General features: G+C 66.8%; 35 protein-coding genes (1 of these 35 running past the window's edge). 14 read left to right on the top strand and 21 right to left on the bottom strand.

What is annotated here, in order from left to right; genetic code table 11:
* The 4 genes from JNG39_RS18115 to JNG39_RS18130 form a co-directional block, all read right to left on the bottom strand.
* Positions 1-3542 (bottom strand): ESPR-type extended signal peptide-containing protein (locus tag JNG39_RS18115; RefSeq protein WP_368313381.1); only part of this gene is annotated, 3542 nt, incomplete at its 3' end.
* A gap of 181 nt (positions 3543-3723) precedes the next feature.
* A complete protein-coding gene (locus tag JNG39_RS18120; RefSeq protein ID WP_368313382.1) occupies positions 3724-5670 on the bottom strand; it encodes a PA domain-containing protein in 1947 nt (648 codons plus the stop codon).
* Complete coding sequence (locus JNG39_RS18125) at positions 5667-6104, bottom strand: hypothetical protein (protein ID WP_368313383.1); 438 nt, start codon at positions 6102-6104, stop codon at positions 5667-5669. The genes JNG39_RS18120 and JNG39_RS18125 overlap by 4 nt, the downstream gene beginning before the upstream one ends.
* Before the next feature lie 146 nt (positions 6105-6250).
* Positions 6251-8206: a S8 family serine peptidase gene (locus tag JNG39_RS18130; protein WP_368313384.1), complete on the bottom strand. Its 1956-nt coding sequence runs from the start codon at positions 8204-8206 to the stop codon at positions 6251-6253.
* Positions 8207-8539: 333 nt separating this feature from the next.
* On the opposite strand from JNG39_RS18130, the gene JNG39_RS18135 reads away from it, so the two are divergent.
* A complete protein-coding gene (locus JNG39_RS18135) occupies positions 8540-9325 on the top strand; it encodes a TatD family hydrolase (RefSeq protein ID WP_368313385.1) in 786 nt (261 codons plus the stop codon).
* Between the two features lie 114 nt (positions 9326-9439).
* On the opposite strand, the gene JNG39_RS18140 is transcribed toward JNG39_RS18135, so the two are convergent.
* Positions 9440-11098: a Na+/H+ antiporter gene (locus tag JNG39_RS18140; RefSeq protein WP_368313386.1), complete on the bottom strand. Its 1659-nt coding sequence runs from the start codon at positions 11096-11098 to the stop codon at positions 9440-9442.
* 491 nt (positions 11099-11589) lie between these two features.
* Between JNG39_RS18140 and JNG39_RS18145 the strand changes: the two genes are divergently transcribed.
* Entirely contained in the window at positions 11590-14643 is a 3054-nt protein-coding gene (locus JNG39_RS18145) for a TonB-dependent receptor (RefSeq protein WP_368313387.1), read from the top strand.
* Between the two features lie 460 nt (positions 14644-15103).
* Positions 15104-18211, top strand: coding sequence for a carboxypeptidase regulatory-like domain-containing protein (locus tag JNG39_RS18150; RefSeq protein ID WP_368313388.1), 3108 nt, complete (start codon positions 15104-15106; stop codon positions 18209-18211).
* A gap of 276 nt (positions 18212-18487) precedes the next feature.
* On the opposite strand, the gene JNG39_RS18155 is transcribed toward JNG39_RS18150, so the two are convergent.
* Positions 18488-19291 carry an AMP nucleosidase gene (locus tag JNG39_RS18155; protein ID WP_368313389.1) on the bottom strand — a complete coding sequence of 268 codons (804 nt, stop codon included), beginning with the start codon at positions 19289-19291 and terminating at the stop codon, positions 18488-18490.
* A 166-nt stretch (positions 19292-19457) separates the two neighbouring features.
* Here JNG39_RS18155 and JNG39_RS18160 point away from each other — a divergent pair, with 166 nt between their 5' ends.
* Entirely contained in the window at positions 19458-20402 is a 945-nt protein-coding gene (locus JNG39_RS18160; RefSeq protein ID WP_368313390.1) for a DegV family protein, read from the top strand.
* Position 20403: 1 nt separating this feature from the next.
* On the top strand, positions 20404-21012 hold the full coding sequence (locus JNG39_RS18165) for a DUF4124 domain-containing protein (RefSeq protein ID WP_368313391.1): 609 nt from the start codon (positions 20404-20406) through the stop codon (positions 21010-21012).
* Positions 21013-21183: 171 nt separating this feature from the next.
* Here JNG39_RS18165 and JNG39_RS18170 read toward each other — a convergent pair whose 3' ends face one another.
* The gene (locus JNG39_RS18170; protein ID WP_368313392.1) at positions 21184-22410 is read right to left on the bottom strand and encodes an Hsp70 family protein; all 1227 of its coding nucleotides are present in this window, start codon (positions 22408-22410) and stop codon (positions 21184-21186) included.
* A gap of 309 nt (positions 22411-22719) precedes the next feature.
* Between JNG39_RS18170 and JNG39_RS18175 the strand changes: the two genes are divergently transcribed.
* The gene (locus JNG39_RS18175) at positions 22720-24291 is read left to right on the top strand and encodes a hypothetical protein (protein ID WP_368313393.1); all 1572 of its coding nucleotides are present in this window, start codon (positions 22720-22722) and stop codon (positions 24289-24291) included.
* Positions 24292-24462: 171 nt separating this feature from the next.
* Here JNG39_RS18175 and JNG39_RS18180 read toward each other — a convergent pair whose 3' ends face one another.
* From JNG39_RS18180 to JNG39_RS18205, 6 genes are all read right to left on the bottom strand, one after another.
* A complete protein-coding gene (locus JNG39_RS18180; RefSeq protein ID WP_368313394.1) occupies positions 24463-25926 on the bottom strand; it encodes an efflux transporter outer membrane subunit in 1464 nt (487 codons plus the stop codon).
* Positions 25910-27097, bottom strand: coding sequence for an efflux RND transporter periplasmic adaptor subunit (locus JNG39_RS18185; protein ID WP_368313395.1), 1188 nt, complete (start codon positions 27095-27097; stop codon positions 25910-25912). The genes JNG39_RS18180 and JNG39_RS18185 overlap by 17 nt, the downstream gene beginning before the upstream one ends.
* A complete protein-coding gene (locus tag JNG39_RS18190) occupies positions 27087-30326 on the bottom strand; it encodes an efflux RND transporter permease subunit (RefSeq protein WP_368313396.1) in 3240 nt (1079 codons plus the stop codon). The genes JNG39_RS18185 and JNG39_RS18190 overlap by 11 nt, the downstream gene beginning before the upstream one ends.
* Before the next feature lie 186 nt (positions 30327-30512).
* Positions 30513-31931, bottom strand: a complete 1419-nt coding sequence (locus JNG39_RS18195) for a sensor histidine kinase (protein ID WP_368313397.1) — start codon at positions 31929-31931, stop codon at positions 30513-30515.
* Entirely contained in the window at positions 31928-32593 is a 666-nt protein-coding gene (locus JNG39_RS18200; protein WP_368313398.1) for a response regulator, read from the bottom strand. The genes JNG39_RS18195 and JNG39_RS18200 overlap by 4 nt, the downstream gene beginning before the upstream one ends.
* A 111-nt stretch (positions 32594-32704) precedes the next feature.
* Complete coding sequence (locus JNG39_RS18205; protein ID WP_368313399.1) at positions 32705-33487, bottom strand: SDR family oxidoreductase; 783 nt, start codon at positions 33485-33487, stop codon at positions 32705-32707.
* A 50-nt stretch (positions 33488-33537) separates the two neighbouring features.
* On the opposite strand from JNG39_RS18205, the gene JNG39_RS18210 reads away from it, so the two are divergent.
* Positions 33538-34338, top strand: coding sequence for an ABC transporter ATP-binding protein (locus JNG39_RS18210; RefSeq protein WP_368313400.1), 801 nt, complete (start codon positions 33538-33540; stop codon positions 34336-34338).
* Between the two features lie 45 nt (positions 34339-34383).
* Positions 34384-34602 (top strand): hypothetical protein, encoded by a 219-nt coding sequence (locus tag JNG39_RS18215; protein WP_368313401.1) that lies wholly within the window; start codon positions 34384-34386, stop codon positions 34600-34602.
* Positions 34603-34709: 107 nt separating this feature from the next.
* On the opposite strand, the gene sppA is transcribed toward JNG39_RS18215, so the two are convergent.
* Positions 34710-36632, bottom strand: a complete 1923-nt coding sequence (gene sppA / locus JNG39_RS18220) for a signal peptide peptidase SppA (RefSeq protein ID WP_368313402.1) — start codon at positions 36630-36632, stop codon at positions 34710-34712.
* A gap of 52 nt (positions 36633-36684) precedes the next feature.
* The gene (locus JNG39_RS18225; RefSeq protein ID WP_368313403.1) at positions 36685-38067 is read right to left on the bottom strand and encodes an MATE family efflux transporter; all 1383 of its coding nucleotides are present in this window, start codon (positions 38065-38067) and stop codon (positions 36685-36687) included.
* A gap of 116 nt (positions 38068-38183) precedes the next feature.
* Between JNG39_RS18225 and JNG39_RS18230 the strand changes: the two genes are divergently transcribed.
* From JNG39_RS18230 to tal, 3 genes are all read left to right on the top strand, one after another.
* Positions 38184-39380 (top strand): DUF3667 domain-containing protein, encoded by a 1197-nt coding sequence (locus JNG39_RS18230; protein WP_368313404.1) that lies wholly within the window; start codon positions 38184-38186, stop codon positions 39378-39380.
* Positions 39381-39741: 361 nt separating this feature from the next.
* A complete protein-coding gene (locus JNG39_RS18235; protein ID WP_368313405.1) occupies positions 39742-41916 on the top strand; it encodes a primosomal protein N' in 2175 nt (724 codons plus the stop codon).
* A gap of 57 nt (positions 41917-41973) precedes the next feature.
* Complete coding sequence (tal, locus tag JNG39_RS18240) at positions 41974-42963, top strand: transaldolase (RefSeq protein WP_368313406.1); 990 nt, start codon at positions 41974-41976, stop codon at positions 42961-42963.
* Between the two features lie 128 nt (positions 42964-43091).
* On the opposite strand, the gene JNG39_RS18245 is transcribed toward tal, so the two are convergent.
* The gene (locus JNG39_RS18245; RefSeq protein ID WP_368313407.1) at positions 43092-44489 is read right to left on the bottom strand and encodes a coniferyl aldehyde dehydrogenase; all 1398 of its coding nucleotides are present in this window, start codon (positions 44487-44489) and stop codon (positions 43092-43094) included.
* Between the two features lie 70 nt (positions 44490-44559).
* Complete coding sequence (locus JNG39_RS18250; protein ID WP_368313408.1) at positions 44560-45468, bottom strand: LysR substrate-binding domain-containing protein; 909 nt, start codon at positions 45466-45468, stop codon at positions 44560-44562.
* Positions 45469-45607: 139 nt separating this feature from the next.
* Here JNG39_RS18250 and JNG39_RS18255 point away from each other — a divergent pair, with 139 nt between their 5' ends.
* From JNG39_RS18255 to JNG39_RS18265, 3 genes are all read left to right on the top strand, one after another.
* Positions 45608-45796 (top strand): hypothetical protein, encoded by a 189-nt coding sequence (locus JNG39_RS18255; protein ID WP_368313409.1) that lies wholly within the window; start codon positions 45608-45610, stop codon positions 45794-45796.
* 64 nt (positions 45797-45860) lie between these two features.
* A complete protein-coding gene (locus JNG39_RS18260) occupies positions 45861-46805 on the top strand; it encodes an aldo/keto reductase (RefSeq protein WP_368313410.1) in 945 nt (314 codons plus the stop codon).
* 108 nt (positions 46806-46913) lie between these two features.
* Complete coding sequence (locus JNG39_RS18265) at positions 46914-48113, top strand: SGNH/GDSL hydrolase family protein (protein WP_368313411.1); 1200 nt, start codon at positions 46914-46916, stop codon at positions 48111-48113.
* 105 nt (positions 48114-48218) lie between these two features.
* Here JNG39_RS18265 and JNG39_RS18270 read toward each other — a convergent pair whose 3' ends face one another.
* From JNG39_RS18270 to JNG39_RS18285, 4 genes are all read right to left on the bottom strand, one after another.
* On the bottom strand, positions 48219-50447 hold the full coding sequence (locus tag JNG39_RS18270) for an NADP-dependent isocitrate dehydrogenase (RefSeq protein WP_368313412.1): 2229 nt from the start codon (positions 50445-50447) through the stop codon (positions 48219-48221).
* A gap of 484 nt (positions 50448-50931) precedes the next feature.
* Entirely contained in the window at positions 50932-54054 is a 3123-nt protein-coding gene (locus JNG39_RS18275) for an efflux RND transporter permease subunit (RefSeq protein ID WP_368313413.1), read from the bottom strand.
* Between the two features lie 129 nt (positions 54055-54183).
* Positions 54184-57423, bottom strand: coding sequence for an efflux RND transporter permease subunit (locus JNG39_RS18280; RefSeq protein ID WP_368313414.1), 3240 nt, complete (start codon positions 57421-57423; stop codon positions 54184-54186).
* Positions 57424-57492: 69 nt separating this feature from the next.
* Positions 57493-57671: the 3' end of an efflux RND transporter periplasmic adaptor subunit gene (locus JNG39_RS18285; RefSeq protein WP_368313415.1), read on the bottom strand. The gene runs 1087 nt beyond the window's last position; only the last 179 of its 1266 coding nucleotides appear in the window; its start codon lies beyond the right edge, outside the window — the gene reads right to left on this strand; the stop codon is at positions 57493-57495.

The following is a 57671-nucleotide window of genomic DNA, read 5'->3' on the forward strand; positions in this document are numbered from 1 at the left end:
CTGTACGCCGCGGCACCCGCACCGACCGCCGTCGACTGCACGCCGTCGGCCAACGATTCCGAACCCAACGACGTCGAAAGGTCGCCCGTGGCATTGGCCACGGCACCCATGGCCACCGCTTCCGCGCCGGAAGCGAACGCACCCACGCCGTTCGCCGTCGAGGCGAAGCCGCTGGCGTTCGCGCTCGCACCCACGGCCGTGCCGCCGACACCCGCGCTCGTGGCACCGGTATCCACCGGCACGCCGCCGTTGGTGATCAGCGGATTGCCGTCTTCGTCGACCGCGTTGCCGCCCACCGCCACGCTGCCCGGGCCGTCGGCCTCGGCGCCCGTGCCGAACGCCGCGCTGTTCTGGCCCGTCGCGACCGAGCCGTAACCCACCGCCGTCGCCTGCTGGCCCGTCGCCACCGCGCCCGAGCCGAACGCGCTCGCACCGTCCGCTCCCGCGAACGCACCCGAGCCCGCCGCCGTGGCGTACTGCCCGAGCGCCTGCGCATCGTCGCTGCCGTCGTTCAGGCCGCTCGCCTTGAAGTAGTGGCTCGCGTCGCTGACGCTGCTCGCCACGTCGTCCAGCTGCGACTTGTTCACCGCGTCTGTCGCTTCCGTTCCCGCGGCCACGTTGGTGATCTGCCGGGTGGCCGCCGGATAGAGGGTGCCGCTGTAAGCGTCTTCCCACGGAGCGGCCGCACCTACCGAGATCGTGTTCTCGCGATCGGCAAGCGAACCGTAACCCAGAGCCACGCTGTTGTTGGCGGTCACCCTGCTTTCGGTTCCCAGTGCCGCTCCATACTGTGCAAACACCGTGCTGCCTTCGCCCAGTGCCACGGAATATCCGTTGGCATAGGCTCGATCGCCCAGTGCCGTGCTGTAGTCGCCAAGGCCCAGGCTGGCACTGCCGAGCGCCGTACTTCTGAGGCCACTGGCGCTGGCATTCATGCCCATCGCGGTGCCGCGCACGCCGTCGCTCGTGCTGCCGGTACCCACCGCTGTCGAGAAGTCACCGGAAGCCGTCGAGAAACTGCCGATCGCCGTGCTGGACTCGCCGGTGGCGTTGGATATCCAGCCGATCGCTATGCTCTGCGATCCCGCCGCGGTGCTCTGGGGGCCCACCGCCGTCGACACATCGCCATAGGCACTGGACGAGGCACCCACCGCCACGCTGCCCACGCCCACCGCGCTGGCCGCGCTACCCAGCGCGGTCGAACCGTCACTGTACGCCGCCGCGCCCGCGCCGACCGCCGTCGACTGCACGCCATCGGCCAACGACTCCGATCCCAGCGAGGTCGAAAGATCGCCCGTGGCATTGGCCACGGCGCCCAAGGCCACGGCTTCCGCGCCGGAGGCGTAAGCGCCCACGCCGTTGGCCGTTGCCGCGAAGCCGCTGGCGGTCGCGCTCGCACCCACCGCCGTGCCGCCCACGCCCGCGCTCGTCGCGCCGGTGTCCACCGGCACGCCGCCGTTGGTGATCAGCGCGTTGCCGTTTTCGTCCACGGCATTGCCGCCCACCGCCACGCTGCCCGGACCGGTCGCCTGCGCGTTCGCGCCGTAGGCGGCGCTGTTCTGGCCCGAGGCCACTGCGCCGTAACCCGACGCCGTCGCCTGCTGGCCCGTCGCCACCGCGCCCGATCCGAACGCGCTCGCACCGTCGGCGCCCGCGAACGCCCCCGAGCCCGCCGCCGTGGCGTACTGGCCGATGGTCTGCGCATCGTCGCTGCCGTCGCCGTTGCCGCTCGCCTTGAAGTAGTGGCTCGCGTCGCTCACGCTGCTCGCCACCTCGTCCAACTGCGACTTGTTCACCGCGTCGGTCGCTTCCGTACCTGCGCCGACGTTGGTGATCTGCCGCGTCATCGCGGCATGCACCACGCCGTTGCGATCGACCCAATCCTGCGACGCACCGACCGACACCGTATTGTCGCGCACGGTCATCGAGCCCGAACCCAGCGCCACCGAACCGGCGTTGTTCGCGTAGCTGCCCGCACCCAGCGCCACGGCACCCTCGAATACCGCCGTGCTGCGCGAGCCGATCGAGATCGTATCGTCGAGCGACGTGCCTGACTGGTAACCGAGCGCGATGGAGTTATTGCCATAGGCCGCCGCTTCGCCACCCACGCCCGTGGCATTCTCGCCGTAGCCGATGGCGAATTCGCCCAGTGCCGTGGCGTTGTTCTGGTAAGCCGCCGCGCTCCAGCCCAGTGCGGTTCCGCGCGTACCGCCCGCCGCGGCGAGCAGGCCCACGGCCGTGCCATAGTCACGCGAATAGGCACCGGCACCGAACGACGTGGCGCCATAGCCCAGCGCCTGCGTATGCAGGAACGCCGCACCGCCGGGAATGCCGTAGAGAATGTTCGCCTGGCCGCCGACGGCCGTGCTCGATTCGCCGAGCGCCTCGCTCTTGTAGCCCATGGCCATGGCGTAGTCGGCGGAGGAATTCGCCGAAGCGCCCAGCGCGATGCCTTGCACACCCATCGCCTGTGCATTCGCGCCCGCCGCGTAGCCGAGCGAACCGGCCGCAAGCGCATGGTCGCCGAAGGCCATGCTCTGCGCGCCGGTCGCCTGCGCGCCGGCACCGTAAGCCGCACTCGCGTCGCCGTCGGCGACACTGCCGTAACCGGTCGCGGTGGACTGATTGCCCGTAGCGACCGCGCCGCTGCCGATGGCGGTGGCGCCGTCGGCGGCGGCGAACGAACCCGAGCCCGTCGCCGTCGCGAACTGGCCGAGCGCCTGCGCGTCGTCGGTGCCGTCGTTGTTGCCGGTGGCCTGGTGATAGCGCGACACACCGTCGACATCGTCGGAAAGCTGGCTGACCGTGCCCTCCACGCCATCGACGCGCGTGGATACCTTGTCGACCGACGTCGACAAGGTATCCACCTTGTTCGACACGCCGGTGACGTTGGTCGATACCTTGTCGAGCTGGCGCTTGTTCACCGCGTCGGTGGACTGCGTACCGTCGGCAAGATTGGTGAGCTGCCGCTCGGCGTTCTGCGAGCCGATCGAGACCGTGTTGGCCCGATTGGCGATGCTGTCGCTGCCGAGCGCGACGGCGTTCTTCGCCGTGGCCTGCGCGTCCGTGCCGAAGGCGGAACTGGCCGAACCGCTCGCCACGGAGGACTCGCCCACCGCCACGGTATCGGTACCGATGGCGCGGGAGGACTGACCCAGTGCGGTGGACCACGCGCCGGTGGCCTGCGCGTCATAGCCGTACGCGGTGCCGTCGTCGTTGGCCTTCGCCTTCGTGCCGACGGCCGTGCTGTATTCGCCGCCGGCCTTGGCGGAGGTGCCGCAGGCGAACGCATCGGCGCCCTTGGCGACCGGCGCCTTGCCCTGCAGGCCAAGCAGGTAGCCGCCGCAGACGTTGCTGCCGTCGCCCGCGTGCGCCGGCGCGCTGCCCAGCGCCAGCAGCATGCCGGCGGCCAGGGGCAGCGCCGCCATCGCGGCGCGCGCACGCTTGGCGGACCCGCCCTTGCCGTTCGCGCGCGCGAGTTCCGACGCGACCACGAGCATGCCCAGCGACTTGTTCCAAACCTTGCTGTAAATGGTATTCACGAAAAACTTCCTCCCAGGTGGCCGCTCAAGAGCGAATAGATGCGCGCACCGCGCCTTGCGCGGTTCGTCGCCCGTCCGTCGCCGTCGCGGCGGACTTGCCGTCCAAAACCGTTCCCCTTACCCCGTACCCCATGCCGCGAAGGAAAGAGGCCCCGGCGGACGGGGCCTCTTTCGCCGTCGCTTACTTCGTGTACGTACCCAGGACGCTCACGCCCGAATACGCTTTCTCTCCCTTCACGGTCAGCGTCCAGGTGCCCTTGGCCGGCTTGGCGGCCGTGAACGGCTCGGAGTTACCCGGACGGTTCGGCTGCGTCGTGACCTTGCCCGACGGGTCCGTCACGCTGATTGATACGTCACCCGAGCCGCCGTAGGTGCGCAGGCTCAGCGTCTTCGCGTTGGCCGGCACGTCGAGCGTGTACGCCTTGGTGGCACCCACCGCTCCCTTCTGACCGGTCAACGCGACGTTGTTGCTCAACGCGATGCCCGGGGGCGGAGGCGGCGCGCCCCACGCGTCGAACTGCTTCTGCGTCTCCGCATCGGACAGGCATGCGTTGAGGCTGCTGGCCTGGCCGGCGGTGACGAGACCGTCGGCGGCGAGCTGCGAGGCGTAGGCGGTGATCGCGCTGCGATAGGCACCCACGTCGGTGGAAGCCCCGGCGAGGATCTTCGCGTTGGCGATCACGTTGGCGCCGATGATCATGCCGCCCGGCACCACCCGGGGAATGCCGGTGTCGCAGGTCAGCAGCAGCTGGTTGCTGTAGTCGATACCCCAGCCGATGTCCTTGAACAGCGCCGGACCGAGGTCGAGGTCGATTTCGCCACGCAGATCCTGGTTGATGGCGTATTCCATGATCGCGTTGGGCGTGAGGCGCGTGTCGTAGTGCGAGAACGACGAGCCGCCCGCGAGCACGGTAGGCGCATAGATCTGCACGCCGTCGGCGTTGGTGCCGGCCAGGCCGTTGCCCTTGGTCACCGCACCGGTGAGACCGGAGAGGTTGGCCTTGAGCTTGTTGCCGTCGGCCTGGCTCACCAGGATCACCGGGATGTTCACCGGCGAGGCGGGCGTGCCGCCCGGGGTGACCGCGCTGGCCTGGTTGTTCGCCAGCAGCACGGCGGTGGCGCCGGCGGCCTGCGCGTTGAGCGACTTCACGGTGAAATCGCAGGTGCCGCGATCGATCAGCGCCACCTTGCCGGCGATGGCCGATGCGTTGGTGATCGCGTTGCAACCGTCGTTCGGTACGGCCTGCACCACGGCGCCCGAGAAATTCGAACCGGTGGCGAGCGGCCCGAAGCTGGCCTGCGCGAACGGATAGTCACCCACGGCGCCGGCCGGCGCGGACACGCGGTAGATGTCGGGCTGCGACAGCGCGAGCGGCGCCTCGGCCACCACGGTGGCACCAGTGAACGCGAGGTTGCCGTCGTCGACGGCCGCGGAAACGCGTTGCGCATTCGTCAGGCTGTACCAGGGCGTGCCCTTGTACTTGACGTAATAGCTGTAGATGTCCGGATTGCCCTGGAACGGCAGGCCGGTCGTCAGGCTATCGAGGCCAAGGAAACCCAGGCCATGCGACATCTCGTGCAACACGACGTTGAGGAAGTCGATCTGGCCGGAGGGAACCTTGTGGTCGAGGCCCATGTACCACTTCGAACCCTCGATGCATCCGGGCGAACCCAGGGCGCCGTTGAACTGGCTCTGGATGTCCGGATTGCCCGGATCGCCGTCTTCACCGGCGATGGCGTCGGCTTCGGCGCCCGTCACCCACGTATTCGCGGGGACGTTGCCCTGCGGCGAATCGAAGGTGAACACCGACACCGGGCCCGACGAACCCAGCACGCCGCCGGTGGCGTCGCACTCCAGCGGCTCGAAGGTCGCGTTGTTGACGATGGTGACGTCGCTCTTGAGGTACGCGCCGTGGATGTCGGCGGCGAACAGGAAGACGTTGAACGCCTGCTCACCGAACGTCGTTCCCGGGTTACCTCCGATGGGCGTGGCGGGCGTGTGGTCGTCGAAGCCCTGGCCGGTGCCGACGTCCTGGTTGACGATCTTGATCGTGGCGGCATCGACGCTCATGGCGCCGAGCAGGCCTGCCGCGAGAAGGGCGGTGTAGAGAAGTCCGCGACGATTCATCGGGTGGCCTCCGGAGCCTTCGGCGCGGCCTGGTCGCCGTCGTGGTGGATGCTGATCGTGCCGTCCGCGTTGCGGGTGGCGACGACGCTGCTCATCATTTCCTGCGGCACCTTGACGGCCGTGCCGCGCATGCCGTTGCCGAAGTCGACCGTGCGCACGGTCTTGGCCGCGTCCGCCCGCGTGAGCGGCTGCGCCGAGAATGCCGACACCCGGCGTTGGCGCTGCTGCATCGCCTTGGCGTAGGCGGCCCGCTCGGCATCGGTCGGTGCGCGCAGCTGATGCGTGGTCGGATCGATGGCCACCTGGACGCTTGCGGCGCCGGCGTGCGCGGTGGACTGCTTGGACGGCGTGTCGGCGGCGTATGCCGCTCCCGCCACGGTAAACATGCCCGTCAGCACGAGGCCGACGGCCTGTGCCAGTGTTCGTGAAGTCATTACCTTTACCTCCCAAAAACGGCGCCGGGACCCCTCCCTGCACGCCCACCGGCGAAGGCCCCCTCGCCGGTGCAAAGACGTCACGGACACCGCGCCCCCTACGCGGGTCCACGGCCGGCGAACGAATCCGCCGGCCGGTGTCGCTGCTATGGCTTGGTGAAGCTCGCCAGCACGGTGACGTTGGCGAACGCCTTCGTTCCGGCATTCACGGTCACGTACCAGGTGCCCGCCGCCGGCTTGGCCACGGTCACGGTCTCGCTGTTGATCGACGGCCTGGCCGAGGTGAAGTCGTAGGCGGTCGACGTCGCGGCCGCGCCGTTCTTCACGTAGATCGACACGTCGCCGCTGCCGCCATAGGTGCGGAACGCGAGGTTGCGCGCACCGGCGGGCACGTCGATCTTGTAGGCGATCGTGGTGCCCGACGCACCACCCTGGCCGGTGAGCGCGGCGCCGTTGGTCAGCACGATGGCCTCGTCACCGGGATTGCCGGTGTCGTTGCCGAGCGCCTTGTCGATCGCCGCATACGCGTCGACGATGCCCGTGCCGATGGGCTCGTCCGGCGTGGACGGGAAGCCCTTCGTCGTGGAGACGAGGTAGCCGCGGATCTGCGCGGGCGTCGGCGTCGGCAGGTTGGCGCCCTTTACCGCCGCGAGCATCAGCGCGACGGTACCGGAGACGTGCGGCGCCGCCTGCGACGTACCCGCGTAGCCACCGTAGGTGGCGGCGCCCGGTTCGTGCGCACCGGCGTTGAGCGCCTGCCAGACGAAGCCGGCGTAGGGCGTGGACGTGCCCGACGATGCGTCGTTGGGATAGATGCCGCCGCCGGGCGCGGATAGCGCCACGGTCGATCCGTAGTTGGAGTAATACGCCCGCTTGCCCGTGATGCCGTTGGAGGCCACGGTGATCGCGCCCGGGCAGCTCGCCGGCGAATAGTTGGCCGCATCGTCGTCGGAATTGCCCGCCGACACCACCACCGTGGTGCCGCGCGAGATCGCCATCGTGATGGCGTCGGCCGTGACGTCGTCGTCGCCGCACGTGCCTTCGCCACCCAGGCTCATGTTGATGACCTGCGCGGGATGGGTGTTGTCGGGCACGCCGTCGACGTGGCCGCCGGACGCCCAGACGATCGCGTCGGCGATGTCAGAACTGAGTCCGCCGCAATGGCCGAGCACGCGCACGGGCAACACCTTGGCCTTGTACGCCGTGCCCGCCATGCCGGTGGTGTTGTTGGTCAGCTCGGCGACGGTGCCCGACACGTGGGTGCCGTGCCAGCTGGAATCTTCCTGGGGATGGTCGGCGTCCGCGCAACCGCCGTTGACGGCGAGGTATTTGTCTTCGGTGGTCCAGTCGCCCGGATCCCAACCGCCGGGAACGCGGCCGTCGGTGGAGCGGCCGGAGTAGAAGGCGTCGGTGATGAAGTCGTAGCCGGCGTCGGCCAGCGAGGTGTCGAGGTCGGGATGTTGCGTGATGCCGGTATCGAGCACGGCGACGACCACGCCGTTGCCGTCGGAAAGGTTCCATGCGTTCGCCACGTTGGCGCCGCCGCGATTGGCGTAGGCCACGGTATCGCCGCCGATCGTCTCGGGCGTGCCGTTGGCCGGGCGCAGGTGCCACTGGTATTTCGCGTAGTTGGCATCGTTGGGCACGAACGGCGTGACGTCCGTCGCGCGAACGTCGTCGCCCGCCCGCATGATCACGTCGGCCTGCACGTGGCTCACGGCCGGGTTGGATGCGATCTGCCGGATCAGGGCCACGGCATCGTCGTGCGAGAGCTTGCGCGACGTGCGCACCAGATCGGCGCCGGTGGCGAGCTTGCGGCTGTACGTGGCGAGCACGGTGCCGCCCTTGCCCGCGCGAAGCTGTGCGCTCGTGGCCGAGGTACGCGACAGCGCCGCGGATACGGCCTGCGTGGCGGCGGCCGAACTGCTGCGCTCCTGCGTGCCGTCGCGATAGGTCACGATGAAACCGTCGTACCCACCCGGCGAATGCAGGTTCGATACGTTGAAAGTGGCGGACACGCCCGCACTGGCGCAGAACGCGGCGGGCGCAAAGCCCAGGACGAGCGAGGCGACGAGCGCCCTCGCACTGTTGCGGATTACCATGTGCACTACCCCTGTCTCGTGGTACTGCTCGTGGACGACCGATTGCCGGCCATCCTCCCTTGATGCCCGATAAGGGCATCCCCTGCATAAGGTCTTCTTCCCTTCGAAGCGCTTCCCGGGCGTCGGCCTCATGGCGACGGTCTTTGGAACCTAACAGCACGAAAATACGAACGTCAATATTTTGACAGCATCTTTTTCCCTGGCCTTACGCTCTAGGCGAAAAGTCTCGTCAAGACTCGATTCGGACGTCCATATGCGTTTCAATTCAAAACCTTGCGCGGCGATAACACGCGCACTCCGCATTCAAACCATCGTCTCAAAACAAAGCAAATCATGGACTTGATCGACATCGGCGCCAACCTCACCCACGATTCCTTCCGTCAGGATTTTGACGATGTACTGGCCCGGGCCAGCGCCCACGGCGTGGGCCGGATGATCGTCACGGGCGCCTCCCGCGAGGGAAGCGAGCACGCCCTGGCCATCGCGCGGGCGAGCGGCGGACGCCTGTTCGCCACCGCCGGCGTACACCCGCACCACGCCATCGACTACGACGATCCGACCGACCAGGTGCTCCGTCGTCTCGCCGCCGAGCCGGAAGTGCGGGCCGTCGGCGAAACGGGGTTGGACTACAACCGCAATTACTCGCCGCGAGAGGTGCAGCGCGAGGTGTTCGAGCGTCAGCTGGCCATCGCCGTGGAAGTGGGCAAGCCCCTCTTCCTGCACCAGCGCGACGCGCACCATGATTTCCTCGCCATCCTCAAGCGCTATCGCGACCGCGTGCCCGCGGCGGTGGTGCATTGCTTTACCGACAGCGGCGAGGCCCTGCGCGATTACCTCGACCTCGACTGCCATATCGGCATCACCGGATGGATCTGCGACGAACGGCGGGGAGCGCACCTGCGCGAGCTGGTGAAGCTCATTCCCTCGAACCGGTTGATGATCGAGACCGATGCACCCTACCTGTTGCCGCGCACGTTGCGGCCGATGCCGAAGGATCGACGCAACGAGCCGATGTATCTGGCGCATATTCGCGATGAAGTCGCGCGGGATCGTGGGGAGTCGCGCGAAGCGTTGACCGAGTCGACGACGCGGACGGCAGAGGCGTTCTTCGGTTTGTAGCTTTCGCTACGGATGATTCGCCGATGCGATCGGCTCCCACCCCTTCGGTAGCAAGGTTCGCGCGAGCTATCTACCGGAGGAGTGGGAGCCGATCGCATCGGCGAAGGATATGCCTCAGTCCGAATGCAGCCCCGTCAACGCCGCCTCGGCCAGATCGATTTCCCGAACCAGCGTGCGCAAGGTCTCGTCGTTGATCTCGTGCCTGCGGCGCAAAGCCTGCAATTCACTGCGCTCGGCACGTAACGCGGCCAGCCGCATCAGCCGCTCCGTACCCGCCTCGGCGCGTGCGCGCTCCGGTACGTCGCCCTCCTCTCCCGCCGCTTCGAGCCGCTGCTGGTAATCGGTCATCACCCGCGCCGCCACGCGCGACGCGAGCGCGACGGCACGGTCGTCGCCACCGTCTTCCACGCGTTTCTGCTCGTCGCCGATGCCCCGCAAGGCCGCCTCCGCGGCCAACGCGCGTGCCTTGCGTTCCTCGCGCACGCGCGGATCCTCGCCCGGCAGCTTCAGTCCCTTCACGAGCAGGGGCAGCCCGATGGCACCGAACACCAGGGTGCACAGGATCACGCCGGACGCGAGGAAGATCATGAGTTCGCGGGTGGGGAAAGCTACGCCTTCGTCCTTCATCAACGGCAGCGAAAGCACGCCCGCCATCGTGATCGCTCCGCGCACACCGGCCAGCGCGGTCGTCCAGATCAGCCGAGGACCGGCCTTGGGCCGCTTTTCGCCCCTGCGCAAGGCGCGCATGAACACGAAGCGCAAGGAGACCCATACCCAGATGAAGCGCAACACCACCAGCGCGAGCGTGATCGCCACCACGTAGCCGGCGAGATACCAAAGCTCGCCACCGCCGGCCTGTGCGAGGTCGAGCTTGGCGCCGTCGACGATGCCAGGCAACTGCATGCCCAGCAGCAGGAAGATCAGCCCGTTGAAGGTGAACTCCACCATCGACCATACCGCGAACGTCTGCATGCGCGTAGCGACGTAATTGCCCTTGCCGGTATCGGTGTAGTTGAGCGTCATGCCCGCCGCCACCGCGGCGAGGATGCCGGATGCGCCGAAATGCTCGGCAAGCAGGTAGGCCGCGAACGGCAACAACAACAGCATGACCACCTGGCTCGCCGGATCCACTTCGCTGCTCCAGCGCACCAGTCGGCGACGGAACAGGCCGAAGGCACGCCCCACGAGGATGCCCGCGGCGATACCCCCGACGGCCATCAGCAGGAAATCCAGCGCGGCACTGGGCAGGGAAAAATGACCGGTGAGCTCCGCCGTCACCGCGAACTGCAATGCGACGAGGCCCGACGCATCGTTGAGCAAGGCCTCACCGGAAAGGATGTGCGCCAGGCGTGACGGCAACGCCGTTCCGCCGCTGATCGAGGTGACCGCCACCGCATCGGTTGGCGATAGCACCGCCGCGAGTGCGAAAGCCACCGCCAGCGGCACCGTCGGAATCATCCAGTGCACGAAGTAGCCGATGCCGACGATGGTGAAGAACACCAGCCCCACGGCCAGCGCGAGGATGGGCCCCCGCAACAGGAAAAGTTCCCGCTTGGGTATGCGTGCCCCATCGGCGAACAGCAACGGGGGAATGAACAGCAGGAAGAACAGCTCGTGGTCGAATTCCACGTGCATGCCGAGCGGGCGCGCCAGTAATGCACCGAGGGCGATCTGGACCAGCGGCAGGGGAAGCCGGATCGGTAGCAACCGGACGATGGCGCCGGACAGGGCAACGACGAGAAGGAGGACGAGGGTAGTGATGACGAGATCCATCCCGGGACGCTACCCAAGCCGCTCGTTCCAGGGCAAGCGGGCCAAGCGGTTCCCTCCCCGTTTTCGGCCGTCTCTCCGAAAGAAATTCAGGTCGCAATATCTCTCAAAAATCGCAATTTCCTGCTTAGGACTTATTCCTATTGTTCCCTTGCGGGACAGGGGTTTACGTTAATTTCACGCGCCGGTTCGGCGCCGTCGGCAAGCGCGCTTCAGGGGCAGACGAAACGCGCGCAACCGGCTTTTCGCCATCAGGCGTTTTGCTCGTTTTGGGGAGAACCGACATGCCACACCCGCTTTCGCTCCTACCCCCTTCCATAGGCACGCCCGCGCACGCGCCTTGACGACCTGACGTCGTACGCCCTGCAAGAGGCGACGGCGCCAGGCTGCTTTCCCATCCCGCGACCCATCCGCCCGTGAGGGCGAAACATCCGCGTGCCGCGCGGGTGCGGGTTGCTTTTCGCCTCACGTAGCTCCTCAGGAGGGTAGGTCCCATGCAGTTTGCAACACGATCCATGCGTCACCGGAGGCGACTGGTCCTCGCCACCGCGATCGCCGTCGCCATCGGCGGCGCGGGCAACGCCCTCGCCCAGAGCAACGCCACCGGTTCGATCTTCGGTTCGGCCACGCCCGGCGACGTCGTGCACATCGAAAACACCGCTACCGGCCTGCGTCGCGACATCACCGTCGACGACAGCGGCCGTTACCGCGCCAACTCCATGCCGATCGGCACCTACGACGTGAGCCTGATGCACAACGGCGCCGTCGTGGACTCGCGCAAGGGTGTTTCCACGCAGATCAGCCAGGGTACCGACGTTTCGTTCTCCGCCCCGGCCGCCACCGCCGCCGAGGCCACCAGCCTCACCGGCGTGCAGGTCACGGCCAATTCGCTGCCCAGCATCGACGTCAGCTCGGTCGACTCGCGCACCGTGCTCACCGCCGACCAGCTCAGCAAGCTGCCCATTGCGCGCACCTCGATCAGTTCCGTGGCGCTGCTCGCACCGGGCACCACGCCGGCAGCCCGTGGCTACGGCAACGCGCTCTCCTTCGGCGGGTCGTCGGCTTCGGAGAACGCCTATTACATCAACGGCTTCCAGGCCACCAACCCGCTCACCGGCGTCAGCTCCCGCCAGCTTCCCTACGACGCCATCGACCAGGAGCAGGTACTCATCGGCGGCTATGGCGCCGAGTACGGTCGTTCGACCGGTGGCGTGATCAACGTGGTGTCCAAGCGCGGCTCGAATGAGTGGAAGGGCGACGTGCAGGTGCTGTGGTCGCCCGACTCACTGCAGCAGCAACCGCGAAACGTCACCCAGCGCAACGGTATCCAGATCCAACGCGGCAACCCGTATACCTGGCGCGACCAGGAGAACCTGCAGTACTCCGGCTCGTTGGGCGGCGCCCTCATCAAGGACAAGCTCTTCATCTTCGCCGCCGCCGACTGGATCAAGCAGACCGGAAACTACACCGGCCCCAGCACGGTGAGCGACGACGAGCACGACAACAGCAAGACCAAGCGCTGGCTCGGCAAGATCGACTGGAACATCACGGACAACAACATCCTGGAATTCACCGGCATCGGCGACACCGAGACCCTCGACCGTTCGATCTACGCTTACAACTACCAGACCGGTCGGGGCGACTACCTCGGCCACCAGTACACCAAGAACTACAACGGTACGCAGACCAATGCCACGCCGGGCGGTCAGACCTACATCGGCCACTACACCGGATATCTCACCGACGACCTGACGGTGAACGCGATGTACGGCCGTTCGCATTCGGACCACCAGCAGGACGTCACCGCAGCCAACGCGTCTTGCCCGTCCATCACGGATAAGCGTATCGAATTCGCCGGCAACCCACAGACGGGCTGTACGGTCGGCGCAACCACCTCGCTGCTTCCGGGCGCGAAGGACAGCACCCGCGGCTGGAGCGTGAACATCGAATACCGGCTCGGTGACCACGATCTGCGCGCCGGTGTCGACAACTACGTGCTTCGCGCCACGTGGGGCGCGGTACCGGTGGGCGGCACGTCCTACACCTATAACGACGTCGGCAACGGCCAGGCCATTCGCGACCGCCTGAGCAACCTGGGTCTGGACCCGGCCCTGTATAACCCCGCCGACTTCCCCAATGGCTATTACGTGGAATCGGCGGCCCTCTCCACGGGTACCTCCGCACGCACCAACCAGCGTTCGCAGTTCGTCGAAGACAACTGGCAGGTGTCGGACCGCTGGCACGCCTACATCGGCCTGCGCAACGAGCAGTTCACCAACTACAACGGCGTGGGCGAGGCCTATGCCAACGCGCGCCACCAGCTCGATCCGCGCCTGGGTGTGTCCTGGGACGTCTACGGCGACAGCTCGCTGAAGATCTACGCCAACGCGGGCCGTTATCACCTCGGCTTGCCCACCTCGGTGGCGGTGCGCGGCGCCGGTCCGTCGACCTTTCCCTCGCAGTACTTCAGCTTCACCGGGATCGATCCGACCACCGGCATTCCGACGGGCCTCGGCCAGGGCGCCTATTCGGGTACCTATTTCAACAATGGCGCCAACGGCGTCCCGCCCGATGCCAAGACCGTGTCCGCGCAAGGGCTGCACTCGTACTACCAGGACGAATACATCCTCGGCTTCGACAAGCAGCTTGCCGACAACTGGACCTTCGGCGGCAAGGCGATGTTCCGCAAGCTCCGCAGCCTGATCGACGACGACTGCGACTCGCGTCCGCTGCAGGCCTGGGGCGATGCCCATGGCCTGTCCGACGAAGTGGCCGCGGGCCTGGGTCGCAGCACGGGTTGCTGGCTGTTCAACCCGGGTCGGGCCAACACCTTTACCTTGTCGCCCGCCCCCGGCCAGTACCTGAGCATCCCGCTGACCGCCGACGATCTCGGCTTCCAGAAACCGCTTCGCCATTACTACATGGTCGACCTGTACCTGGAACATCAGTTCAGCGACAAGTGGTACGGCAAGGTCGACTACACGTATTCGCGCAGCTACGGTAATTCCGAAGGCCAGCTCGACTCGAACATCGTGCAGGCCGACGTGTCGACGACGGAAAGCTGGGACTTCCCGGAAATCATGGAGAACACCAACGGCGACCTGCCGAACGACCAGAAGCACCAGCTGCGTATCTACGGCACGTACGCGCCCACCGAGGAGTGGCAGTTCTCGACGGTGACGCGCATCGCGTCGGGCTATCCAGTGAGTTGCCTGGGCCTGCGTCCGTCTTCGGTCGGCGGCGATCCGTTCGGCTATCACAACAATTACTTCTGGTGTAACGGCGAACCGGCGCATCGCGGCAGCTTCGGCCGCACGCCCTGGACGTACACGCTCGACATGAGCGCCGCCTGGAAGCCGGCCTTCGCCGACCACAAGCTGACGTTCAGCGCCGATATCTTCAACCTGCTCGGCAAGCAGCGCGCCACGCAGTACTACGAGTACGGCCAGACGGCCGGCGGCGTGGCCGATCCTCAGTACAAGAGCGCCCGCTCGTTCCAGGACCCGCGTTACGTGCGCCTCGGTGCTCGCTACGACTTCACGCTCTAAGGCATCCACATAACGACAACACAGCTGCACGTTTCCCCGGATATTGGCCGCCCAGTGATGGGCGGCCTTTTTTTCCGACTCGCCGCGCAAGATATTTTCGAAGATGAAACCTTTGTCATCTTCGCTCCCCTCGACGATGCAATTTTCCGAGGTTCATGCGACGCCCGTCGCACCGCGAGAGCACTTCGCAGCTTCGTGCGGCGACGCACCCATGCGATGGTCCACAGCGCAATCCCCGCAAGGTATTCCGTTCATCATCCGCGCATTGAGCCCTCCCGGGGACAGCGCGTAGCTTCCGCTTGCTTGTTTCGATTTCGTTAATCGACACACGCAACGGCTCGCGTGGATGCATCGATGCCGCTAGGGGGCTTCGGACGGCCAAACCAGAACCACTGTCGCGCACCTCGCCAAGGCATGCGCGACGCCTTGCATCATTTGGCCATTGGCCGGGGAGACCATCATGGATTCGCGTTATTCGTATCGAAGCGCCGCACGGCGTTCGCTTGCTTTCGCCATCGCGATAGGACTGGGCGTCGTGTCCGGTCAGGCGCTGGCGCAGAGCACCGCCGGCAGCGTGTTCGGCACCGCCCAGCCCGGTGCCACCGTCACGGCCACCAACACCGGCAACGGCGTGAGCCGTTCGGCCACCGTCGGCAGCGACGGCCGGTTCAACATCGTGTCGTTGCCGCCGGGCACCTACAAGGTGACCTCCGGCTCATCGCAAACCCGCGAAGTGCAGGTGGTGGCCGGCCAGGGCTTCAACCTCAACCTGGCCGCGGCACCGGCCGCCACGGCGGCCAACGCCGAAGACCTCGGCACCGTGTCGGTGCGTGCCAACGCGTTGCCGCCGATCGACGTCACCTCGGCGCAGACCACCACCGTCCTCACCTCCGACCAGATCAAGGCCCTGCCGATCGCCCGCAACCAGACCGCGGTGGCGCTGCTCGCCCCGGGTGCGACGCGCGGCGACAGCGCCTTCGGCAACCTCGCCTCCTTCAGCGGCGCATCGGTGGCCGAGAACAGCTACTACGTCAACGGTTTCAATCTCACCAATTTCTTCCAGAGCCTGAGCTACTCGCAGGTGCCCTTCGAGGCCATCGACTCGCAGGAGATCCAGGACGGCGGCTACGACGCGCAGTACGGCAATTCGACCGGCGGCGTGATCTCGGTCAACACCAAGCGCGGCACCAACGAGTGGAAGGGTGGCGTCGACTTCACCTGGAACCCGTACCAGTTCCAGGCGCATCAGCCCAATGTCTATCTCAACAACGGCGAACTTTCGCGCAACGACCGCCATAACCAGAACTACCTGATCGGCAACAACAACAGCGGCAATGCCACCGACTTCGGCCAGCGTTGGAACGCGTGGCTCGGCGGCCCGCTGATCAAGGACAAGCTGTTCATGTTCGCGCTCGTCGGCGGCACGCGCACGGCGGACAGCCATTACGGCGACGCGGTGGGTTCGGGCGACTACAACCGAACGACCATCAAGGCGCCCACCTACCTCGTCAAGCTCGACTGGAACATCAACCAGAGCAACATCCTGGAATACACCGGCTTCAGCGACAGCACGACGGAGCAGCAAAGCATCTACGGCTACACGTACGACGATCGCGGCCAGCCGCATCCGGGAGATTACCTCGGTCAGGATTACGACAAGACCGGCGGTATGACCAACATCCTGAAGTACACCAGTTACGTTACCGACGATTTCACCATCACCGCCCAGTACGGCAAGAGCAAGAACCGCCGCAGCAACTACGCCACCGCCGCCAACGGCATCGTGGAGGAATACGACGGCAATATCTTCGACGCCGCCAATTCGCCGGGTTGCCCGACCATCTTCGACAATCGCACGCCCGTCAAGAACGGCGCCGCCGGCCTTCCCCACTGCAACTTCGCTGGTGGCTCGCTCGACACGCCAGACGGTGAAGACAAGCGCAACTCCGGCCGCATCGACTTCGAGTACCACCTCGGCGACCACGACCTGAAGGCCGGCTGGGCGCGCGACCATTTCGAGACCGACACCGGCACGGCGTACGAGGGCGGCGCGGACTACACCTACAGCTCGATCTCGCCGGACATCCTCGGCCACGAGCCGACGCTCGACCCGGCCGACAACGTCGTGCAGCGGACGATCTTCGCCACCGGCGCCAAGGTCGGCGTGACGCAGAAGTCGTACTACCTGCAGGACGAGTGGCACGTCACCGATAATTTCATGGCGCGCATCGGCGTGCGCAACGACGGCTTCGAGAACAGCAACAGCCTCGGCCAGACCTACGTGAAGCAGGTGCACAGCTGGCAGCCGCGTCTGGGCTTCTCCTGGGACGTGCACGGCGACTCGACGCTGAAGATCTACGGCAGCGCAGGCGACTACTCGCTGCCACTGGACGGCAACGTCGCGCTGCGCGGCGCCTCCGCCTCGCTCTATACGAGCCAGTACTTCAGCTACACGGGTACCGACCCGCGCACCGGCGCGCCGATCGGCCTCGGCCCGTTGCCGCCGGGGTATGCCGCCGCCTTCCCGTCGCGCGACAAGCCCGTGTTCCAGAACGGCGAGGCCGGCGTGGTGCCGAACCCCGGTGCCGTGGCAACCAAGGACTTGAAGCCGTTCAAGCAGCGTGAGTTCATCCTCGGCGCGCAGCAGCAGGTGGCCGACTGGACCCTTGGCGTAAAGGCGATCTACCGTCGCATCCTCACCGGCATCGACGACTCGTGCGATTTCCGTCCGATCGCCAAGTACGCCAACGCCCATTACGGCCTCAACCTCGATACCGACAGCCTGACGCCGGCCGACTCCAACGTACCTGGCTGCTACATCTTCAACCCGGGCAGCAAGGTCGCGCTGCGCACGCCGGTGGATGCCACGGGCACGCTGTACGACATCAACCTGTCGGGTGCCGACGTGGGCGAGCCGAAGTACAAGCGCGCGTACGAGGCCCTCCAGCTCACCGCGGAGCGCAACTTCGACAACACCTGGTACCTCAAGGCGTCGTACGTCTGGTCGCACCTGCGCGGCAACTCCGAGGGCGGCGTGGATTCCAGCAACGGCCAGGCCGACACCGGCACCACCGAGTTGTTCGACTACCCGGAGATCATGGCGGGTACCAACGGCTACCTGCCGAACGATCGCAAGCACACGTTCAAGATCTACGGCGCGTGGCAGATCGACGACGAATGGATGGTAGGCGCCAACGGCGTGTTCCAGACCGGACGTCCCGAAAACTGCTACGGCCTGAACCCGATCGACGGCGTGGTGGACGGCGGCTATGGTTCCGGCTCGTACCTCTACTGCGACGGCGACATCGTCAAGCGCGGTTCGGCCGGCCGCACGCCGAGCTACTGGAACATCGACCTCAACGCCGCCTACAAGCCGGTCTGGGCGAAGGGCCTGACGATCTCCGCGAACGTCTTCAACATCTTCAACAAGCAGCGCACCACCACAATCAACGAAGTCGGCGAAGACGACAGCGGCTCATCGCTGGCGGGCAGCACGTACAAGATCCCCACGGGATTCCAGCAGCCGCGTTACGTGCAGCTGTCGGCCGAGTACGACTTCTCGCTCTGAACCGTTTCACAACAAGACCGGGGAGCGCGCCATCCGGCGCGTTACCCCAGCGATGCTCCCCAGATCGCCGCCCGCTCCCACGGGCGGCTTTTTTTATCCGTAGACCGCCGATGTGGCGGGGTCGCCTTCTCCGGCGCCCGGCGGTGGGTTCCTGCGTGCGCAGGAACGACGAGCTGCACGATTCAGCGTTACCTGCAAATAACCTCACGTCGTTCCTGCGCACGCAGGAACCCAGCGCCTCGCGGTCGGGCGAGCGACCGCGCGCCGTCGGCTCTTTCAGAGCACCGACGCATCGCCATCCGCATCGTCCGCGAAGCGCAGGTGCTTCACGCTTCGCCCATGCCGGCGCACCAGCTTCAGCGCTTCCACACCGATCCGGATGTGCCGTTCGACGAAGTTCGCCGTGACCGCCGCATCGCTGGATTCGGTTTTCACGCCCTCGGGAATCATCGGCTGGTCGGACACCAGCAGCAGCGCTCCACAGGGGATGTGGTTGGCGAAGCCCGCGGCGAAGACGGTGGCCGTTTCCATGTCGATGGCCATGCTGCGCGTACGGCGCAGGTACTCCTTGAACGCCTCGTCGTGCTCCCAGACGCGCCGGTTGGTGGTGTACACCGTGCCGGTCCAGTAGTCGTGGCCCAGGTCGCGGATCATCGTGGAGACGGCGCGCTGCAACTGGAACGCAGGCAGCGCGGGCACCTCGGGCAGCAGGTAATCGTTGGAGGTGCCCTCGCCGCGGACGGCGGCGATCGGCAGGATGAGGTCGCCGATGGCGTTCTTCCGCTTCAGGCCACCGCACTTGCCGAGGAACAGCACCGCCTTGGGCTCGATGACGCTGAGCAGGTCCATCACCGTGGCGGCATTGGGGCTGCCCATGCCGAAGTTGATCAGCGTGATGCCGTCGGCCGTGGCGTTGGGCATGGGCCGGTCGCGGCCGCGGACCTCCACGCCGTTCTCCTGGGCGAATCGCTCGACGTAGTGGCCGAAGTTGGTCAGCAGGATGTGCTGGCCGAAAGCCTCCAGGGGCGTGCCGGTATAGCGCGGCAGCCAGTTGGAGACGATCTCTTGCTTGGTTTTCATGGGAATCCGGATCGCGCGTGCGCCGGCGGCCGGATCGTCGCCTGGGACGGGGCGGCCGACGGCACGGTTACCGGCGACGCCACGCCGGCGAGGTGCCAATTTATTCGTGCGAGTGTAGCATCCGCGTCCAAGGGCGTCGCGGACGCTATCCACGGGGGTGGTGCCGATGCGCATCGGCTTGGCGATCGACGCGGCATGCGACGTGCCGCAGGCATTCATCGAAGCGAACGGCATCACGGTGCTGCCGATCGCGGTCAACGTGGACGGCCAGCGGTTCGTCGACGACCGCGCGCCGGCGGAAATCGCCCGCTTCATCGAACGGAACCTGGGCGGCCGCAGCCATTCGGCGGAAACCGAACCCAGTTCGGTCGAGGACGTGCAGCGACTGTTCCTCGAGCGGATGGTCGGCGAATACGACTGCGTGGTCTGCCTCACCATCATGGCCACGCGCAGCCCCATCCACGACAACGTCATCAAGGCCAGCTTCGCCATCCTGAAGAATTACCGTCCCATCCGGGAAGCCGCGGGACGGACCGGCCCCTTCCTCATGCGGGTGGTGGACACGCGGAACATCTTCGCCGGCTCGGGCCCCGCCGTGGCGGAAACGGTCCGGATGATCCGCGAAGGCCGTTCGCCGGCCGAGGTGCGGGAGCGCGCGGCCCACGTGGCCGATTGCAGCTACGGCTACATGCTGCCCCGCGACCTCAACTACCTGCGCTCCCGCGCGCGCAGCAAGGGCGACCGCAGCGTGAGCCTGCTTAGCTCGATGCTCGGCACCGCGCTCGACATCAAGCCGATCCTGCGCGCCCACCGCGGCGAGACGGCACCCGTGGGCAAGGTGCGCGGTTTCGAACAGGGCGCGCAGTCGCTGTTCGATTACGCGGCCCGGCGCGTACAGGCCGGCCTGCTCGTGCCGTCGCTGTCGCTCAGCTACGGCGGCGACCTCGACGTGATGCGTAACCTGCCCGGCTACGACGCGCTCGTACGCGCCTGCGCCGACGCCGGCGTGGAGATGCTGGAGAGCCCCATGGGCATCACGGGCATGGTCAACGCGGGCGAGGGGGCCATGACCCTCGGCCTCGCCTCCGAAGACCACACCGCCTCGTTCTGACATGCGGCTGGCGGTCGTCCTGTGGCTGCTCGTGTCGGCGCCGGCGGCCGCCGAGACGGTCTACAAGTGCCAGGCGAACGGGCAGGTCACCTACCAGCAGGCGCCCTGCGCCACGCACCAGGCCCAGCAGGTGATCCAGCTTCAGGATGCCGCGCCGTCCGTCGCACCGCCGGTGGCCGCGGCGCCGCCGGCGCGCGAGAAGGCGCCCGACATCCCGGCTCCCCTGCCGGCGCCGGTGCCGCTGCCTCGCCTGTTCGGTTGCGTACGAGCCACCGACGGCAAGCCGTATACCAGCGACAACGGCACCCCCCAGCCCTACCTGGCGCCGTTCGGGGTGCTCGGCGCGGCGACCGGGCCGTTGTCCGCGAACGTGCCGGCGGCGTCGGCACCGGAGCTGACGCGCGGGGTGGATTTCGCCTCGGCGACGAGGGGTCACTACGTGTGGGTGCAGGACAGTTGCCGGGCGCTGAGCGCCGCGGAGACGTGCGAGGCCTTGCGCGATGAAGCCGAGGCGAACCAAAGGGCGATCCGCAACGCGTTCAAGAGCGAGCGCGGACCGCTGGATGCGAAGGATGCGCGGTTGCGGGGGCAGTTACAGTCCTGCCGGTGAGAGCCGATGTGGCGTTGTCGCTCGTTCGGGCGCAAGGCGCTGGATTCCTGCGTGCGCAGGAACGACGTGAGGTTATTTGCGGGTCATGGCGAATCGTGTAGCTGGTCGTTCCTGCGCAGGCAGAAACCCAGCGCCTTGCGCACGGTTATCGCGGGGTGGTGATGCGGCTCTTCACCCGGCCGACTCCACCGCCGCCACCGCCAATCCCGACACCACGCCCAGCGACGGATCGCCCTCCACCATCGGAATCTCGGCGAAACTCGCCCGCACCGCCGCCTTCACGATGGGCGAGCGCGACGTGCCGCCGGTGAGGAAGACGCTCGCGGGCACGCCCGGCCATTCGCCGCGCACCTCGTCGAGCAATCGCCGCATGCGTTCGATGAACGGCTCCGCGGCCTGGTCGAGGTCGCTGTGCCTCACCTGCGCGCCAAGGCCGCTTTCGAGAAAACCGAGGTCGGCATCGGTGGCATCCCGGCTCGTGAGTTCGATCTTGCTGCGCTCGGCGGTCTGGTTCAGTCGCGTGGTGGCGCCGGGCTGCTGCAAGGCCCGCAGCCGCGACCGCCAGGGCTCGTCGACGAAGCGGTAATCCTGCTTGCGGAATTCGCGCTGCTTGGGCAGGTTCTGCACGCTGGCCGCTTCGACGAAATGATGCACGGGAACGCGCGTGGCGTTGTTGCCCATCAGCGGCATGAAGCTCTGCATGCTGAGGTTCACGTCGAGGTCGGTACCGCCCTTGGCGAGGCCCCAGGTGCGCAGGATGCGCGGCATCTCGTCGCCGCCCAGTTCGGCGAAGGCCACGTCGGTGGTGCCACCGCCGATGTCGACGATGAGCGCGGTCTGCCGCGTCTGCAGTTGCTTGTGGTAATGCATAGCCGCCGCGGCGGGCTCTTCCAGGAACGACACGCTTTCGAAACCGGCGACGGCCGCCGCTTCGCGGATGATTTCCACCGCCTGCTGCGATCCCTTCTCGCCCATCGAACTGCGGAAGTGCACCGGGCGGCCGATGACGGCCGTGCGCACCGCGGCGCCGAGCTGGTCGCTGGCCGCCAGACGGATGTGCTCGAGGATGTAGGTGGCGATGTGCACGATGACCTTGCGCACCTGGGGGTCCATCCGGTAGCCGAACATCGACTTGGGGGATTCGATGAGATTGCCGTCGCCGTATTCGAGGTAGGCCTCCACCGCCTCGTCGCCGAACAGCGCCTCGCTGAAGCTCTCCACCGTGGCCGCCGCGCGTTCGGCCCGGCGACGCACGTCGACCGGATCGGGCACCACCTCGGGGAAGAACACCGCGCTGCGAAACTGCTTGGCCTCGCCGAAGCGGATCGGCGTGAGCACGCCGTCGACGAAGGTCGCGGCGGCGGAATAGCTCGTGCCGAAGTCGATACCGATGTTCATGCTGTCCTTCTCAACCTGTGGCGTGGGGCGCGCGGGACCGGATCGTCGTCACCCAACCGTCTATTATGGCGTGTTGGCCTCGCCACGTTAATGGCGCCGTCCGAGACGCCTGCCGATGCCCCTGGGCCTCGGTCCGCCAGGGAAAACTGTCATATGACGCTGTCATGCCACTGAAACAAATGAGTCATGGGAGCGCAAACCAGTTCACGCATCCTTCGCGGCAAGGGTCCACTTTTGAGTAATTTCGTACACGAAACGCTCAAAATGGGGCACAGGGGACCACACCACCAAACTCAGCGGAGAGATTTCATGCGTTCCAAGTTGCTCACGGCGGCCATTGCCGCAGGTCTGGGCGTGGCGAGTTTCACGGCCATGGCCGCTACGAAGACCCAGCCGGCGAAGGTCACGGTCGACGCCGCGACGCTTCAGCAGCTCCAGGCGCAGCTCGCCGCCTTGCAGGCCAAGGTGGCCGAACTGGAAAGCAAGCAGGAGGCCCAGGCCGACGCGCAGGTCGAGACCGCCAAGATCGTCAACGACGTTCAGGCCACCGCCTCCGACGCCGTGGCCGCCACCAAGAAGTCCTCCGACAAGCTCAGCTACAAGGGCGTGAACCTGACGCTCGGCGGCTTCCTCGCGGCGGAATCGATTTACCGCACCCATGGCGAAGGCGCCGACGTGGCTTCCAACTGGAACGCCATCCCTTACAAGAACTCGCCCGTGGGCCACACGTCCGAGGGGCGGTTCAGCGCTCGCCAGAGTCGCGTCTCGCTGCTCGCCCAGGGTGACATCAACCCCGACACGCATGTGGCCGGCTACATCGAAGCGGACTTCCTCGGCGGTGCGCAGACGGCCAACCAGAACGAATCCAATTCGTTCAACCCTCGCGAGCGCAACGTCTACATGACGGTGGACTGGGACAAGCCGGGCCTGCACCTTCTCGCCGGCCAGAACTGGTCGTTGCTGACGCTCAACAGCAAGGGCATCACGCCGCGCAACGAAGCCGCGCCGCCCCAGATCGATGCCCAGTACCTGCCGGGCTTCGCCTGGGCCCGCCAAACGCAGATTCGCCTGGTCAAGGATTTCAACAAGCAGTACTGGCTGGGCATCTCGCTCGAGAACCCGCAGACCACCTTCTACGTCAGCCCCAACCAGGCGAAGGCTCCTGTCACCTCGATCTACAACACCCCCGCGGGCTCCGGCTACGATTCGGCCAACACGCTGTCGCTGAACCACATTCCGGACGTGATCGTGAAGTTCGCCGCGGATCCGGGCTTCGGTCACTACGAAATCTTCGGCCTGGGCCGTGCGTTCTACAACCGTTACAACTCCGGCACCGGCCCCAGCAACCACAACGTCTACGGCGGCGGCTTCGGCGTGGGCATGCTGCTCCCGCTGGTCGACAAGGTGCTCGACTTCCAGTTCACCGGCATGCAGGGGCGCGGCATCGGACGCTACGGTTCGGCCCAGCTGCCGGACGTGACCTTCAAGCCCAACGGCGAGATCGCGCCGATCAAGGAAAACATGCTGCTGGCCGGCCTGACCTGGCACACCTCGCCGGACCTGGACATCTACGCCTTCGGCGGTCGCGAGCGCGAGCAGAAGGAAGACTACACCTACAACGGCGTGGCCCTCGGCTACGGCAACAAGGCCTACAACAACGCCGGTTGCGACATCGAAGGCGGCTCGTGCGTGGGCAACACGCGACAGATCTGGAACGGCACGCTGGGCTTCTGGTGGAAGTTCTACCAGGGCAAGTTCGGCAAGGCCCAGTTCGGTGCGCAGTACTCGCACACCGTGCGTGAGGCGTTCGAAGGCGTGGGTGGCTCGCCGAAGGCGAAGGAAGACATGGTGTTCACCAGCTTCCGCTACTACCCGTTCTGATCGGGCAAGCACGGTTCAAGGATGGTTCGAGGCGGCGGGCTTGTCCCGCCGCCTTTTTTCGTGGCAGCGGTACGGATGATCCGAAAGTTCATGGCGGCCGCCTGGAGAAGAGGGGTGTAGCCGGGAAACACATGCACCGCGTGCGAAGCCGGCATCCGCCGGCCCGGCCGCTCATCGCTCGCTGACGTCCGACGAATCCATGTCCTTGCCCTGCCAGCCGCCACCCAGCGCCCGGATCAGGTCCACGCTCGCCTGGAGCTGGCGCGTGCGCACCTGCTCCGCCGTGCGTTCGGCCTGGAGGGCCGCCGTCTGGGCGGTCACCACTTCGAGGTAGCTCACCACGCCTTCGTTGTAGCGGTTGGTGGCCAGGGTCTGCGACTGCTTGCCGGCATCCGCGGCCGCCATCTCCTGCTGGCCCTCGCGACCGAGCTCTTGGATCAACGAGAGATTGTCTTCGACCTGCTGGAAGGCTTTCAGGACGACGGCCCGGTATTGCCCGGACGCGGCGGCGAATTCGGCCTTGGCTTGCGCTTCGCGACCGCGACGCAGGCCACCGTCGAAGAGGCTCAGCGCGGCGGCGGGCCCGAGGCTCCAGAACTGGTTGCTGGCGGCCAGCAGGCTTCCATGCCCGACATCCTGCCAGCCGAACGCGGCGCTGAGGCTCAGGGTGGGAAAGAACGCCGCGCGCGCCACGCCGATGCCCGCATTGGCGGCGAAGACGCGACGCTCGGCGGCCGCGATGTCCGGGCGACGCTCGAGCAGTTCGGACGGCACGCCGAGCGGTATCGTCGGGAGCGTCATCGCCGTGGTTTTCGCCGGCAGCGAGAAGCTCGAGGCGGGTTCGCCGATCAGGGTCGCGATGGCATGTTCGGCCAGTGCGCGCTGTACGCGCAGCTCCGTGGCCTGCGCCTGGGCGTCGGCGTATTGCGCGTTGGCGCGGGCCACGTCGAGCCCGGACGAGACGCCGCCGTCCATCCGCTTCTGGGTGATCGTCCGTCCCTGTCCGAACGCATCCAGGGAGTCCTGCACGATCCGCGTTTCGACGTCGATGCTGCGCAAGGCGATGTAGGTATCCGCCAGCTGCGCCTGGAGGCTCAACTGCGCGGAGGCCAGGTCGGCCTCGGCCGCCTGGCCCAGGGCGCGGCCCTCGGCGACTTCGTTGCGGATGCGGCCCCACAGGTCCAGCTCGTAGTCCGCCACGATGCCGACCGTGCGCGTGTCGTACTCGTTCGGCTGGTTGGAACCGCGCAACGGACGGCGATCCGACTGGCGATCGTTCGTCGGGCTGGCGGACACGCCGACCTGAGGCGATTGCTGGGCGCCGAGTTGCTGCAGCAACGCCTGGGCCTCGTCGCGACGCGCCAGCGCCACGGCGATGTTCGGGTTGTTGGCGTTGAGTTTCGCCTCCAGCGCGTCGAGCGTCGGATCGCTGTAGATCTTCCACCACGGCGCACGGGCTTGGGTGTCCTTGGGCTCCGCCACCGTCCAGCCTTCCGGATGCGCGGCGCCCTGGTACGCATCGGGCACCGCACCCACGGTGGGCTTGACGTAATTCGGCGCTAGCGAGCAGCCGCCCAGGGCCAGCGTCATCGCCGCGCCCAGCGCGAGAACGAGGGGTTTAGGCACGCTTGGCATGGTCGCCCTCTTCCGGCTGCGGCGTGGCCAGGCGAACCAGGTCGCCCTGGGCCAGCGAATCGGTCGGGTGGTCGATGATTCGATCGTTGGGCTGCAGGCCCTGGTCGATCTCGAGCTTGTCGCCCAGGTCCATCGCGATGTGCACATCGCGCAGCACCACGCGGTTGTCCTTGCCCAGCACCGCGATCTGCGGTCCCGCGGCGCGGAACAGCAGGGTCGTGGCCGGCACGGTCACCGTGTTGCCCGGCGCGTGGGTGGCCAGTCGTACTTCCGCGAAGTCGCCCGGCAGCAGGTCCTGGTGCGGGTTTTCCACCTCGAACTGGGCGAGCAGGGTGCCCGAGGCGCGATTGATCGCCCGCGACGTGCCGATGAGCTTGGCACCCACCGTCTCACCGCCATGCCCCAGCACGAGCAGCTTCACCTTCATGCCCTGCACGATGGTCGACGCGTAGCTCTGCGGCACCTGGGTATACAGGCGCATCCGGCTCGTGTCGGCGATGGAGAACAGGGGATCGCCGCCGTCGTTGTTGGCGGTGATGAGATCGCCGATGTCGGTATTGCGCGCCGTCACGGTGCCGTCGAACGGCGCGACGATGCGCTTGAAGGATTCCAGCGCGGCGAGACGGTCCACGTCGGCCTGGGCACCCAGGACGTTGGCGCGCGCCGTCTCCGCTTCGCTGGCCTTCTCGTCCGCCTCCTGCTTGGAGACGGAGTGCGAATCCAGCAGGTTCTGCCAGCGCTTGGCCGTGATGTCCGCCAGGCGCACGTTGGCCTGGGCGCGGACCAGTTCGGCCTTCGCCTGCTCGAATTGCTGGTCGAGCTCGGGCGTGTCGATGAGCGCCAGTACCTGGCCCGCCTTGACCTTCTGGCCGATGTCGACGTTCCACTGCTTCAGGTAACCGCCGACACGTGCGTGGATGGGCGTGGCGATCCACGCGTCGAGATGGCCGGGCAGCGTAAGCCCCTGCGTGCTGCTCAACGCGGAGGCCGAAATCACCTGGACGCTCGGCGTCAGCTGCGCTTCGGTCCACGTGCCCAGGTCGTGCGATTCGACGGCGCGCAGGGAAAGGCCCGCGATGACGCCGATGGACGCCAGCGCGATGCCGACGGCCAGCGCCAGGCGGACACGGGGCGGGCGCCCCAGGGTAGGTGCGGATGCTTCATGCGACATGGGAGGGATTTCCGATCAGGCGGTCTTCAGAGGGAGCGGGCGCGGTGCGGCCATGGACGATGGCGAAGATGACCGGCACGAACAGGAGGGTGGCGAAGGTGGCGAAAAGCAGGCCGCCGATCACCGCGCGACCGAGCGGCGAGTTCTGCTCCTGGGTCAGCGCCATGGGAAGCATGCCGATGATCATGGCCAGGGCCGTCATGCAGACCGGGCGGAAGCGGGTGAAGCCCGCTTCGAGCGCGGCCTTGAAGGCATCGCCGTGCTCGGCGAGCCGTTCGCGGCAGAAGCTCACCACCAGGATGGAGTTGGCCGTGGCCACGCCCATGCACATGATGGCGCCTGTCAGCGCGGGTACCGACAGGCTGGTATGCGTCAGGAACAGCATCCAGACGATGCCCGCGAGCGCCGCCGGCAGCGCGGTGATGATCACGAACGGATCCAGCCACGACTGGAAGTTCACCACGATCAGCAGGTAGATCAGCACCACCGCCCCCACCAGGCCGAACAGCAGGCCGCTGAAGGCTTCGTTCATGGTACCGACCTGGCCGTGCAGGCTGACGAGCGTGCCCGGCGGCCGTTTCGCCGCGAATTGCTCGAGCACGTGCTGCACGTCCGCCGCGACGCCGCCCAGGTCGCGTCCCTGGATGGAGGCATAGATGTCGTACGACGGCATGATGTTGTAGTGCGACACCACGGCGTCGCTGGGACCGCGCGTGAAGCTGGCCAGGCCACCGAGGATCTGCGTGGAGCCGTTGCCGGCCGACGTGACCGGCAAGGCCTTGAGGTCCGACATCGAATCCATCAGGTACTGCGGCGTGGAAGCCACGATGGCATAGGACACGCCGTTCTTCGGATTGAGCCAGAACGCGGGCGCGACCTGCGAGCTGCCCGCCAGCGAGGCGACCATGCTGTTGGTCACGTCGCGCTCGGTTATGCCCAGGCCGTCGGCGCGCACGCGATCCACCTTGACGTTGAGCTGCGGATAGCTGGAGCTCTGCTGGAGGCGAACGTCGACGATGCCCTTGATCTTGCGCAACTGCTTGAGGATCGCTTCGGCATAGGCCTCGTTGGCCTTGCGGTCGCGTCCCGCGATCGACACGTCCAGCGGCGACGGCGAACCGAAGTTCAGGATCTGGCTGGTCATGTCCGAGGGCAGGAACGCGAACTGCGTTCCCGGAAATTCCCTCGGCAGCACTTCGCGCAGGCGCTTCATGAACTCGGCGGCGGGGCGATGGCCTTCCTTGAGCACGATCTGGATGTCGCCGTCCTGCGAGCCGATGGTGCCGCTGCTGCTGTAGACCAGGTTCACGCCCGACAGCGGAAGGCCGATGTTGTCGATGATCGTGTCCAGTTCCGCCGGAGGGATGACCGAGCGGATGGCTCGCTCGATGTGATCGAACTCCGCCGCGGTTTCTTCCACGCGCGTGCCCATCGGGGCGCGAACGTGCATCGACAGGGAATCGGAATCGACCTCGGGAAAGAAGTCGCGCCCCAGTGCCGGCAGCAACGCGAAGGAAACGAGCACGAAGCCGAGGAAGCCGATGACGAAGCGCTTCCGGTTCGCCAGCGCCACGCCGAGCACCCCGTAGTAGGTGTCGCGCACCTTGGTGAACCGATGCTCGAAACCGAGCTGGAAGGCGATGAGGCCCCGCACCACGGCGTTGTGGCGCTTGGGCGCGTGCTGGTCGCCTTCGTGATGGTTGAGGAACGGGTCTTCCGGGTGGTTGCCCTTGCCGTGTTCCGTCGTGTGCGGCTTGAGCAGGAACATCGCCAGCGTCGGCACCAGGGTGCGCGAGAGGATGAAGGACGAGACCATGGCGAAGATCACCGCCAGGGCCATGGGACGGAACAGGAAGCCGGCGATGCCGTCGAGCATGAACATCGGCACGAACACGATGCAGATGCACAGCAGCGATACGAAGGCCGGCGTCACGATCTGCCTGGCGCCATCCATGATGGCGCTCATGACGTCCTTGCCCTGCTCCAGGTGCCAGTTGATGTTCTCGATGGTGACCGTCGCGTCGTCCACCAGGATACCGACGGCGAGCGCCAGGCCGCCTAGCGTCATGACGTTGAGCGTCTGGCCGAATACCGCCAGCAGCGCGATGGCCGAGAGGATCGCCAGCGGGATGGACAGCGCGATGATCACCGTCGACCGCCAGCTGCCCAGGAACAGCAGGATCATCACCGAGGTCAGCACCGCGGCGATCACGCCTTCGCGGGCCACCGAGGCGACCGCGGACTTCACGAAGAGCGACTGGTCGCTCAGCAGGTGCATCTTGAGCGACTTGGGCTGGGTCTCCGCGATGAGCGGCAAGAGCTTCTTGATGCCCGCGACGACGTCAAGGGTGGATGCGTTGCCGTTCTTCAGCGCGGGCATCAGCACGGCGCGTTTGCCGTCGACGCGCACCACGTTGTTCTGCGGCGGTGCGCCGTCGCGCACGTGGGCCACGTCGCCGATGGTGATGGTGGCGCCGTTGATCGTCTTGATGGGCAGGTTGTTCAGCTCGTCGATGGCCGTCGGGCTGTTGTTGAGCTGGACGTGGTACTCGTACGTGCCGATCTTGGCCGTGCCGACCGGGATGATCTGGTTTTGCGCCGCGAGCGCATTGCCCACGTCCTGCGCCGACAATCCCTTGGCGGCCAGCGCCCTTGGATTGAGGTCGATCGTGACCTGCTTCTGCTTGCCGCCATAGGGCGTCGGGATCGCCACGCCCGGCACCGAGATGAGCGTCGGCCGCATGAAGTTCTGGGCGATGTCGCGGATGGTCGCCTCGGAGAGGACGGAGCTGGAGAGCGCCATCTGCAGCACCGGAACGGTCGAGGCGTTGTAGTTCAGGATGAGCGGCGGGGTGATGCCCGGCGGCATCTGCTTGACCACCGTCTGCGAAATCGACGTCACCTGCGCCGTCGCGGTGCGGATGTCCACGCCCGGCTGGAAGAAGATCTTGACGATGCCCACGCCCGGCAACGATTGGGACTCGATGTGCTCGATGTCGTTGACCGAGGTGGTCAGCTGGCGCTCGTAGTAATAGATGACGCGTCCGGACATCTGGTCCGGCGGAAGGCCGTTGTACGTCCAGACGACGCTGATGACCGGGATGCCGATGTTGGGAAAGATGTCGGTCGGCGTCTTAATCGCGGCCATCGGACCCACGATCAGGATGAGCAACGCCAGTACGATGAACGTATAGGGCCGCGACAGGGCGATGCGGACCAGCGCTAGCATGCGTCGGTCCCCCTGGCCGCCCGGGATGACAACTGGATGACGTACCCGGACCTGCGGGTGCGCCGATGGATCGCGGTCGCTTTCATCGGTGGAGCCACTCGGCTTGCCTCGGGCAGAATCGCCCAAAGCCATTATTCCGACCGATTCTTGTGGGAATCTTTTGTCCCGCGAAGGAACCCGGGCGGGTCAGCGATCGGCGTCGATCGCCGGTGCGGCAAGGGCATCGAGGCGGATGCGAACGAGCAGCCCCTGACCGCTGGGCGCCTCGAGCAGTTCGATGGTGCCTTCATGCAACTCGACCGCGCGTTGCACGATGCTCAGGCCGAGCCCGTAGCCGGGCTCCTTCGTATCCACGCCGCGCTGGAACCGGTGGAATGCCGCGTTACGCCGGTCCGGGGGGATGCCAGGGCCGTCGTCGCAGACATCGACGACGGCCTGGGTGCCCAGCCGCCGCACGGCGATGTCCACGCGGCTTCGCTCGGGCGTGTACCGAAGGGCGTTTTCGAGGAGATTGCGAAACATCGCCGTCAACGCCACCTCGTGTCCCGCGACGTCGATGCTCGGCTCGTCGTGGGAGAGGCTCAACGAGATGTCCTTTTCCGCGATGATCGGCGCGAGCTCCTCGACCACCTCGGTCGCCAGCGTGACGAGGTCGATCGGGATGCGTTGCTCGACGGCGGCGCCGGCCTCCAGCCGCGCGATGGCGAGGATCTGCTCGATACGCCGGCCGAGCCGCCCCAGGCTCCGTCGCGCTTTTTCCAGCATGAGCTTCGTTTCGCTCGTATCCTCGGCGATGAGCGCGCTTTCCAGGTGGATCAGCGTGGCGGCGAGTGGCGTGCGCAGCTCGTGCGCGACGTCGCCGGCAAAGCGATGTTCGCGCTCGAGGGCGTCTTCCAGCCGCTCGAGTTGCTGGTTGAGCGTGACGATGAGCGGCTTGATCTCGTCCGGCGATCGCTGGATCGATACCGGCTTGCGGCTGCGCGGAGCGCGTTCGGCGAGGACCTGCGTCAAGGCATCGAGCGGCCGAAGACCTTGCTTGACGGCGAGGCCCGCCAGGATCGCCAGCAGGGGCAGGCCGATCAGCAGCGGGAGCGCGTGCTCGAGGATCAGTCCCTGCGTGATGTCGTACCGGTTCTCGGCGCGCTCGCCGATGCGGATGGTCAGGTTGAAGCGATTGGTCAGCGTGAACAGCCGCCACTGCGAGCCGTTGTGCTCGATATCGCTGAAACCGTGTTCGCCCCGCCCGGGAGGAGGCAGGTCGGCGAGGTTCGCCGTGGCGGCGATCAAGGTGCCGCGGGGGTCGTACGCCTGGAAGCCCACTTCCGGTTCGTAGTTGCGCGGATGGACGGCCACGACCACGGTGCCGCGCTGGGCGTCCGTCGCGAGTTCGAGGGCACGCTTGGCGTCGTTGTCCGTGTAATCGCGATGCCCGTAGGCGATGAGGGTTCCGAGCGTGCGGCCGGCCTGGGCCAGGCGTCCGTCCAGGAGCTTGATCATCTCCTGCCGCTCGCGGTGGTAGCTGATGGCGCCCAGGGGGATCAGCACCACCACCTGCACGGCGATGATGAGCCAGGTCAGCCGCCTGCGGAGGCTATCGGATCTCACTTGGGTTCCCGGGGCATCATGTAGCCGATGCCGCGCACGGTATGGATCACTTCGGCACTCAGCTTCCGCCGCAGCCAGTGGACGTGCACTTCGATCGCGTTGCGGTCGACGACCGTGTCGAAGCCGTACACCGAGCCTTCCAGGCTCTCCCGGCGAACGATCCGTCCGGCCCGCTCCATGAGGATGCGCAGGACGGCGAATTCGCGACGGGTCAGGGAAATGCGCTCGCCGCGGAACTCCACGTCGGTGGTCGCCAGGTCGAGCACCAGGCCGCCCACCTCCACCCGGTTGTCGACCAGGCCCTGGGCACGCCGGGTCAGGGAGCGTATGCGCGCGGCCAGTTCACCCAGGTGAAAGGGCTTGACCAGGTAGTCGTCGGCGCCCAGGTCCAAGCCCTTGATCCGGGCCTCCGGGGCGTCGCGGGCCGTCATGACCAGGATGGGGGTCTTCACGCCCGATCGCCGGGCATCCAGCAGGAGTTCGAGGCCGTCCTTGCCGGGAAGGCCCAGGTCCAGCAGCACCAGGTCGAATCCCTCGTCGGGCAGCGCGGCTCCGCCGACCCGGCCGTCGGTAAGCCAGGTGACCGCATACGACTGGTGCTCCAAGGCATGCTTTATCGCCTCGCCCAGTTCGATATCGTCTTCTAGCAATAGGATGTGCATGACCTGGCGAGGGATGGACTGGCAGGAAGCCGGAGATGGTCGCCGCGAAGTCTTTTCCCAACCTTTTGTGGGGACGTGGGCCGAGTCTAGCGCCCGGTGGTCCGTGGCGCGTCAGAACCCGTAGCGCAGGAAACCGCCGTCCACGGCAACGATCTCGCCGGTGACGTACGCGGAAGCGGGCAGGCACAGAAAGGCCACGGCACCGGCGACTTCCTCCGGCTCGCCGATGCGCCCCATCGGCGTGCGGTCGAGCACTTCTTCCAGGTATTCGGCATCCGCCAGCGCGGGCTCGCTGCGCTGGGTGCGGATGTACCAGGGCGCCACGCCGTTCACGCGGATGCCGTCCTCGGCCCATTCGCAAGCCAGGTTGCGCGTCAGCTGGTGCAGGGCCGCCTTGGTCATGCCATAGGGCGAACCGGTGCGCACGTGCACGATGCCCGACACGGAGCCCACGTTCACGATGGCCGCGTTCGCGTGCTGCACGAGGTGCGGATGGGCGAGGCGGCACATCTCGTAGGCCGAGAATACGTTCAGTTCGAAGATCTGCCGGTAATCGTCCGGCGTGTAGTCGAGCGTGGGCTTCACCACGTTGCCGCCGACGTTGTTCACCAGCAGCGAGAGGTCGACGTCGAGGTCGGCGATCCAGTCGAACACGGCGAGGCGATCTTCCGCATCGGTAAGGTCGGCGGCCATGCCCATCACCTCCACCTCGGGGCATTCCTCGGCGAGCAGTTCGCAGACCTCTTCCAGCGCATCGCCGTCGCGGGCCACGAGCAGCACGTCGGCGCCCAGTACCGCCAGTTCGCGGGCGCAGGCGTAGCCGATGCCCTTGCTTGCGCCGGTGACCAGGGCGGTGCGGCCGTCGAGGCGCCAATGGGTGAGTCGTGGGTGCATGCGGAACTCCGGGGGATGGGTCGCATGGTACATCGGGTTAAGCTTGGGAGATGGACGCCCATACGCCCCTGCTCGCCCTCGACCGCGCCACCGTGCTGCGCGACGACCGCACGCTCGTCGACGACCTCTCCCTGTCCATCGCGCAGGGCCAGCACACCGCCATCCTGGGTCCCAACGGTTCCGGCAAATCGACGCTGGTGAAACTCATCGAGCGGCGGCTCTATCCGCTCGTGCACGACGACGGCTCCCCCGTGCTGCGCGTGTTCGGGCGCGATCGCTGGAGCGTGGCCGAGCTTCGTTCCCTGCTGGGCGTGGTCTCGTCCGACCTGCGCAGGGAATTCGAAGCCACGCACGAGACGGCGCTGAACACGGTGCTCTCGGGTTTCTTCGCCTCGATGACGCTCGGCCTCGACCACGCGGTGGACGACTCGATGCGCGAGCGCGCGGTGCGGGCGCTCGATCGCGTGCAGGCGGCGCACCTGGGCGAACGCGACGTGTCCACCCTGTCCACGGGCGAAGCCCGCCGCGTGCTGATCGCCCGTGCCCTCGTCCATGCGCCGCGCGCCCTTTTGCTCGACGAGCCGTGCGCGGGCCTCGACCCCGGCACGCGCCGTCGCTTCCTCGACCTGCTGCGCCAACTGGCCCGCGAAGGCACCACGCTGCTGCTGGTCACCCATCACGTCGAGGAAATCGTGCCCGAGATCGACCACGTGGTGATGCTGCGCGAGGGGCGCCTCTACGACCAGGGTCCCAAGGCGGCCCTGCTTTCGGAAGACCGCCTGTCCCGGCTTTTCGGCTGGCCGATGGACGTGGACAGGAACGGCGGGTTCTACGGCGCGAGATTGCGCTGACCCGACCGCGGCGCGAGACTCGGGGCTCGCCCGTGGAGTATCGCCATGAAACGCCTCGCCCTGCCCTGCATCCTCGTGATCGCCTGTGCCGCATGCTCGAAACCGCCGCAGCCCGAGCAGCCGCCCAAGCCCCAGGCCGCCGCGGCCGTGGCCACGCCGTGGGATTCGATGAAGGCGCAGGAGAAGAAAGCGCAGGACGTGCAGAAGGTGGTGGACAAGCAGGCCGAGGATCAGCGCAAGGCGATCGCGGCGCAGGAGCAATAGGTCGTCATCACGGATCCTTCGCCGATACGATCGTCTCCCACCCCTTCGGTAGCAGTCGTCCTACCGAAGGGGTGGGAGACGATCGTATCGGCGAAAACCCGGTCGCCTCAACGCGGCGAGCAGAAGCAATACGCGTATACGTTCGGCTTGCCGGCCTGCGCCGTGCGGAACAGCGCGAATTCGGGCGCCAGCTTCGGCAATTCCGCCACCCACGACGGCAGGCGCACGCCCCACGACATCAGTACCTTCGCTTCGCTGCTGTCGCCCACGTTGGTGAGGAACCGCTCGAACGCCCCCATCGGCTTCTCGGCGTAACGCACGCCGTAATCCTTGCCGAGGTTCGCTTCCTGCGCCGCGTCGCGGATGGCGTCGTCGAGGCTGCCGAGCTTGTCGACGAGCCCGCGCTGCATGGCCTGCTCGCCCGTCCACACACGGCCCTGGGCGATGGCGTCGATGGCGGCGAAGTCCTTGCCGCGCGCCTTCGCCACGCCACCGACGAAATCGCGGTAGCCCTTGTCGATGATGCTCTGGATCAGCACGCCCACCTTCGGATCGAGCGGACGGGTGATGTCGAACGCACCGGCGAGACCGCCGGTGCCCACGCCGTCGCTCTTCACGCCGATCTTCGCCAGCGTGTCGGGCACGGTGAAGAACATGCCGAAGATGCCGATCGAACCGGTGATGGTGTTCGGTTCGGCATAGATGCGGTTGGCGTTCATCGAGATCCAGTAGCCGCCGCTGGCGGCCACGTCGCCCATGGACACCACGACGGGGATACCGGCCTCACGGGTCAGTTCGACCTCGCGACGGATCTGCTCGGCGGCATAGACCTCGCCGCCGGGCGAATTCACCCGCAGTACGAGTGCCCGCGTGCGGCGATCCAGGCGTGCCGTGCGGATGAGCGCGGCGGTGGATTCGCCGCCGATGCTGCCTTGCGCTTGCTTGCCGCCGGTGATCTCACCCTCGGCCACCACCACGGTGACGCCCGGCGAGGTCTGCAACAGGTCGGCGTTGGACAGCCCGGTGGCGGCGAGGTAACCGGCGAGATCGACCTGGCGGAAGCCCTGGTCCTTCTTGCCCGCCGGCACGCCTTCCTTGCGCAACATCTGCACGAACTGCTGTTCGGTGGCGATGCCGTCGACGAGCTTTTCTTCCTTCGCCAGGTCGGCGAGGTTGCCCTTGGCGTTCTGCACGCGGTCGGCGAAACCGTCGACGTCGCCGCGCAACGCGGCCGGATCGAGGTGACGCAGCTTCGCGGTCTCGCCGATCCACGTATCCCACAGCCCACCCAGCCAGTAACCGTCGGCTTCCTTCGATTCGGGCGAGGCGTGGTCGAGGATGAAGGGTTCGGCGGCGCTCTTGAACTGACCCACGCGGAACAGGTGCACCTGCACGCCCAGGCGGTCGAGCATGTCCTTGTAGAACAACCGGTAGTTGGCCAGGCCGGTGGCCATCACGCCACCCTGCGGATCGAGGTAGATCTTGTCGGCATGCGCGGCCAGGTAATACTGGCCCTGCTCCATGCTCGAGGCCCACACCAGCACCGGCTTGCCCGCGGCGCGGAAGCGATCGAGCGCGGCGCCCACTTCGCGCAGCGCGGCGAAACCGCCGGCGGCGAGCTTGTCGGGGCGCAGCACGATGCGGCTGATGCGATCGTCCTTGGCGGCGGCATCGATGGCTCGAACCATGTCGCGCACCTGCACCTGCTTCACGCCGTCGCCGGAGAGCTTGCCCATGGCGCGGGAGAGCGGGTCGGCGCTGTACTGCTCCACCAGCTGGCCGTCGGGCGCCAGCACCAGCACGCTCCTGTCGTCCACCGCGTGGGTGCGGTTGCTGGCGTAGATGGCCAGCAGGAACGCCGCCAGCAGCCCGAAGAAGAAGACGTTGAGGATGAACAGCCGCACGAAATTGATGCCGCGACCCAGCGAGCGCAGGAAGCTGCCGAATCCGCCGCCGCGACGGCGGACCGGGGGCACGGGCTTCGGCTGGGGGGGCAGTGGCGGGGGCGTGGCGTCGAAGCGGTCCGACATGGAGCGTATTCCTTGAAGGTTGGGCCGAGCGTAGCGCGTCGGCCCATGAGCATCACGTGTGTAAAGGCAGGGGCGCCGATGAGTCGTCGAGCCAGCGGCCTTTGCCGCTGGATCGCCAGAACCGGGCGAACAGCAGGATGGCGGCCATGCTCAGGCCCGCGATCAGGCCCATCCACATGCCACGCGCCCCCAGGCCGTGGCCGAAGGCCAGCCACCAGCCCACCGGCATGCCCACGCCCCAGTAGGCGAAGAGGGTGATGACCATGGGCACGCGGGTGTCCTTCATGCCGCGCAAGGCACCGTTCGAGGCCACCTGGATGCCGTCGGAAAACTGGAAGAACCCGGCGAGCACGAGAAGCTGGGACGCCATGGCGATCACCGCCGGATCGTTCGTGTACAGCCCGGCGATCGGCGCGGCGAAGAGCAGCATGGCACCCGACGAGATGAACTGGGTCACCAGCACCAGCGAGATGCCCGACAAGCCGGCATAACGCACCGCCGTGGCGTCGCGCCGGCCCACGGCGTTGCCCACCCGCACGGTGATCGCCATCGACAGGCCCAGCGGGATCATGAAGGCCACCGACGCCACGTTGAGCGCCACGTGATGGCTGGCCGTCACGGTTTCGCCGAGCCGGCCGATCAGCAGCGCCACGGCCACGAACAGGCCCGCCTCCATCAGCAGCGTGACCGCCATGGGCACGCCCACGTGCAGGAGCTGGCCGATCTGCCTCGCATCGGGACGCGCCATGCGCCGACGCAGGCCCAGGTCGCGGTAGTTGCGATGGAGCAACACGTAGATGCCGAAGCCGATCATCTCCAGCCACAGCACGATGGCCGTGGCGATGCCGCTGCCGCGCGCGCCCATCACGGGAAAACCCAGCTTGCCGTACATCAGCACGTAGCCCAGCGGCGCCAGCACCAGCAGGCCGCCGAAGCTGAAATACATCGACGGACGGGGCATCGACAGCCCCTCGGACAACCCGCGCAACGCGAAATACGTGGTGAGCGCCGGCGCGGCGAAGGCGATGGCGTGCAGGAAGGCGGTGACGTCGTGGCGCATGGACTCCACCACGCCGAACAGGGCCATCAGCGGCGAGGCGTGCCAGACGCCGATGCCCAGCAGGATGCCCAGGCCCCAGGCGATGTACAGCGCCTGGTGGAAGGTGGCGCCCACCTCGGTGCGGCGGCCGGCGCCGTCGAGCTGGGCCACCGTGGGCGGCACGGCCATCATGGTGCCGATGCCGGTGACGATCGCCAGCACCCAGATGTTCGCGCCCGTGACCACCGACGCCTGCGTATGCGCGCCCTGGTGGCCGGCGAGCACGGCGTCGACGACGTTGGTGCCGATGGCGGAAAGCTGTGCCGCGATCATCGGCAGCGCCAGGCGGAAGGTGGCGCCGACCTCGCGACGCGCGCGGGCGCGGTCGATGGGCATGGCAGGAAACTATCGGGAAGGCCGGCCATTGTAGCCGCTGCGCAAGAGGAGGTCTTCAGAGTTTGCTCGCGCCCGTGCCATCATCCGCGCGGGGAAAATCTCGAGGGGTGGGGGTCATGAAGGAGCTGGAAGAGGCGCCGGTCCGTTTCTGCGCCAACTGCGGAGCCGCCCTGCAGGGTGAGTTCTGCCATGAATGCGGCCAGTCGGTGCACAGCGTGCTGCGCCCCGTGTCGCACATGCTCGAAGACGCCGGCGACATCTTCTTCCACATGGACGAGCGCATCGTGCACACGGTGCCGCCGTTGTTCACCCAGCCGGGGTTTCTCACCCTGGAATACTTCTCCGGCCGCCGGGTGCGCTACATCGCCCCGTTTCGCCTGATGTTCGTGTTCTGCCTGCTGGCCTTCTTCTTCGTGCACGTGGCGGTCAACGACATGGCCACCCGCTTTCCCGCCATCGGGGACGACACCGGGGCGTTCGCCCACGCGAAGACGCCCGACGAAGTGCGCCAGCTCTACGAGTCGAACATCGAAAACCTGCGCATCACCGAGGCCGATGCCGACGTGCCCGAGCAGGCCAAGGCCGGCTTCAGGACCGCCCGCGCCGCCATGCGGGCCAGTGCCGATGCGCGGCTGGCCGAACTGAAGGCGCCTCCCATCGCCGCCGCGCCGGACGCGGGCAAGGGGGCGGCTACCCCGGCGGAAAAGGAGGCGGGGCGCGGGAAGGACGACGACAGCTACTACGACGCGAACGACGACTGGCTCAACAGCCCATCGAACGTGTCGTTCGGCTGGCTGCCCGATGCCATGGGCGAACGCCTCAACCACTCGATCGACCGCTTCAAGGCCAACCTCAAGCAGATGAGCATGGGCGGCGACGTGGGCAACGAAGCGGTGCATCGCATCGTCGAAGGCATCTTCGGCGTACTGCCGCCGACCATGTTCATCATGGTGCCGGTGTTCGCCCTGATCCTGAAGCTTTTCTATGTGTTCCGGCGGCGACTCTACATGGAGCACGTCATCGTGGCCCTGCACAGCCACGCCTTCCTGTTCCTGGCGCTGCTCATCCTCATGCTGCTGGGCTTCGCCCGCTCGGCCCTCCAGCCCCATGTCGCCATCGCGGCGTCGGGCATTCGCCTGGTGCAGTGGGCCATCGCGATCTGGATGCCCGCCTACCTCCTGCTGATGCAAAAACGGGTCTATCGGCAGGGATGGGGCATGACTATCTTCAAGTACTGGTTGATAGGCAGTGTCTATTTCTGGCTACTCGGATTCGCCCTCGTCATCGCCATGCTGATCGGCCTTTCCCACTAGCCCAAACGCGGGTTGTGCACAGGCGGGAGTGGTGCCTTCGCCTTTGTCAAGGTTCTGCGGATGGTCAGTGAACCTTTTTCGCATCGAATTTCTAAGTGCATGAATTCATGTAATATTTCAGCTTGGTTAAAATGTACCCAAGCTAACCCGAAAGGCTCAACGGTGCGCCTTGGAACCCTTCCATCCGACCCTCATCCACAGACTTATCCACAGGACCTGTGGATAAGCCGGAAACCTTCCCTAGGGCGGGCACTTACCTTTCATTCCTCTTTCTTCAGGTGCTTTGTGGGCCCAAGCCCATGTCATGCTGGTCAATCATTGACCAGCACAATCGGCATACCCCTATAAACTAGGGCCGGTGATGATTCCCGTTCTCCGCGTCGCCCTACCCGTTCCCCTCCTGACCCTTTTCGATTACCTGCCTCCCGAGGGCGGCATCGCGGAGGCGGGGTCCCGCGTGCGCGTGCCGTTCGGCAAGGGCGAGCTGGTCGGCATCGTGATCGAGCCGAACGCCGAGGCGGCCGTCGGCGCCAAGCGACTCAAGCGCGCGCTGGAGGTACTCGACGACGCGCCGCTGCTCGACGCCGAGCTGCTCGCCACCCTGGCCTGGGCGGCGGACTACTGGGCGGGCGCACCGGGGGAGGCTTTCGCCAACGCCCTGCCCCTCGCCCTGCGCGAACCCAAGGCGCTGCCCGCCACCGGCCGGGAGGTGTGGCGGCTCACCCACCACGGTCGCGAAAGCCGCGACGCCGGTACCCGCCGCGGCAGCTCGGCCGCCCTGCTCGATGCGCTGTACGACGGGCCGCGCGCCGCCGATGAACTCGGCCTGGTGCTGCCCGAATGGCGCACGGCCGCGCGCCGCCTGCTCGAGGCGGAGCTGGTCGAGAAACTCGAGTGGGACGAACCCGTCGCACCGGCCACGCCGTCGCCTGGCCCCGTCCTGAGCGACGAACAGGCCTCAGCCGTCGCGGCCGTCGGCGAGGGCTTCGGGAATTTCCAGCCTTACCTGCTCGACGGGGTGACCGGCAGCGGCAAGACCGAGGTCTACCTCGCCCTCATCGAACGAGCGCTCGCCCAGGGCCGGCAGACCCTCCTGCTGGTGCCGGAGATCGGCCTGGCCCCGCAGACCGTGCGCCGGCTCCGCGAACGGCTGGGCGTGACGATCGAGGTGCTGCATTCCAACCTCGCCGAAGGCGAACGGGCACGGGCCTGGCTGCGGGCGCGCAACGGCACCGCCAAGGTGGTGCTCGGCACGCGCTCGGCGGTGTTCACCCCCCTGCCGCGCGCCGGCCTGATCATCGTCGACGAGGAGCACGATCCGTCCTACAAGCAGCAGGACGGTTTCCGCTACCACGCCCGCGATCTCGCCCTGGTCCGCGCCCGTGCGCATGGCATCCCCGTGGTGCTGGGCTCGGCCACCCCGTCGCTGGAAACGTTGGGCAACGTGGAAGCGGGGCGCTACCGGCAGCTCCTGCTGCGCGCCCGGCCCGGTGCCACGCAATCCACCCAGGTGCGCATCGTGGACATGCGCGCCCAACGCCTCGACCACGGGCTGTCGCCGACCCTGCTCAACGCGGTATCCGAGTGCGTCGGCCGTGGCGAGCAGGCGCTGGTCTTCCGCAACCGGCGCGGTTACGCCCCCGTGCTGCTCTGCCACGACTGCGGCTGGCACGCCGACTGCCCGCGTTGCGACCGCCCGATGACGCTGCATGCCGCGCGGCGGCGCCTGATCTGCCACCACTGCGACAATGTGCTTTCCATTCCCCCGGCCTGCCCGTCCTGCGGCTCGGCCAACCTGAGCCCGCAGGGCCAGGGTACCGAACGCCTGGAGGAGGCCCTCGCCGAGCGTTTTCCCGGCGTGGACGTGGTGCGCATCGACCGCGAGACCACGCGGCGCCGCGACGCGTTCGGCGACATCCTCGACCGGCTTCGCGAAGACAAACCCGCGATCCTGGTCGGCACGCAGATGCTCGCCAAGGGCCACGACCTGCCCAACCTCACCCTGGTCGCCATCGTCGGCGTGGACGAGGGCCTGCATAGCGTCGACTTCCGCGCGAGCGAGCGGTTGGCCCAACTGGTGGTGCAGGTGGCCGGCCGCGCCGGCCGGGCGGAAAAGCCCGGCAGCGTGCTGTTGCAGACCCACCACCCCGACCACCCGATGCTGCACGCGCTGCTGCGCGGCGGCTACGCGGCCGTGGCCTCCGGACTGCTCGCCGAGCGCCGCCTGCTCGAACTGCCGCCTTACGCCCACCAGGTGCTGCTGCGTGCGGAAGCGCACGGCCGGCCCGAGGTGGACGCCTTCCTCGCCGAGGCGCATGCCGCCATCGGCGAGCCGGGCGACCTGCGCGTGGCCGGCCCCATGCCGGCGCCGATGCCCCTGCGCGCCGGACGGCACCGCGGCCAGGTGCTGGTGGAGGCGAACTCGCGGCCGGTGCTGCACGCCTTCCTCCGGCCCTGGCAGCACGCCCTGACCGGGTTGCCCTCGGCGCGCAAGGTACGCTGGTCGCTTGATGTCGACCCCATCGACCTCTATTGAACGAATGAAGCCCTAAGATCGGACTTTCGCTGTTCGCCGCCGCCCATCGGCGCGACAATGCCCTTCTCCCCAGGTAACGGAACCCAAGACGTGACCAGCCAGCTCGAACAACTGCGTAAAGTGACCAAGGTCGTCGCCGACACCGGCGACATGTCGGCCATGAAGACCTTCAAGCCCGAAGACGCGACCACCAACCCGTCCCTGCTGCTCAAGGCGGCCGGCATCCCCGAGTACGCCCAGTACATCGACGAAGCCGTGAAGTGGGCGAAGGAGCAGAGCAGCGACCGCGCCCAGCAGCTCGTGGACGCCGGCGATCGGCTCGCCGTCCTGGTGGGTCGCGAGATCCTGAAGATCGTGCCGGGCTACGTCTCGACCGAGGTCGATGCCCGCCTCTCGTTCGACGAGGAAGCCTCCATCGCCAAGGCCAAGCGCCTCATCGGCATGTACAAGGACGTCGGCGTCGACCCGAAGCGGGTGCTGATCAAGCTCGCTTCCACCTGGGAAGGCATCAAGGCCGCCGAGAAGCTTCAGAAGGAAGGCATCAACTGCAACATGACGCTGCTCTTCAGCTTCGAGCAGGCCGTGGCCTGCGCCGAAGCCGGCGCCTTCCTCATCTCGCCGTTCGTGGGCCGCATCTTCGACTGGTACGTCGCCAACACCGACACCAAGACCTACGCGCCGCAGGAAGACCCGGGCGTGAAGTCGGTCCGCCGCATCTACGACTACTACAAGACCCACGGCTACAAGACCGTCGTGATGGGCGCCAGCTTCCGCAACATCGGCCAGATCCAGGCCCTCGCCGGCTGCGACCGCCTCACCATTTCGCCGGACCTGCTCAAGCAGCTCGACGAAACCGACGCCGACCTCCCGCTGGCCCTCAAGGACAACGGCCAGAAGGCCGAGCCGCCGAAGGAAAAGCTCACCGAGGCCAAGTTCCGCTGGGGCCACAACGAAGACGCCATGGCCACCGACAAGCTCGCCGAAGGCATCCGCAAGTTCGCGGTCGACCAGCGCAAGCTGGAAGAACTGCTCGGCGCGAAGCTGTAAGACGGGAAGGGGCCTTCGGGCCCCTTCTTCGTTGGACCTATCGTTCCTTCAGCGGCGCGGAATATCGTAGTCCGTCGTTGCTGCGAACGCAGGAACCCAGCGCCTGGCGTTCGGTCTTCGCGATCCGCTCACCGACGGATCTTCGCCCGTAACAAGCCACGCACCACCGCCCCATAAGGCGGCCGCAGCACCCGCCCCACGTCGAACCGCGCCTGCCGGTATACGCCACGCGCATGGCTGAAGGTACGGAAACCGTCGAAGCCGTGGTAAGCGCCCATTCCCGACGCTCCGATACCGCCGAACGGCAGATCGTCCATCGACAGGTGCATCACCGTGTCGTTGATCGTGACGCCGCCGGCGACCACACGCGACAGGACGCGCTCCTGCTCCGCCCGATCGTCGCCGACGTAATACAAGGCCAACGGACGTGGCCGCGCATGGATCCCCGCGATCGCATCGTCGATGCCGTCGTAAGGCACGACAGGCAATAACGGCCCGAAGATCTCATCCTGCATCACGGCCATGTCGTCGTCCACGCCGAGGATCGCCACCGGCGCGATGCGGCGCATGTCGAGGGCATCGTGATCCGGATGCAGCCATCGCAAGGTCGCGCCCTTGTCACGGGCATCGTCCAGCAGGCCGAGCAATCGCGTGTAATGGCGCTCGTTGACGATCGACGTGTAGTCGGCGTTTCCCCGTAACGTGGGGAACATGCGTTTCGCCGCACGCTCCAGCGCATCGACGAAGGCCGCGAGCTTCTCGCTCGGCACCAGTACATAGTCCGGCGCCACGCAGACCTGCCCGGCATTGAGCGTCTTGCCGAACATCACGCGCATCGCGGCCACGTCGAGATCGGCACCGCGCCCGACGATGGCGGGCGACTTGCCGCCCAGCTCGAGCGTCACGGGCACCAGATGCTCCGACGCCGCGCGCATGACGTGACGCGCGACGGAAGTCGCGCCGGTAAACAGCAGGTGATCGAAAGGCAGCGTCGAAAACGCCTGCCCCACGTCCGGACCGCCGGTGACCACCGCGATGTCGCTTTCGTCGAATGCCTTCGCCAGCATGCGTCGCATCAGCTCGGACGAACGCGGCGTGAACTCCGACGGCTTGATCATCACGCGATTGCCCGCGGCGAGGATGCCCGCCAACGGCACGAACGTGAGGTTGAACGGAAAATTCCAGGGCGAGATCAGTCCCACGACGCCCTTGGGCTGGTAATCCACCCATGCCCTCGCCCCCAGCCAGGCCAACGGCGCGGGCGACACGCCGCGGCGCTCGCGACGCATCCAGCGGCGCACGTGGCGCCGGGCGTGCTTCAGGGGTTCGATGGATGCGGCCACGTCGGTGACCAGGGAGCCCTCGACCGAACGGTGGCCGAAATCCTCGCGCATGGCTTCGGCGATGTCATGGGCATGGTCCACGAGCAGGCCGATGACCCGATCGAGCCGATCGATGCGAGCGGCCGCGCTCGGCGACCCTTCGGTCCGTTGGGCGTGGCGCTGGCGGGCGAGGATGTCATGCATGCGGCGGAGGCTAGCACCGATGCTGCGCTTTCGCGAAAACCCGGCGTGAGATGGAATGGCAGGCCGCGCCTCACGCGGGCAGCGGTTTCCCGTCCGCGATGCCCGCCTCGTAATCCGCCGCTTCGGCCATCAGCCAGTCACGCACCTTCATCACGCCGCCGTGCGACTCCGAGCGTTTCGGGTACACGAGGTAGTACGCCTCGGCCACCCGCATCCGCTCCTTGCACAGCACCGTGAGCGCGCCACACTCGATGAGCGAGCGCGCCATCACCAACCGCCCCAGGGCCACGCCCATGCCTTCCAGGACCGCGCGCTGGAGGTGTTCGGTATTGTCGAAGCGGGCCACGTAACGCGAGGGCAAGGGCATGCCGAACTGTTCGGCCCAGTCGGTCCAGCGGCCGGACGGATCGCCCAGCAGCGGCCAGCCCGCGAGCGAGGTATCGGGCAGTCCACCCATGCGGCGCACCAGCGAAGGACTGGCGATGGGCACGATGTATTCGCCGAACAGCCGCTCCGCTCGCGTGCGTGGCCACGCCCCCAACCCGTAGCGGAACGCACAGTCGATGGTGGGCTCGCGATCGAAGTCGGCCAGCGCGACGGACGAGTGCAGGCTGAGTTCCAGTTCGGGGTGTTTCGCCACCAGGCGCGGCAGCCTCGGCACCAGCCAACTCGAGGCGACCGACGGAAGCACGCTCAGCGTCACGAGGTCCTGGTGGCGGCTCTGGTAACGGTTGAGTGCGTGTTCGATGCCCTCGAAATGATGGCCGATCGCATCGAGGAGGTGGGAGCCCTCGGAAGTGAGGGTCACGCCGCGCGGCCCCCGCTCGAAAAGCGTGCGGCCGAGGCGCTCCTCGAGGTTGCGTATCTGGTGGCTGAGCGCACTGACCGTCAGGTTGAGCTGTTCGGCCGCGCGGGACAACTTGCCCGTACGGGCGACCAGAACGAACCCCTGGAGCAGACCGAGCGGCAAGCGGGACATGGGCGATTCCTCGTGGCCGGGTTGCAATTCTCTCAAGGCCGGGTTGCAAACATATCGCTTTTTGGCCGCGCGAGAAACGCGCACCCTTTAGCTCACCGAAAGCCGCAAGGGCTTGCGGCAGCGACTTCAGGAGGGTGTCATGGCATCGATCTTCACTGGCCTTGCCTTCATGCACGGCCACATCGTGAACAGGGAACTCGTGATGGCATTGGGCCGGGCCGAACCCGTGGCCGGGTCGGGCAAGATCCACGACGCGCGTGCCAACCGCGAAGCGAAGAAAGCGCGCGAAGGGGACGATGCCCTGGCCTGCGTCCCGGGGTGCTGCTGACGCATCACGCGGCGCCAACCCTGGCGGAGTGAGAATCGGGTTTTGCCTTTCGGAGAACCCATCCATGAAGCTTCGGCAGCTCGGTCGCTCGCCGCTCCAGGTCGCCCCGCTCGCCTTCGGCGGCAACGTGTTCGGCTGGAGCGTCGACGAGGCACGCTCGTTCGACCTCCTCGATGCGTTCGTCGACGAGGGCTTCAACCTCATCGATACCGCGGATGTCTACGAAGCCTGGGTGCCTGGCAACGAAGGCGGCGAGTCGGAAACCATCATCGGCAACTGGTTGAAGGCGTCGGGCAAGCGCGACAAGGTGCTCATCGCGACCAAGGTCGGTAAGTGGGCGCGCTATCCGGGGCTTTCGCCGACCAACATCAAGGAGGCGGTGGAAGATTCCCTCCGCCGCCTCAAGACCGACTACATCGACCTCTACCAATCGCACGAGGACGATCCGAAAGTGCCGCTGGAGGAAACGTTGCGCGCGTTCGACGACCTGGTCGCCTCGGGCAAGGTCCGCGCCATCGGCGCATCGAACTACGCACCCACCCGGCTTGCCGATGCGCTCGATACCAGTGGCAACAAGGGCCTGTGCCGCTACGAGTCGCTGCAACCGGAATACAACCTCATGGACCGCAAGGGTTTCGAGGACGCCTTGCAGCCGCTCTGCGTGGAAAAGGAGATCGGCGTCATCACCTACTACTCGCTTGCCAGCGGCTTTCTAAGCGGCAAGTACCGGAGCGAAGCCGACCTGGCCAAGAGCAAGGCGCGCGGCAGCCGGGTGAAAACCTACCTGGGCGAGCGTGGCACGCGCGTGCTTGGCGCGCTCGACCAGGTGGCGGAAAAGCATGGCGGCACCCCTGCGCAGGTCGCGCTCGCGTGGTTGATGACACGTCCCGCCGTATCGGCGGTCATCGCCAGCGCGACGACGGTGGAGCAACTGCGCGACATCGCGCGCTCGGCGTCCCTCGCGCTGAGCGACGACGACGTCGCGGTTCTCGACGCAGCCAGCAGCTAGAGTCCATCCCCTACAGAACATCGAGGCCAAGGCCTACACGACAGCGAGGGCGATATCGCCATGATGATGCGGCCGGCATGAAGCCGGCAACGCACTCAAGGAGGATACATGCGCCGCTTCATCCGCTTTCCGACGTTGGCCCAAACGGTGTTTGCCGTCGCCGCCCTGTTCCACGGCACCAGTGTCCTGGCGGCCGAGGCCACGACCGGCCTGCGCTGCCACTATCGCCTGCGCGACGACCATTCCGGTGCCGCCACCGCGTTCGCCATGCCCAACTACAAGGTCAAGGGCTACTGGCGAAGCTCCAGCATCCTGCCCTCGCGAAGCCTGTTCTTCACCCAGGACCGTCCGCAGAACCTGCTCGACGCTTGCCGCCTCTATCTCGCCACCCTGCCGCGGGTCGGCGATTTCGTCGGCGTGACCGCCGCCACCTCGGCGCAGAGCTACAACTACGAGTTCTGGTACAACGGCGATCTCAAGCCCGGCGCCCCTATCGAACGCATCGTGTCGTTCGGCGACAGCCTCTCCGACACCGGCAACATGCACAACGAATCCCAGTGGCGGCTTCCCAGCGACGCCTGGTACGCGGGACGATTCAGCAACGGCCCGGTCTGGGTCGAACACCTCGCCCGCCGCAACGGCCTTACCCTCCACAACTGGGCCATCGGCGGTGCGCAGACCCGTGACGTGTATTTCGGATTGATCCATGGCGTCGACAGCCAGGTGGAAGGCTTCTTCAACTACATGCAATCGGCCGAGAACTACGACATCTCCCGCACCCTGTTCACCTTCCTCGCGGCGGGCAACGATTTCGTCAACGACACCAAGACGGCACCCGAGATCCTCGACCAGCAGGAAAAGACCTTACGGAAACTGGCCGAAAAGGGCGCGCGCAAGATCCTCCTCGTCAATCTCCCCGATGTCTCCGTGGCACCGGTTTTCCGCATGGGGCGTACCGACGGAGCCACCGTGCTGGGCAAGGTGGAGTATTACAACGCGCACCTGGGCGACATGGCGCGTCGGGTCGCCGCGATGACCGGAGCCGAGATCCGCGTGGTGGACGTGCGCTCGTCGTTCGACGACGTGATGGCCCACCCCGAGCGATACGGCTTCAGCAACACCACGCAGTCGTGCCTGCAGATCGATACGGACAGCTCGCTCAACTACCTGCGCAAGCCGGCCCTGCGCGCCGGCTGCTTTCCTGCCGATTACGTGTTCTGGGACAGTCTGCATCCGACCACCCGCATGCATGAACTCATGGCCGGCTGGGCCGTCGAATCGGCGCCTCCATCGTGGGGACTGCACTGATCGAGGCATGGCTGCCGGTAGAACGGCACGCGCCATCCCGCAAGGTCGACATCGCGATCCTCACCGTGACGCTCCCGGCATCACGCCGGGAGCGTCACGTGCGGATCAACGCAGTGCGTCGATGGCCGCGTTGAAGGTGGCGCTCGGACGCATGGCCTGGCTGACCAGCGCCATGTCGGGATGGTAATAGCCCTTGATCTCCACCGGGTGGCCCTGCGCGCCGTTGAGCTCACCGACGATGGTCGCCTCGCCCTCGCCGAGCGCCTTGGCCAACGGCGCGAACTTCGCCTTCAGCTCGGCATCGTCGTCCTGCGCGGCCAGCGCCTCGGCCCAGTACAGCGCCAGGTAGAAGTGGCTGCCACGATTGTCGATCTCGCCGACCTTGCGCGCGGGCGACTTGTTGCTGTCCAGGAAACGTCCGTTGGCCTGGTCGAGCGTCTTCGCCAGCACGCGGGCGTGGCGGTTGTCGTAGCGCTCGGCGAGGTGTTCGAGCGACGCGGCCAGGGCAAGGAACTCACCCAGCGAATCCCAGCGCAGGTAGTTCTCTTCCACGAACTGCTGCACGTGTTTCGGTGCCGATCCGCCGGCACCGGTTTCGAACAAGCCGCCGCCGGCCATGAGCGGCACGATGGAGAGCATCTTGGCGGAGGTGCCCAGTTCCATGATCGGGAACAGGTCGGTGAGGTAATCGCGCAGCACGTTGCCGGTGACCGAGATGGTGTCCTGGCCCTTGCGGATGCGCTCGAGCGAGAACGCCGTGGCTTCCACCGGCGACAGGATGCGCAGGTCGAGACCCGCGGTGTCGTGGTCCTTGAGGTAACGCTCGACCTTGGCGATCACTTGCGCGTCGTGCGCACGGTGCTTGTCCAGCCAGAACACCGCCGGCGTCTCCGACAGGCGCGCACGCTGCACGGCGAGCTTCACCCAGTCCTGGATCGGCGCATCCTTGGTCTGGCACATGCGCCAGATATCGCCCTCGTCCACCGCATGCTCGAACACCGTCGAGCCGTCGTCCGCCACCACGCGCACGGTGCCGTCGGCCGGGATCTGGAAGGTCTTGTCGTGCGAGCCGTATTCCTCGGCCTTCTGCGCCATCAGACCGACGTTGGGCACGCTGCCCATGGTGGCCGGATCGAAGGCGCCGTGGGCGATGCAGTCGTCGATCACCGCCTGGTACACGCCCGCGTAGGAGCGGTCGGGGATGATGGCCTTGGCGTCCTGCAGCTTGCCTTCGGCGTTCCACATGCCGCCGGAGTCGCGGATCATCGCCGGCATGGAGGCGTCGACGATCACGTCGCTGGGCACGTGCAGGTTGGTGATGCCCTTATCCGAATTGACCATGGCCAGGCCCGGGCGCTTGGCGTACTCGGCCTTGAGGTCGGCTTCGATCTCGGCACGCTTGGCCGCATCGAGCTTGTCCAGGCGTGCGTAGAGGTCGCCGATGCCGTTGTTGGCGTCGAAGCCTACCTGCTTGAGCAGGTCGGCGTGCTTGGCCAGCACATCCTTGTAGAACTCGCGCACGACGATGCCGAACATGATGGGATCGGACACCTTCATCATGGTGGCCTTCAGGTGCAGCGAGAACAGCACGCCCTTGGCCTTGGCATCCTCGATCTGCGCATCGATGAAGGCGGCGAGCTTCTTGCGGCTCATCACGGCGGCATCGACGATCTCGCCGGCCTTCACCGCGACCTTCTCCTTCAGTACCTTCACCGCGCCGTCCTTGCCGACGAATTCGATGCGCAGGCTACCGGCCTTGTCGAGCGTCGCGGACTTCTCACTGCCATAGAAATCACCGCCGTCCATGTGGGACACGTGCGACTTCGATTCGCTGGACCACTTGCCCATGCGATGCGGATGCTTGCGCGCGTAGTTCTTCACCGAGAGCGGCGCACGGCGATCGGAGTTGCCTTCGCGAAGCACCGGATTCACCGCGCTGCCCATGGCCTTGCCATAGCGGGCGTTGCTTTCCTTCTCGGCATCGGTGGCGGGTGCGTCGACATAATCGGGCAGGTCGTAGCCCTGCGACTGCAATTCGCGAATGGCGGCCTTCATCTGCGGCACGGAGGCGCTGATGTTCGGCAGCTTGATGATGTTGGCCTCGGGCGTGGTGGCCAGCTCGCCGAGTTCGGCGAGGTGGTCGCCGATGCGCTGCGCGTCGGTCAGGCGATCGGGGAACTGGGCCAGGATGCGGCCGGCGAGCGAGATGTCGCGCGTTTCCACCGCCACGCCGGCGGTGCCCGCGAAGGCCTCGATGATCGGCAGGAACGAGGCCGTGGCGAGGAACGGGGCTTCGTCGGTGAGCGTGTAGATGATCTTGGGCGACTTCGACATGTGCGGGGAGCCTTCTACGTGAGTGGGCCAGGTCATGGGGCCGCGCCGGAGGCACCGCAAGGGGGCTATCGCGGGCGGACAACCCTGCCATTGTGGCCCGGATGGGGTTCGAGGGGAAAGCGAGGGGTGGGCATGGGAGTTGTGCGCTCGCGGCAAGATGCAGCGCTCGTACGGTGCGGCGGGAGCTTGCGGGCATGGCACCTCGCCGGTCGGAAGAGCCGCTGGCCTCGGCCCCTTGCCGCGACATCTGGAGCCGAGGACGGTCGGGCGGATGAGGCCGCGCAGCGGGATCGGCCATGGATGGCCGATCTTTTCCGCCGAGGCAGGATGCCGAGTCGGAAAACCCCGCCCGACCGTCCGTGCCCGCAGGGGCGCGAGCCATCAGACACCGAGCCGCGTAGCGGCTCCTCCTTTCCCAAGGGACGGTGAAGCCGTCGCGGCAAGGGGCCGAGGCCAGCGGCTCCTCACCTCACCGCACGAGCGCTCAAGCCCGCGCAGCCCGCAATCCCTTCCGCTCGCGCCGCCGCGCCTTTCGCGCTTTCCAACGCTCGGACAGGCACGCGAAGATCACGTACAGAGCCGGCGTGGAAAGCAACGTCAGGCTCTGCGAGATCAACAGGCCGCCGATCATCGCGATGCCCAGCGGGCGGCGCAGTTCGGAGCCCTCGCCCAGGCCGATGGCGATCGGCAGCGCGGCGAGGATCGCCACCATCGTGGTCATCATGATCGGACGGAAACGCACCAGGCAGGCTTCGCGGATGGCCTCCTTCGAGGTGAGGCCGCGCTCGCGCTGCGCCACCAGGGCGAAGTCGATCATCATGATCGCGTTTTTCTTCACGATGCCGATGAGCAGCACCAGCGCGATCATCGCCACCACCGACAGCTCGGTGTCGGTGATGACCAGCGCGGCCAGCGCGCCGACGCCGGCGGCGGGCAGCGTCGAGAGGATGGTCACCGGATGGATGAGGCTCTCGTAGAGCATGCCCATGAGCAGGTAGACGGTGACGATCGCGGCGAGGATCAACAGCGGCATGTCGCTCTGCGTCTGCTGGAAGCGACGGAAATCGCCGCCCGCTTCCACCCGGATATCGCCGGGCATGCGCATGCCGGCCACCGTCTTCTGGATGATTGCCGTGGCCTCGCCGAGGCTGACGCCCTCGGCCAGGTTGAAGCTCACGTCCATCGTGGTGTATTGGTCTTCATGCACGATTTGCGTGGGCGCGAGACCGGGTTCCTGCTTTGTCACCGCCGAGATGGGCACCATCGCGCCCGAATCGGCTTTCACGTAAAGCTGGTTGAGCGCGTCGGGCGTGGCGGCCATCTGCGGCAGCGAGTTGACGATGACGCGGTATTGGTTGATGTCCGAATAGATGGTGGACACGGCGCGCTGACCGAACGCGTTGTAAAGCGCACCATCGATGGTACCGATGCCGACGCCCAGGCGCGCGGCGGTGTCGCGGTCGATCGTGAGGTTCTGGCGGAGGCCGGCGGCGTCGATATCGCTGCCCACGTCCTTGAGCATCTTGTTCTTCTTCAGCGCGTCCACGAGCCTGGGCAGCCACAACTGCATCTCGGCCACGTCGTTGCCCTTGAGCGATACCGAATACTGGCCGCCCTGCGACGAACCGCCGCCACCGCCGGTGGGCAGGTCCTGGATCGGGCGAAGGCGCAGGTTGAGGTCGGGATAGCGGTTGGCCTTGGCGGAGAGACGGGCCAGTGCGTCGAAGGTAGTGTCCTGGCGGCCGTCGGCCACCGTCTTCAACTCGATGTTGAACGAGCCGGTCGAACCCGTGCGGCTCGTACCCAGGCGCGAACCGACCGCGCGGACATCGGGATCGGCGAGCAACATGTCGGTGAGGCGCTTCTGGCGCTCTTTCATTTCGCCGAACGACACGGTGGAGCTCGCGTTGGCGCGCGCCGCGATGAGTCCGGTGTCCTGCGGCGGGAAGAAACCGCCCTTGACCATGCCGAAGAGGAAGAAGGTGATGACCACCAGCCCCAAAGGCGTCAGCGCCATGAGCAAGGCGTGGCGCAGCGTCCAGTCGAGCGCGCCGCGGTACATGCCGACCATCCGCTCGTGCATGCGCTCCAGCGCCATGCCCAGCTTCGATTCGGGTTTCTGGTCCTTGTGCGCCCGGAGGAACTGGCCGCACAACGAGGGCGTGAGCGTGAGCGACACCACCGCCGATACGACGATGGCCGCGATCAGCGTGACGGTGAATTCCTTGAAGAACATGCCGAAGATGCCGGGGGCCAGCAGCAACGGGATGAACACGGCAATGAGCGAGCCGGTGATCGAGACGATGGTGAAGCCGATCTCGCGCGCACCGAGAAGCGCCGCCTCGAACCGGGGTATGCCTTCGTCCATGTGACGGATGACGTTCTCGATGACCACGATGGCGTCGTCGACCACGAAACCGATGGCGATCACCAGGGCGAGCAGCGTGAGATTGTTGAGCGTGTAGCCGAACGAGTACATCACCACGAACGCGCCGGCCAGCGACAACGGCACGGCCAGGCCCGCGATCACCGTGGGCGCAAGGCGACGCAGGAACACCGCCATGGTCATGATGACCATCGCCAGGCTGATCAGCAGCGTGGCCTGCACCTCGTGCAGCGAGGCGCGGATGGTAGGCGTGCCGTCGAAGAACGGGTGCAGCTCGGCACCCGCCGGCAGCCAGCTCTGCATCGTCGGAATGAGCGCCTTCACGCGATCGACGGTGGCGATGATGTTCGCGTCCGACTTGCGGTACACGTACATCAGGATGCCCGGGTGGCCGTTGAACCACGCGGCCTGGTACGCATCCTGCTGGCCGTCGTACACCTTGGCGATGTCGGACAGGCGCACCGGCGTACCGTTCTTGTTGGCGATCACCAGGCGGCCGAATTCCTCGGCCGTGTGCAGCGAGTCGTTGGCGATGACCGCCATGTCGGTCTGGCCGTCGCTGAGGAAGCCCTGCGGCGAGGTGACGTTGGCGGCCGTAAGCGCGTTGCGCAGCTGGTCGGGCGACAGGCCCATGGCGTTGAGCGCGCGCAGGTTCACGTCGACGCGGATGGCCGGCGTGGCGCTGCCGGCGATGTCCACCGAGGCGATGCCCTCCTGTTGGCGCAGGCGCTGCGCGAGGATGGAATCGGCCACGTTGTAGAGGGCCGTGGGCGCCATCGTGTCGGAGGTGAGCGCCAGCACGATGATGGGATCGTCGTTGGGGTTGGCCTTCTGGTACGACGGCGCGTTGAGCAGGCCAGGGGGAAGATCCGGTTGCGCGGCGTTGATCGCCGTCTGCACGTCGCGCGCCGCCGCGTCGATGTTGACGCCGTTCTGGAAGAACAGCAGCACGAAGGTGGAGCCTTCCGAGCTGTTCGAGCGCATCTGCTCGATGCCCGGCACCTGTCCCAGGTGGCGTTCCAACGGTGCCGCCACCGTGGAGGCCATGGTGCCCGCGTCGGCGCCCGACTGCTGCGCGCTGACGAAGATGGCGGGGAACTGGATCGTCGGCAGGGCCGCCACGCCGAGCAGCGAGTAGCAGATGATGCCCACGATGAAGATACCGATGGCCAGCAGCGAGGTGCCGATGGGGCGTCGGATGAAGGGACCGGAAATATTCATGGGGCGAAGCGGGTCATGGGCGGGCGCGCGCGAAATATTCCGTCATCAACGCGCGAACCGGAAAAAGGTTTCGCCGGGCGGTGTTGGCGCCCGGCGAATGAGGGTTCGACATGGTGTCCGGTGAAACCATCAGCTCGCGATTCGCGGCTGGGCCTGGGTAAGGGCGCGTTGTCGCTTGCGTTCGGCCAGCCAGTCGGAGAACCGCTCCATGTAGAGATAGATCACCGGCGTCGTGTACAGGGTGACCAGCTGCGATAGCAGCAGGCCTCCCACGATGGACACGCCCAGCGGCTTGCGCAGCTCCGAACCGATGCCGCTGCCCAGCGCCAGCGGCAGGGCGCCGAGCAGTGCCGCGGCGGTGGTCATCATGATGGGGCGGAAGCGCAGCAGGCAGGCGCGGCGGATGGCTTCGGCGGCGTTCATGCCGGTGCGCTTCGCTTCGATGGCGAAGTCGATCATCATGATCGCGTTCTTCTTCACGATGCCGATCAGCAGCACGATGCCCACGATGCCGTCGACCGAGAGCGTCATGCCGCACATCAGCAAGGCCAGCAGCGCGCCGACACCGGCCGGCGGCAACGTGGAGATGATCGTCAGCGGATGGATGTAGCTCTCGTAGAGCACGCCCAGCACGATGTAGATCACGATGATCGAAGCCAGCAGCAGGAGTACCTCGTCGCCCACCGAGGACGAGAACTCCGCGGCCTTGCCGATGAACTGGCCGCGCACCGACGCCGGGAAGTTCAGCTCCTTCTCCACCTCGTGGATGGCATCCACGGCGGACGACAGCGACTCGCCCTGGGCGAGGTTGAACGAGATGGTGACCGAGGGCAGCTGCTGCAGGTGGCTCGCCACCAACGGCGCCGAGGTGACCTTGGCGCTGGCCAGCGAGGCGATGGGAATGGTGCCGCCCGCACCCACCTGGAAGCCCACGTTGCCGGTGTTGCCGATGCCCGCCGGCGTGGCCGAGTTGCTCGAGGCGAGCTGGCCGAAGCTGGTGGCGTTGGAGCCGGTGAGCGCGCCGTTGCCGTTGCCGCGCACGGTGAGCTTGTTGAGGAGGTCTTTGCTGGTGCGGAATTCCGGCGCCACTTCCAGCACGACGCGGTATTGGTTCAGCTGGGTGAAGATCGTGGAGATCTGGCGCTGGCCGAAGGCATCGTAGAGCGTGTCGTCGATGGTCTGCACCGGCACGCCCAGGCGGCTGGCGCTGTCGCGGTCGATGGTGAGCTTGAGCGCGGTGCCCTGGTCGGCGAGGTTGTTGTCGACGTCGGCCAGCTCCTTGCGCTTGCGCAGCGCCGAGGTCATCTGTTGCGCGTAGCCCGCCAGCTCCGTGCTGTTCACGTCGGACAGCGAGTACTGGTATTCGGTGGCGGACACCTGGCTGTCGAGCGTGACGTCCTGCACCGGCTTCAGGTACAGCGCCACGCCGGCGATCTGCGAGGCCGCGCGTTGCAGGCGCGGCAGTACCTCGTCGAGGCTGTCGCGGTCGCTGCGGTTCTTCAGCACCAGGGAGATCTGGCCCTGGTTCAGCGTCGGATTGACCGAGCCCGCGCCGATGAAGGCGGCCACGCCGGACACGGCCGGGTCCTTCGCCAGGGCATCGGCCACGGCCTTGGTGCGCACTTCCATCTGCGGGAAGGCCACGTTCTGGTCGGCCTGCACCACGGCGGTGATGAGGCCGGTGTCCTGCTCGGGCAGCAGGCCCTTGGGGATCACGATGTAGAGCACCACGGTGAGCGCTACCGTGAGCGCGGCGATCAGCATCGTGAACGGGCGGTGGTCGAGCACCCAGTCGAGGCTGCGGCCGTAGCCTTCGACGATGCGCGACCACGTGGTGGGCTTGCCCGCGGCGATGGCGTGCTCGTGGGCGTCCTCGGCCTCGGGCAGTTCGTCGGCCTTGAGCAGGTAGGCGCACATCATCGGGGTGAGGGTCAGCGAGACCAGCATCGAGATCGCCACGGCGATCGTCAGCACCCAGGCGAATTCGTGGAACAGGCGGCCGGTGACGCCGGGCATCAGCAGCAGCGGCAGGAACACGGCGATGAGCGACACGGTGAGGGACAGCACCGTGAAGCCGATTTCCTTCGCGCCGATCTCGGCGGCCGTCTTGCCGTCGTGGCCCTGCTCGATGTAGCGGACGATGTTCTCGATCATCACGATCGCGTCGTCGACGACGAAGCCCGTGGCGACCGCCAGCGCCATCAGCGAGAGGTTGTCGAGCGACATGTTGGCGAAGGCCATCACGCCGAAGGTGCCCATCAGCGACAGCGGCACGGCCACCGACGGAATCACCGTGGCCCACAGGCGGCGCAGGAAGACGAAGATCACCGCCACCACGAGGCAGATGGTGAGGATCAGGGTGAACTGGACGTCTTCCACCGAGGCGCGAATGGTGATGGTGCGGTCGGCGAACACATCCAGGTGTACGTCGGCCGGCAGCACCTTCTGCAGGTCGGGAAGGGTCTGGCGGATTTGCTGTACCGTCTGCACGATGTTCGCGCCGGGCTGGCGGCGGATGTCGAGTAGCACGGCGGACTTGCCGTTGGCCCAGGCGGCGAGCTGGTCATTCTCCACGCCATCGATCACGTTGGCCACGTCGGACAGGCGCACCGGGGCACCGTTCTTGTAGCTGATGATCGTGTCCTTGTACGCGGCCGCGTCTTCGAGCTGGTCGTTGGTGCCGATGCTGTAAGACTGCGTCTTGCCGTTCAACGTACCCTTGGGCGCGTTGACGTTGGCCTGGGTGAGCGAGCTGCGCACGTCTTCCAGCGTGAGGCCGAGGTTGGCCAGCTGCGCCGGGTTGACCTGGATGCGCACGGCGGGACGCACGTTGCCGGCGATGGAGACCAGGCCCACGCCCTCCACCTGCGCGAGCTTCTGCGCGAGGATCGAGTCCGCGAAGTTGTTCACGTCGCGCAGCGGCAGGCTCTCGGACGTGAGCATCAGCGTCATGATCGGCGCGTCGGCCGGATTCACGCGGTTGTATACCGGCGGATACGGCAGGTTGTTGGGCAGCGTGCCGCGCGCCTGGTTGATCGCCGCCTGCACGTCCTGTGCGGCGATGTCGATGTCGCGATCCATGTTGAACTGCAGCACGATCGTCGACAGGCCGGCCGACGAGTCGGAACTCATCATCGACAGGCCGGATATCTGACCGAAATTGCGCTCCAGCGGCGTGGTGATCAGCGCCGCCATCGTGGTGGCGCTGGCACCGGGATACTGGGTGGTGACGACGAGGCTCGGCGCGTCTATCTCCGGCAACGCCGACACCGGCAGCTGGCGGTAGCCGAGGATGCCCAGCAGCAGCACCGCCACCATGAGCAGCGAGGTCGCGATCGGCCGGCGAATGAAGAGTGTCGAGAAACCCACGTTCTGATCCTGGTGTCGTGGCCCCTGGAGGCCCGGTGCGGCGCGCCCGGCGGGGCGCGCCGCGCGCTATCAGCCGCCGCGACGTCCGCCGCGACCCTGCTGGCCCTGCTTGGCCTTCTGCAATTCTTCGGCGGTGGGCGCGGCCGGCACCTGGCCCGGGGCCAGCGGCTGCACCTTCGAACCGGGCTTGAGGCGGAACTGGCCCTCGGTCACCACCTTGTCGTTGAGCTTCAGGCCCTTGCTGATGA

The sequence above is a fragment of the Luteibacter sp. CQ10 genome (genome assembly GCF_040900725.1).
In the GTDB taxonomy this organism is placed as follows: domain Bacteria; phylum Pseudomonadota; class Gammaproteobacteria; order Xanthomonadales; family Rhodanobacteraceae; genus Luteibacter.

What these genes read in the sequence shown, in the direction of transcription:
- JNG39_RS18120 (WP_368313382.1), bottom strand. Translation starts at nt 5,670, where the DNA reads ATGAATCGTCGCGGACTTCTCTACACCGCCCTTCTCGCGGCAGGCCTG.
- JNG39_RS18125 (WP_368313383.1), bottom strand. Translation starts at nt 6,104, where the DNA reads ATGACTTCACGAACACTGGCACAGGCCGTCGGCCTCGTGCTGACGGGC.
- JNG39_RS18130 (WP_368313384.1), bottom strand. Translation starts at nt 8,206, where the DNA reads ATGGTAATCCGCAACAGTGCGAGGGCGCTCGTCGCCTCGCTCGTCCTG.
- JNG39_RS18135 (WP_368313385.1), top strand. Translation starts at nt 8,540, where the DNA reads ATGGACTTGATCGACATCGGCGCCAACCTCACCCACGATTCCTTCCGT.
- JNG39_RS18140 (WP_368313386.1), bottom strand. Translation starts at nt 11,098, where the DNA reads ATGGATCTCGTCATCACTACCCTCGTCCTCCTTCTCGTCGTTGCCCTG.
- JNG39_RS18145 (WP_368313387.1), top strand. Translation starts at nt 11,590, where the DNA reads ATGCAGTTTGCAACACGATCCATGCGTCACCGGAGGCGACTGGTCCTC.
- JNG39_RS18150 (WP_368313388.1), top strand. Translation starts at nt 15,104, where the DNA reads ATGGATTCGCGTTATTCGTATCGAAGCGCCGCACGGCGTTCGCTTGCT.
- JNG39_RS18155 (WP_368313389.1), bottom strand. Translation starts at nt 19,291, where the DNA reads ATGAAAACCAAGCAAGAGATCGTCTCCAACTGGCTGCCGCGCTATACC.
- JNG39_RS18160 (WP_368313390.1), top strand. Translation starts at nt 19,458, where the DNA reads ATGCGCATCGGCTTGGCGATCGACGCGGCATGCGACGTGCCGCAGGCA.
- JNG39_RS18165 (WP_368313391.1), top strand. Translation starts at nt 20,404, where the DNA reads ATGCGGCTGGCGGTCGTCCTGTGGCTGCTCGTGTCGGCGCCGGCGGCC.
- JNG39_RS18170 (WP_368313392.1), bottom strand. Translation starts at nt 22,410, where the DNA reads ATGAACATCGGTATCGACTTCGGCACGAGCTATTCCGCCGCCGCGACC.
- JNG39_RS18175 (WP_368313393.1), top strand. Translation starts at nt 22,720, where the DNA reads ATGCGTTCCAAGTTGCTCACGGCGGCCATTGCCGCAGGTCTGGGCGTG.
- JNG39_RS18180 (WP_368313394.1), bottom strand. Translation starts at nt 25,926, where the DNA reads ATGCCAAGCGTGCCTAAACCCCTCGTTCTCGCGCTGGGCGCGGCGATG.
- JNG39_RS18185 (WP_368313395.1), bottom strand. Translation starts at nt 27,097, where the DNA reads ATGTCGCATGAAGCATCCGCACCTACCCTGGGGCGCCCGCCCCGTGTC.
- JNG39_RS18190 (WP_368313396.1), bottom strand. Translation starts at nt 30,326, where the DNA reads ATGCTAGCGCTGGTCCGCATCGCCCTGTCGCGGCCCTATACGTTCATC.
- JNG39_RS18200 (WP_368313398.1), bottom strand. Translation starts at nt 32,593, where the DNA reads ATGCACATCCTATTGCTAGAAGACGATATCGAACTGGGCGAGGCGATA.
- JNG39_RS18205 (WP_368313399.1), bottom strand. Translation starts at nt 33,487, where the DNA reads ATGCACCCACGACTCACCCATTGGCGCCTCGACGGCCGCACCGCCCTG.
- JNG39_RS18210 (WP_368313400.1), top strand. Translation starts at nt 33,538, where the DNA reads ATGGACGCCCATACGCCCCTGCTCGCCCTCGACCGCGCCACCGTGCTG.
- JNG39_RS18215 (WP_368313401.1), top strand. Translation starts at nt 34,384, where the DNA reads ATGAAACGCCTCGCCCTGCCCTGCATCCTCGTGATCGCCTGTGCCGCA.
- sppA (WP_368313402.1), bottom strand. Translation starts at nt 36,632, where the DNA reads ATGTCGGACCGCTTCGACGCCACGCCCCCGCCACTGCCCCCCCAGCCG.
- JNG39_RS18225 (WP_368313403.1), bottom strand. Translation starts at nt 38,067, where the DNA reads ATGCCCATCGACCGCGCCCGCGCGCGTCGCGAGGTCGGCGCCACCTTC.
- JNG39_RS18230 (WP_368313404.1), top strand. Translation starts at nt 38,184, where the DNA reads ATGAAGGAGCTGGAAGAGGCGCCGGTCCGTTTCTGCGCCAACTGCGGA.
- JNG39_RS18235 (WP_368313405.1), top strand. Translation starts at nt 39,742, where the DNA reads ATGATTCCCGTTCTCCGCGTCGCCCTACCCGTTCCCCTCCTGACCCTT.
- tal (WP_368313406.1), top strand. Translation starts at nt 41,974, where the DNA reads ATGCCCTTCTCCCCAGGTAACGGAACCCAAGACGTGACCAGCCAGCTC.
- JNG39_RS18245 (WP_368313407.1), bottom strand. Translation starts at nt 44,489, where the DNA reads ATGCATGACATCCTCGCCCGCCAGCGCCACGCCCAACGGACCGAAGGG.
- JNG39_RS18250 (WP_368313408.1), bottom strand. Translation starts at nt 45,468, where the DNA reads ATGTCCCGCTTGCCGCTCGGTCTGCTCCAGGGGTTCGTTCTGGTCGCC.
- JNG39_RS18255 (WP_368313409.1), top strand. Translation starts at nt 45,608, where the DNA reads ATGGCATCGATCTTCACTGGCCTTGCCTTCATGCACGGCCACATCGTG.
- JNG39_RS18260 (WP_368313410.1), top strand. Translation starts at nt 45,861, where the DNA reads ATGAAGCTTCGGCAGCTCGGTCGCTCGCCGCTCCAGGTCGCCCCGCTC.
- JNG39_RS18265 (WP_368313411.1), top strand. Translation starts at nt 46,914, where the DNA reads ATGCGCCGCTTCATCCGCTTTCCGACGTTGGCCCAAACGGTGTTTGCC.
- JNG39_RS18270 (WP_368313412.1), bottom strand. Translation starts at nt 50,447, where the DNA reads ATGTCGAAGTCGCCCAAGATCATCTACACGCTCACCGACGAAGCCCCG.
- JNG39_RS18275 (WP_368313413.1), bottom strand. Translation starts at nt 54,054, where the DNA reads ATGAATATTTCCGGTCCCTTCATCCGACGCCCCATCGGCACCTCGCTG.